Source organism: Proteus sp. FZP2095 (assembly GCF_023701425.1).
GTDB lineage: Bacteria > Pseudomonadota > Gammaproteobacteria > Enterobacterales > Enterobacteriaceae > Proteus > Proteus cibarius.
The window spans coordinates 115,343-173,013 of record NZ_JAMQBJ010000005.1; the positions used below are offsets into that span (position 1 = coordinate 115,343).

Genomic DNA, 57,671 nt, shown 5'->3' on the forward strand with positions numbered 1-57,671 from the left:
CGCCAAGCTGCCTTTACTCTCATTGTTTGTCCTTATTTATCCCAACGCCATAATGCACTCATACCGGGGCGAAGCCCTTCAATTGGCGTCACAGGATACAGTCGGATCTCAAACGTTTTTAAATCGAAATCACCCGTTGCTCTTGTCGCTCTTTTTGTTGCGTAGTCACCCATTGGAGCGATATAGCGAATTTCAGCTTCTACCTCTTTATTTCCTAATGCAGGAACCGTAATAGTAATACGATCACCTTTACGAATATCCGCTAAGATGTCTTCACGAAGGTTATAAACAAAATAAGCATCAGGAATACGAATAAGGGTAGCGAGTGGACTATTGGCATTAAAGAGTTCACCTATCTCCGCAGGAATAGGTCCCACTTCTCCATCTACAGGAGCTTTAACTTGTAGATCGTTTTGTTGGATCTTCAACTCAATAAGTTGTTGTTCTGCCTGTTGCACTGCTGCGGTATATTTATGACGTAATTCAATGCGATCGCCATTTTTGGCTTCATCCAATTCGGCTTGAGCACCTCTGACACGTTGTGATGCAACATCACGGCTACGGCGCGCATTATCCAACTCTGTTGCTGATACATAACCTTGATTAGCTACCGCACTGATACGCTGATAATCTCTTGCCGCATTTGCAGCTTCTACTTTAGCTTGAGATAAAACCGCTTCTAGATTCCGAATGCTCTCTTCTCTTGTGCCATGTAATGACAAATCTAATTGAGCTTGAGCTTGTGCTTTGGCGGCTTCAAGTGCGGCAACTTGCGCATTGAGTTCAGGGCTTTCTAATGTGATCATTAATTGCCCTTTTTTGACATCATCACCTCGCTCTATATGGCGTTCAATAACTCGGCCTTTGGCTTTAGAGGCAACAATCACTTCTGGAGCATCAACTTCTCCTTGCAATAATAAATATTGATTATGCGCGCGGAAAAGTACGGCTAATGCAATTAGTATTAGCATTAATAAAATAAGATAAATGGCTCTTTTTTTCATATAACGATTAGACCTTAATAGTGAAGTAGAACACTCACTGACAGAGTTATATTACACAATAACTCAGAATTTCTTTAAGAATTTTGTGCGCCAGATCACTGACGCAAAGGAATATTTTCTTTGATAGTGCGATTAAGTTATTCTTATATCAAACTTTATCGCCTAATTAATATCCCCGTTTTATCTGAACTTTTTATATTGTTCAGATAGAAAAGAGAACGGTACTCAATACTTATGTATGAATTTGATCTTATTTTGCTGTTATTACAGCAAATGTGCGTTTATTTAATTATTGCTTGGTTTTTAAGCAAAACACCGCTATTTACGCCACTTTTACAGGTCACAATAAAACTTCCCCATAAGTTGATGTGCTATGTCATATTCTCCATTTTCTGCATTATGGGTACCTATTTTGGGCTACATATTAATGATTCTATTGCTAATACGCGAGCTATTGGATCCGTATTAGGCGGATTATTAGGTGGCCCTTATGTCGGTTTTCTTGTTGGCTTTACGGGAGGCTTACACCGTTATTCTCTTGGTGGGATGACCGCATTCAGCTGTATGGTTTCAACTATTGCAGAAGGATTAATTGGCGGATTAGTTCACCGTTATTATGTCAAACGCGGACAAATGCACCGCATATTTAATCCTTGGACTGCTGCATCTGTGACTTTCTTTGCCGAAATCATACAAATGAGCATCATCTTATTATTAGCACGACCATTTAATGAAGCACTTGCCTTAGTTAAAGATATTGCAGCACCAATGATTGTCGCAAACACCATTGGTGCTGCGATGTTTATTCGAATATTACAAGATAGACGCGCTATATTTGAAAAATATACCAGTGCATTCTCAGCACAAGCATTAAAAATCGCTGTCTGTACAGAAGGTATTTTACGTAAAGGGTTTAATCAAGATAATAGTACCCGTGTAGCAAAAGTGATTTATCAGGAATTAAGAGTCAGTGCGGTTGCCATTACAGATAGAGAAAAGCTACTCGCCTTTATTGGCATCGGCGCTGATCACCATTTACCGGGTACACCTATTTCATCGGATCAATCTAAACAAGCCATTAATAATAATGAAGTTGTTTATGCTGATGGTAATGAAACGCCCTATCGTTGCACTCTTTCCCCTCATTGCAAACTAGGTTCAACTTTAGTTATTCCGTTAAGAGGTGAAAATAATCAAGTTATTGGCACAATAAAACTTTATGAGGCTAAAAATCGCCTATTTAGTTCTATTAATCGTACCTTAGGTGAAGGCATAGCAAGTCTATTATCTGCACAAATTCTAGCTGGGCAATATGAGCGAAATAAGCAATCGCTTTTAGAATCAGAAATTAAACTCTTACATGCTCAGGTTAATCCTCACTTTCTTTTTAATGCGCTAAATACATTACAAGCAGTTATTCGCCGTGATAGCGAGCAAGCAAAGCAACTCGTGCAATTTCTCTCTGCTTTCTTTCGTAAAAATTTAAAAAGACCAGAAGCAGTTGTGACATTAAGTGATGAAATCGAACATGTAAACGCCTATCTACAAATCGAGAAAGCGCGTTTTCAGGAACGTTTGCAAATTGATATTCAAATCCCTGAAAACTTAGCAAATGCACGTTTACCCGCTTTCTCGCTTCAGCCAATGGTAGAAAATGCAATTAAACATGGAACATCACAGTTATTAGACACAGGAAAGATTACAATTAGGGCGCATCAAGAGCATCATTTGATCATTGTTGAAATTTGCGATAATGCTGGGCTCTATCGACCTCAATGTCCATCACATGAATTAGGACTGGGAATGAGGCTGGTGGATAAACGATTAAAATTACGCTATGGCGAGCTTTATGGTGTTTTAGTTGAATGCCAACCTGATGAATACACAAAAGTGAAAATTTGCTTACCTCTAGAAAAAAGTACGGATAACGCTACCTAACAATGAATATATTAATTGTTGATGATGAGCCATTAGCTCGTGAAAACTTACGTTGTTTACTTGAAGTAGAAAAAGATATTCATATTGTTGGTGAATGCAGTAATGCGATTGAAGCTATAGGCGAGATACATCGTAAAAAACCTGATGTTGTTTTTCTTGATATCCAAATGCCTCGGATTACAGGGCTTGAAATGGTCACTATGCTTGATCCTGAACATCGCCCTTATATTGTTTTTTTAACCGCGTTTGAAGAGTATGCGATTCAAGCTTTTGAAGAACACGCTTTTGATTATTTACTTAAGCCATTAGAGCAAGAGCGTTTAACAAAAACATTAAACCGCTTACGCCAAGGTAATAAGCAAAATATCGATCTCTTAACACCACCTGAAGAGCGTTTAAAGTGCATTCCATGTACAGGGCATAGCCGTATTTGGTTAATGCCAATTGATGAGGCTGTATTCGCAACATCAAGGCTCAGTGGTGTCTATGTAACAAATAATCAAGGCCAAGAAGGCTTTACAGAATTGACATTACGAACTTTAGAAACACGAACACAATTAGTACGTTGCCATCGTCAATATTTAGTGAACATGGATTATGTTAATGAGATTATTTTTGGTGATAATGGACAAGCTGAACTGATATTACATAATAACAGCCAAATTCCTGTTAGCCGCCGATATCTTAAACCGTTAAAAGAGGCGATTGGTTTAAGTTAATAATAAAATAAATAAGTATTTAGATATTTATAAATATTGGCTTGCATAAGCTTTCCTATTATTAATGGCAATAAGCCGTGATAAATTTTATATCATTAAAATAAGCATAAAAAAACCAGCCAACTTTCGTTGACTGGTTTCAATTCTTTATCATCAACTCAATTTAACATTGAGTAAATGCAAGCTCTTATTGGTTATGAGAACTGCTACGACGACGAGGCGTACCTTCGTTACTACGACTACGGAAGTTACCGCGTTCGCCACCACGATCGTTATTACCACGACGTTGTGGTTGATCACCATTGTTAAAACGACGACCACCTTGTGGCTGACCATCACGACGACTGTTATTACGACGCTCACGGAAAGGCTGAGATTGAGCATCACCCACTAATTGCATATTCAGTGGTTTGTTCATAATACGTGTACGTGTGAAATGGCTTAATAAGTCTGTTGGCATCCCTTTTGGTAATTCGATGGTTGAGTGAGAACCATACAGTTTGATATTACCAATGTAACGGCTGCTGATATCGCCTTCGTTAGCAATCGCACCAACGATATGACGAACTTCAACACCATCATCACGACCCACTTCGATACGGTATAAATCCATTTCGCCAGCATCACGACGTTCACGACGAGGAGAACGCTCACGATCGTTATCACGACGACGATCATCACGATCGTTAAATTCACGACGAGGACGACGAACTGGATCTGGTGGCAGGATAAGCGCACGCTCACCTTGAGCCATTTTCAGTAATACCGCAGCCAGTGTTTCCATATCCAGCGCTTCTTCACCTTGTGGAGCTAATTTAGGTAACAGAGCACGGTACTGATCAAGGTTGCTAGTTTCTAATTGTTGCGCGATTTGCTGTGCAAATTTTTCCTGACGACGTTGGCTGATAAGTTCTGCATTTGGCAGTTCTACTTCAGGAATAGTCATCTTCATTGTACGTTCGATATTGCGCAGTAAACGACGCTCACGGTTATCAACGAATAAAATTGCACGGCCGGCACGACCCGCACGACCTGTACGGCCAATACGGTGAACATAAGATTCTGAATCCATTGGGATATCATAGTTCACAACAAGGCTGATACGGTCAACGTCAAGACCACGAGCAGCAACGTCAGTCGCGATTAAAATGTCTAAACGACCATTTTTCAGACGCTCTAATGTTTGCTCACGCAGTGATTGGTTCATATCACCATTTAACGCTGCGCTGTTATAACCATTACGCTCTAAAGCTTCAGCAACTTCTAATGTTGCGTTTTTAGTACGAACGAAAATAATCGCCGCATCAAAATCTTCAGCTTCTAAGAAACGAATTAACGCTTCATTTTTACGTGCGCCGAATGTCATCCAATAGCTTTGGCTAATGTCTGGACGTGTTGTTACGCTACTTTGAATGCGTACTTCTTTCGGATCATTCATGAAACGACGAGTAATACGACGAATAGCTTCTGGCATTGTTGCAGAGAACAGTGCTGTTTGGTGTTCTGCTGGGATCTTACTTAAAATGTTTTCAACATCTTCAATAAAGCCCATACGTAACATTTCATCAGCTTCATCTAATACTAAGCCTTTCAGTTTAGATAAATCTAATGTGCCACGGTTTAAATGGTCTAATAAACGACCCGGTGTACCCACAACAACTTGTGGTCCTTGACGTAACGCACGTAATTGAACGTCGTAACGCTGACCACCATACAGTGCAACAACATTTACTTTTGGTAAATGCTTAGAGAAATCTTCAATTGCTTCAGCAACCTGAACCGCAAGTTCACGAGTCGGTGCTAAAACTAAAATTTGTGGTGCTTTTAATGATTCATCAAGATTATGCAATAGTGGCAGGCTAAATGCGGCAGTTTTACCACTACCTGTCTGTGCCATACCTAAAACATCATTGCCGTTTAAAAGGAAAGGAATACATTGTTGCTGAATTGGAGAAGGCTTCTCGTAGCCTAAATCATTCAGTGCAGTCAAAATAGGTGCTGATAAACCTAGATCAGCAAAAGTCATATCGGTTTCAGTAGTCATGTCACTGTGCCTCATTCATTATGGCAGCCAGTTGACATAACATACCGCATGGTTTGTCGGTCTTTATCATCTAAAATGTGAACTGGCTCAAATTATATTATTAAACGAACAAACAAGCCCTCATCCTATGTAGATGATGGCTTTCAAACTGATCAGAGAAATGTTCGTCAGCTATTGCTGGTCCGATTCCGCTAGGTCTTCTTGTTGGCCTAACAGTGCTAATTCCAACAATGCGTAGCGGTGCTCAACAAAGTTATGTGCGTTGTTGGCAACCGTCAGCTTGAATAACGCTTCTGCGCTATCCATGTCCCCCAGACTTAGGTAATACTTACCTAAATAGAAGTTAGTTTCACTAAGATGCTCAGCGAGCGAAGTGTTATCGGTTGAAGCCTCATTTAATTTCAACATTAATGTTTTCTCATTAATGTCACCTAAATAAAACTCAACTATATTCCATCCCCATTGCCCCCTTTTATCCGCCTGCTGGTATCGCTGTTTTAGCTGCTGTTTAGCTAAATCAGTATTCATCTCTTTTTCTACAAGATATAACCAAAGCGAACGAATGGGATCATTTGGAGCGACCTGATAAAACGCCTGCAGATCATCCTGCGCCAATTTCAATCGGCCACCGTAGTACGAAGCGATACCACGATTAAAACGCGCATTATTGTAAGTTGGATCAAGCTCTAAAACAGAATCAAACGCTTCATAAGCAGCATCGTAATTCGCTGCTTGCGTAAAATAGATACCTAGAAAATTAAAAATTTCTAGCATATCTGGTCGTATTGATAGCGCCATTGAAAAATCATTACGCGCTAAAGCTCGTAAACCGAGGCTATCATACAGCACACCACGCTCATATAAAAGCTGTGCGTATTCATCTTCGGTTAATGAGCGGCTCGCTAGGATTTGTTCTATACGAGCCAATATTACTTCTTGTTGTAAAGAAGGCTGCAATGGTGTGGCAAAAATCGCATTCTGACGCCATTCTGGACTAGTGCTGCATCCGGAAATAAAGATGAAAACAGCAATAGAACAACTGCGCAGAAATGTTTTCATTTCTCACTCCCAAAGTCAGACCTTTCAACAAAAAGCGTTCTAGACGTCCTACTTGTCAATCATAATAAGTCTCTACCGATACCTATGTCTAGATATCGGTAGTAGAATATCATTAATTTGCAGAATCTTCAGAAGAAGTTTCTGTTGCTTCCTGCTGATTAGCTTGAGCTTCTTTCATGCTTAAGCGAATACGACCTTGACGGTCAATTTCCAGTACTTTAACTGGAACTTCTTGACCCATTTCCAAGTAGTCACTCACTTTCTCAACGCGTTTGTCTGCGATTTGAGAAATATGAACCAGACCTTCTTTGCCACCACCGATAGCAACGAATGCACCGAAATCTACGATACGAGTTACTTTACCGTTGTAGATACGACCCACTTCAACTTCAGCAGTAATTTCTTCGATACGAGCGATAGCTTGTTTTGCTTGGTCGCCACTTGTTGCAGCAATCTTCACTGTACCATCATCTTCGATTTCGATAGTTGTGCCTGTTTCTTCCGTTAATGCACGGATAACTGAGCCACCTTTACCGATAACGTCCTTGATCTTGTCTGGATTAATTTTGATAGTATGAATGCGTGGTGCAAACTCAGAAATATCAGCACGAGGTTGGCTAATTGCATCTTCCATTACACCTAAAATGTGTAAACGTGCGCTTTTCGCTTGGTTTAATGCAACTTGCATAATTTCGCGAGTGATACCTTCGATCTTGATATCCATTTGTAATGCGCTGACACCGTTACGGCTACCCGCAACTTTAAAGTCCATATCGCCTAAATGGTCTTCATCACCCAGAATGTCGGAAAGAACAACAAAGTTGTCGCCTTCTTTCACTAGACCCATTGCAATACCTGCAACAGATTCTTTAATTGGTACACCTGCATCCATCAGTGCTAAAGAAGCACCACAAACAGACGCCATTGAAGATGAACCATTTGATTCAGTGATTTCAGAAACCACGCGAACAGTATATGGGAATTCTTCAATTGTTGGCATTACAGCTAACACACCACGTTTTGCTAAACGGCCATGACCGATTTCGCGACGTTTTGGTGAACCCATCATGCCTGTTTCACCAACAGAGTATGGAGGGAAGTTATAGTGCAGTAAGAAAGTATCTGTGTGCTCACCCATGATGTCATCAATAGTTTGAGCATCACGTGCAGTACCTAATGTTGCAGTAACCAGTGCCTGAGTTTCACCACGAGTAAACAGTGCTGAACCGTGAGTACGTGGTAATAAACCAGTGTGAATGTCTAATGCACGTACCATGTCTTTTTCACGACCATCGATACGTGGTTCACCCGCTAATACGCGAGCACGAACGATGTTTTTCTCAAGACCTGAGAAGATTTCACTGATTTCAGCTTCATCTAAAGTTTCATCTTCAGCAACTAATGTCGCAATAACGTCATCACGAATAGCTTCGATTTGTTCATAACGCTCTTGTTTTTCAGTGATACGGTAAGCATCACCAATGCGAGCTTGTGCTAATTGTGCAATACGGTCGTGTAAAGTTTGGTTGATAGCTTCTGGCGCCCAATCCCATTTCTCTTTACCCACTTCTGCCACTAATGCATTGATGTTTTCGATCACAACTTGTTGTTGATCATGACCAAATACGACTGCACCTAGCATTTCTTCTTCTGATAATAAATCAGCTTCTGATTCTACCATTAGTACCGCACCTGCAGTACCTGCAACCACTAAATCTAATTTACTAACTTTCAGCTCATCAACTGTTGGGTTTAGAACATATTGTCCATCGATAAAACCAACACGAGCACCACCGATAGGGCCATTGAATGGAACACCTGACAGCGCTAATGCTGCAGAAGCACCAATCATTGCAACGATATCTGGGTTAACTTGTGGGTTAACAGAAACAACGGTAGCAACGATTTGAATTTCGTTTAAGAAACCTTCAGGGAATAATGGGCGTAAAGGGCGGTCAATTAAACGTGCAATTAACGTTTCGCCTTCACCAGGACGACCTTCACGACGGAAGAAGCTACCTGGGATACGACCAGCAGCGTATGAACGCTCTTGGTAGTTAACAGTTAATGGGAAGAAATCTTGTCCAGCTTTAACTTTTTTCTTTGCAACAACAGTGACAAAAACAGCGGTGCCGTCCATGTCAACCATAACAGCTGCTGTTGCTTGACGAGCCATCATACCTGTTTCTAATGAAACGGTATGTTGACCGTATTGAAATTTACGAACTGTAGGATTCAGCAAAATAATATCCTTTATCTTATTGTCGCCAGATGTTTAGCGACGATGAATGATCTTTTCTCCGCTACGTCCCCTCGCGACTAATGAAAATATTAACCACTTAGTGATAAGTACTTTCATTAGCCGCGCGAATTGTCGTAACTAGAGAGACTAAATAACAATCACCACATTAAAACATAACGACTAATATTAAAAATAGCACTTTCTAGTAGAAAAGGGGCCAACAGGCCCCTTTTCTCTGAAACTCACTTGATTAGCGACGCAGACCTAAACGTTCAATCAGTGCAGAGTAACGAGCAACATCTTTACGTTTCAGGTAGTCCAGCAGATTACGACGGCTGGAAACTTTACGCAGCAGACCACGACGGCTGTGGTGATCTTTTTTGTGCTCTGAAAAGTGACCTTGCAGGTGGTTGATTTCTGCAGTCAGCAGTGCAATCTGAACTTCGCTTGAGCCAGTATCGTTAGCATCACGACCAAATTCAGCAACGATTTTTGCTTTCGCTTCAGTACTTAGAGACATAATAAACTCCAATTAAATTAAAATTTTTAGGATAGCCAATCTCTAATTCAGCTATCCAACTCAGCCACCTAAACAGATAGCCGCATTATTCTACGCTTCAAACACTTTTAGCGCAAGATTGCTATTAAGTGTTATCTTGTGCGCTATAGTCTACAACGACTCTTTTCGGAGCAACTAGGCCATCTTTAATGATAGCAAGACCGATGAATTTTTTTTCATCGCCTTCAGTTACTCTCACCCATTCGCCTTCATTGATGTCATGATTAACCCGAACAGGCTGCCCCAGCTTGAGATAACCTGCAATAATCGTGGTTAAATTCACAACCGGAAAATGTGCAACAGCGGTATCCATAGGCAATAACAGTGCATCAAGTGCCAAGAAAGGATCTTCTTGCGCAGTTTGTGCATCCTCTATCATTGCTCTTAGTTGCTCTAACGTTACCATTCGCTCTTTAGGATAATCTGCGACTTCCAATCGACGTAAGAAAATAACGTGAGCACCACATTGTAATTTCTCACCAAGATCATCAATAATTGTTCGAATGTAAGTGCCTTTAGAACAATGAATTTCCAGCTCTAACTCGTCACCTTCCCAGCGAATAAACTGGAGTTCATAAACAGTGATAGGTCTTGCTTCACGCTCTACTTCAATACCTTGTCGGGCATATTCGTAAAGCGGTTTACCTTGATGTTTTAAAGCGGAGTACATTGAAGGGACTTGCAATGTTTCACCGCGAAAGCTATCTAAGGCATCATCTAAAGCTTGCTGTGTAAATTGTACTGGGCGCTCTTGAATAACCTCGCCATGTGCATCAGAGGTATCTGTTCGTTGCCCTAAACGTGCAATAACACGATAACGCTTATCTGAATCCAATAGAAACTGTGAAAATTTTGTTGCTTCACCTAAACAAATAGGGAGCATACCTGTTGCTAAAGGATCCAATGCCCCTGTATGCCCTGCCTTGCTGGCATTAAACATACGGCGGACTTTTTGGAGTGCATCGTTAGAGGAAATATCTTGGGGTTTATCGAGTAGCAATACGCCGTTAATCTCACGCCCCTTACGACGACGCCCCATTATTTGTCCTCTTTATGACGACGCTCTTCATCGCTTTTAACAACGTTAGAAACTAGGTTAGACATACGCATACCTTCAACTAATGAGTTGTCATAAGCAAATGTCAGTTCAGGCACAATACGTAAACGCATCGCTTTGCCTAACAAAGAACGAATAAAACCAGCGGCTTCATTAAGTGCAGTTAAACCCTCTGCAACCATCTCTTCTTCGCTTTTTTCACCACCTGATAAGTTTAAAAAGGTGACAAATACTTTGGCATAAGCCAAATCACGAGAAATCTCAACGCCAGATACTGTTGCCATTCCAATGCGTGGATCTTTGACTTCGCGTTGTAAAATGATGGCGATTTCTTTTTGCATTTCCTGAGAAACACGCTGACTACGGCTAAAATCTCTTGCCATTTTATCTCTCCCTGACAATAGGGTATCGCCCTGATTGTCATTGTTAATTCAAATCTAAAATCAATGATATCTAAAGAGTATACATGAAGTGGTATTTAACAACCGCTTTCTCTGATTTCTTTCTTTAGAAATAAAATGTTTCTTTGATGCTATTTTACCCTGTTATTTCACTTTCATAAATTACTGAAAGGCAATCTATTTCGGTTATGTTGAAAAATGGAGGGGAAATAAAAGGGGAATACAGCAAAGAAAGGAATAAGAAGGGAGCCCTAGAGCTCCCTTTTAAAACAAGACGGACTAAATTAATCAATAGAACGTTTGATTTCGATAACTTGGAAGACTTCAATCATGTCGCCAACGCGGACATCGTTGTAGTTTTTCACACCGATACCACATTCCATGCCGTTACGCACTTCGTTGACGTCATCTTTAAAGCGACGCAGTGACTCAAGTTCGCCTTCATAGATAACCACGTTATCACGCAGAACACGAATTGGGTTATTACGTTTGATGTTACCTTCAACCACCATACAGCCCGCAATTGCGCCGAATTTAGGTGATTTAAACACATCACGGACTTCTGCAAGACCCATGATTTCTTGTTTATATTCAGGTGCCAACATACCGCTCATTGCCAGTTTGATTTCATCAATCAGGCTATAGATAACAGAGTAGTAACGTAAATCAACGCTTTCTTGTTCAATGATACGACGAGCAGATGCATCAGCACGAACGTTGAAACCAAGAATAATTGCGTTAGAAGCCGCGGCTAATGTTGCGTCAGTTTCGGTGATACCACCTACACCTGAGCCGATGATTTTCAGTTTAACTTCATTATTAGACAGTTTAACTAATGCATCAGTAATCGCTTCACAAGTACCTTGAACGTCTGTTTTCAGAACGATGTTCAGTTCAGAAGTTTTACCTTCTTCCATGTTAGCAAACATGTTTTCCAGTTTAGACTTCTGCTGACGAGCCAGTTTAACATCGCGGAATTTACCTTGACGGTATAATGCAACTTCACGCGCTTTCTTCTCATCACGAACAACGGTTGCTTCATCACCTGCAGAAGGAACGTTAGATAGACCTAAAATCTCAACAGGCATTGATGGGCCTGCAGATTGAACGTCTTGGCCTAATTCGTTACGCATTGCACGAATACGACCGTATTCGAAACCACACAGAACGATGTCACCTTTATTCAGTGTACCTTCACGGACAAGAATAGTTGCAACTGGACCACGACCTTTATCAAGGTAAGATTCGATAACAACACCGCTTGCCATACCTTCTTTAACTGCTTTCAGTTCAAGAACTTCAGCTTGTAAAAGAATAGCATCCAGCAGTTCATCAATACCTAAACCTTGTTTTGCAGATACATGCATAAACTGAGTTTCACCGCCCCACTCTTCTGGCAGGATGCCATATTGAGACAGTTCAGTTTTAACGCGATCTGGATCAGCTTCGTGTTTATCAATTTTATTCACAGCAACAACAACAGGTACGTTTGCTGCTTTTGCGTGTTGGATTGCTTCGATAGTTTGTGGCATTACACCATCATCTGCCGCAACAACCAGAACAACGATATCCGTTACCTGAGCACCACGAGCACGCATTGAAGTAAACGCGGCGTGACCTGGAGTATCCAGGAAAGTGATTTCACCTTTGTCAGTTTTAACGTGGTAAGCACCGATATGCTGGGTGATACCACCCGCTTCGCCTGATGCTACTTTCGTTGAACGAATGTAGTCCAGCAATGATGTTTTACCGTGGTCAACGTGACCCATGATAGTTACAACTGGTGCACGAGATACTGCGCTTTCTTCGCCAGTATCACGATCGCTCATGACTTGTTCTTCTAACTCGTTTTCACGACGTAAGATAACTTTGTGACCCATTTCTTCAGCAACAAGCTGTGCAGTTTCTTGGTCTAAAACCTGATTAATGGTCGCCATAGCACCCATTTTCATCATAGTTTTGATAACTTCAGACCCTTTTACTGCCATTTTGTTAGCAAGTTCAGCAACGGAAATAGTCTCACCAATAATAACATCACGGTTTACAACAGCTGCTGGCTTATTGAAGCCTTGCTGTAATGAGCTACCTTTACGTTTGCCTTTCTTGTTAGTACGACCAGCAGCACGTGCTTCTTCACGATCTGCTTTTTCAGAATGGCGGTTATTTTTCTTAGGACGAGGAGCCTTAGCGTTACGACCACGGCCGCGGCCACCTTCAACTTCAGCATCACTTTCATCTTCAGCATCACGAGCATAACGTGATGTGGTTACATGATAGTCTGAGCCTTCAGTTTCTGGCGCTTTAGGTTCAGCAGTCCATTTTTCAGCATTTTCTTCAGCCAAACGACGTGCTTTTTCTGCTGCAATTTTTGCTTCATCTTCCGCTTTACGGCGCTGTGCTTCTTCCGTTTTACGCTTCAGTTCAGCCTGTTCAGCAATGCGACGTGCTTTTTCCTGATCTGCTGCTTTATCAGCTTTTGGTTTATCGTTTTGTTTCACTTTATCTTTTTCCGCTGCTTCGCGCTTAGCTAATTCCGCTGCTTCACGTTTTGCTTCTTCAGCTTCACGTTTCGCTTTTTCTTCGGCGTCTTTCTTTGCCTTTTCAGCTTCACGTTTTGCTTTTTCTTCAGCTTCGCGCTGTGCTTTCTCTTGTGCTTCGCGCTGGGCTTTTTCTTCGGCTTCGCGATGCGCCTTTTCTTCCGCTTCACGCTGAGCTTGCTCATCCGCTTGCGCTTTTTCAACGGCGTCACGGTTCACATAAGTGCGTTTTTTGCGGACTTCGATGGCTACTGATTTACTTTTGCCACCTGTACCAGGAACACTTAACGTACTACGCACTTTGCGTTGTAACGTTAATTTTTCTGGTTGGTTGGTTGATACGTCTTTATCACGATTCAACCAAGCCAGTAAGGTTTCTTTCTCTTTTTGGGAGACAGAATCAGAGACGGTCTTCTTAATACCGGCATCAGCAAACTGCTGTACCAAACGTTCAACCGGTGTCTGAATCTCTTCTGCCAGTGATTTTACTGTTTCATCTGTCATTCTGTTCCTTCCTGCTCAGTTGTTACGCATCATTCCCAAACCAGCAGATATTACGTGCGGCCATAATGAGTTCGCCTGCGCGCTCACTATTTAAGCCTTCAATATCAGTTAGGTCGTCGATACCCTGTTCGGCAAGATCTTCCAGTGTGCAGATACCACGGGCAGCTAGATCAAATGCTAAAGAGCGCTCCAATCCTTCGAGAGCTAATAAGTCCTCGGCTGGTTGGTTATCGCCTAGGCTTTCTTTTTGAGCTAATTCAATCGTTGTTAACGCGGCTTTTGCTCTTTCACGTAGAGCTTCAACGGTATCTTCATCTAGTCCGTCAATAGCCAGCAGTTCACTGATTGGCACATAAACTAACTCTTCAAGGGTAGAGAAACCTTCTTCAACTAAAACAGTTGCGAAGTCTTCATCAATGTCGAGATGCTTAGTAAATATTTCAATGGCTGCGTTTGCTTCTGCCTGATGTTTTGCATTCAGTTCATCAGCAGTCATGACGTTTAATTCCCACTTGTCATCACCACGATGTTTTTTCAGTAACTGAGCTGCCAGACGAACGTTTTGACCATTACGGCCAATTGCCTGCGCAAGGTTACTGCTTTCAACTGCAACATCCATTGTACATTTGTCTTCATCGACAACAATAGAAGCAACATCTGCCGGAGCCATTGCATTAATGACGAATTGTGCAGGATTATCATCCCACAGAACAATATCAATTCGCTCGCCGCCCAATTCGCTGGAAACGGCTTGTACACGTGCACCACGCATACCAACACAAGCACCCACTGGGTCAATACGCTTGTCGTTAGTTTTTACTGCGATTTTGGCACGAGAACCTGGATCACGCGCTGCAGCTTTAATTTCAATGATTTCTTCGCCAATTTCTGGTACTTCAATACGGAAAAGTTCAACCAGCATTTCAGGGCGAGAGCGTGTCACGAAAAGTTGTGCACCACGAGTTTCTGTACGTACGTCGTATAAAACACCACGTAAACGGTCACCTGGGCGGAAGTTCTCACGCGGTAACATATCTTCGCGTAAAATAACCGCTTCAGCGTTATTGCCTAAATCTAAAGTGATATTTTCACGGTTCACTTTCTTCACAACACCCGTGATAATTTCGCCTAATTGTTCGCGGAATTGATCAACAACCATTGCTCTTTCAGCTTCACGTACTTTTTGTACGATAACTTGTTTAGCGGTTTGTGTTGTAATACGGTCGAAAGTAACAGATTCGATTTGATCTTCAATATAACCACCTAGTTCGATACTAGGATCTTCATATTGAGCTGCTTCAAGTGTGATTTCACGAGTTGGTTGAGTCACTTCATCAACAGCAACCCAACGACGGAATGTATCAAAATCACCGGTTTTACGGTCGATACATACGCGAACGTCAATTTCTTGCTCGTATTTTTTCTTAGTTGCTGTCGCTAGTGCGGTTTCCAGTGCTTCAAAAATCTTTTCACGAGGAAGAGATTTTTCGTTAGAGACCGCTTCCACAACAGCCAGAATCTCTTTGTTCATCCTAGTTGCCTCTTCAAAACTTAAAAGTGGGGTACCAGGTTAGCTTTCTGGATGTTGCTCAGTGCGAACACTTCGTCTTTACCATCCACAGTAACCGTGATCATTTCGCCAGCGACAGACTTAATAATGCCCTGCCATTTACGGCGGTTTTGCATTGCAATTCGTAATACGATAGCGGCTTCTTCGCCGATAAATTGCTCATAATGCGTTGCAGTGAATAAAGGTCGTTCTAAACCAGGAGAAGAAATCTCAAGGTTATAAACTGTTTGAATTGGATCTTCAACATCCAGCACAGCACTGACCTGGTGGCTAACATCAGCACAATCATCAACAGTGATACCGTCTTCACTATCAATATAGATGCGCAATGTTGATTCTCGGCCACGAATAAACTCAAGACCGACAAATTCAAAGCCTAATGCTTCTACTGGTGCTGAAACCATCGCTGTTAATTTTTGCTCTAATGTGGACAAACCCACCCCCAAGGCATAAAAAAAGGGCCTATAGCCCAGTATTCTATTCTCTGATAACAAAAAACCCCGAAATTCGGGGCTTTATGCAACTGGACCCTGTAACTTGCCATTCGAGAATAACCTCTTCTTACGGCACATTCCACTCAGGATCATAATCGGTTTAACAAGATGATTAATGAGAAAAGTGCTGTATTGTTAGAAGTGGTTGCGGGGGCCGGATTTGAACCGACGACCTTCGGGTTATGAGCCCGACGAGCTACCAAGCTGCTCCACCCCGCGTTCGAAAAACGTGGCAAATTTTACGCTGATAACAAGCAAAACGCAAGCTATCTGGAATAATGGTGCCGAGAACGGGACTTGAACCCGTACGCCCGTTTTATAGGCACTACCACCTCAAGGTAGCGTGTATACCAATTTCACCACCTCGGCACTTAATGAGACTGTTACTGCGTAAAAATTAACAATCTCATTTAAATCTTTACTTAGTTTACTGCGGAATATCTGTATTTGCTGGCGCTACAGGCGCTGCTAATTGCTCAGCTTTTTTAGCTTCTTCTGTAGTCTGCTCGATAGACATCCATTTGCTGTCTTCACGCACAGTTTTATTGGCACTTAGATTACCTAAAATAAGGGCAAGTACAATAAAAGCTGTCGCTAAAACAGCGGTCATACGGGTCATAAAGTTAGCTGAACCGCTTGAACCAAATACTGTACCGGAAGCACCTGCACCAAAAGAAGCGCCCATATCAGCACCTTTACCCTGCTGTAACAGGATCAGACCAACTAGCCCTGTTGCTACAATGATAAGAATAACAATGAGTGCCGTATACATTTGCGTTACCTTTTCTATGGAACTTATCGTCTTAACGATAACCTTCGATTGCTTCACCCGCTTTAGTTCAAGACCTTACTAAGCGGGTGTGAATACTAACCAAAGCTGAACTGACAAGCAAGGTTATTTTTCTACAAAGTGATTGATTGAAGAAAAAATCATCAATTAACCAACGTGCTTCACAGCGTCAGCAATACGATTTGCCATCGCAGTGACTTGCTCTTCATTTTCTCCTTCAACCATGACACGAATTAAAGGTTCTGTTCCTGATTTACGCAGTAATACACGTCCTTTACCTGCCAGTTCGTCTTCAACCGCTTTCGCGACTTTCTGAACTTCAGGTGTTTGTAGTGGATCGTGGCTCCCCGTAAAACGAACATTCACTAAAATTTGTGGTAATAGTTTCATACCACTGCATAAATCATGCAGACTCATGTGGTTACGTACCATCGCACTTAAAACTTGTAAGCCTGCAACAATACCATCACCTGTAGTCGTTTTATCTAATAAAATAATATGACCTGAGTTTTCAGCACCTAAACGCCAGCCTTTCTCTTGTAATTTTTCAAGCACATAGCGGTCCCCCACTTTTGCTCTTACAAAAGGAATACCCAGTTGTTTAAGTGCTATCTCTAATCCCATATTGCTCATTAGCGTACCTACTGCACCACCGCGTAATTGACCTTGGCGTAACGCTTCTCTTGCAATAATGTAGAGAATTTGGTCACCATCAACTTTTAGGCCTTGATGGTCAACCATGATGATACGGTCGCCGTCACCATCAAAAGCTAAACCAACATCAGCGCCTTCTTCTAATACGCGTTTCTGCAACATGCGAACATCTGTTGCACCACACTCTTCGTTGATATTGATACCAGTTGGCTCACAACCAATAGTGATCACTTCAGCACCTAATTCACGAAATACGTTTGGTGCAATATGATATGTTGCGCCATGAGCACAATCGACAACGACTTTTAGCCCGTTAAGATTGTTTTCATTTGGGAAAGTCCCTTTACAGAATTCAATGTAACGACCCGCAGCATCTACAATACGATTTGCACGACCAAGCTCTGCTGATTCAACACAAGTAATTGGCTTTTCCATTTCAGCTTCAATAGCTTCTTCTACTTCGTCTGGTAATTTTGTGCCATCAATAGAGAAGAATTTAATCCCGTTATCGTAATAAGGGTTATGAGAAGCTGAAATCACGATCCCGGCTTCAGCACGGAATGTACGCGTTAAATAAGCAACAGCTGGTGTTGGCATTGGTCCTGTAAATGAGGCAGATAAACCTGCAGCAGCTAAACCCGCCTCTAATGCAGATTCAAGCATATAGCCTGAAATACGTGTATCTTTACCAATAATGATTTTACGAGAGCCATGACGTGCTAATACTTTGCCCGCAGCCCAACCTAGTTTTAATACAAAATCAGGTGTAATTGGACTATCACCTACTTTTCCACGGATACCATCTGTTCCAAAGTATTTACGTTCGCTCATTCATTATTTTCCTTTGCAGAAAGAGTCGCTTGTACGACTTTCATCGCATCAATAGTCTCTTTAACATCGTGTACACGAATAATTTGTGCGCCTTGTATCGCTGCAATGACAGCGCACGCCACGCTACCAGCAACACGCTCTTGTGGTGGTACATTCAATAGTTGTCCAACCATTGATTTGCGTGACATTCCAGCAAGTATGGGTAGACCAAAGTGATGAAGTTCACTTAAGTGTGCTAATAATTGGTAATTATGCTCTAAATTTTTACCAAAGCCGAATCCTGGATCAAGAATAATTTGATTTTTTTCGATCCCGGCATCAACACAACGTTGAATATTTTCTTGTAAAAAACGATCAACATCCATCACCACATTCTCATAATGTGGTGATTGTTGCATGGTTTTAGGGTCACCCTGCATATGCATAATACACACTGGCAAACCTGTTTTAACCGCCGCTTCAAGTGCTCCTGGCTCTTGTAAAGAGCGAATGTCATTGATAATTGAAGCACCTGCATTTGCTGATTCAGTAATGACTTGAGCTTTGGATGTATCAACAGAGATCCAAACATCAAAACGTTGACGAATAGCCTCAACAACAGGAACAACACGCTGTAACTCTTCATCAATAGAGACATCGCTTGCGCCGGGTCTAGTAGATTCACCACCAATATCGATGATAGAAGCCCCTTCAGCGATCAATTTTGCTGCGTGGTTAACTGCATCATTAAGTGAATTATGAGTGCCACCATCTGAGAAAGAGTCTGGAGTGACATTCAAAATCCCCATAACTTGAGGTGTTGATAAATTAAGTTCTGTTCCTCTAGCCATTAATTTCATTTCATTGATACCTTCATAAAAAAACCCCAGAAGCCTGGGGTTTATATTTATAGCTTACTCAATATGCATAACCCGATAAGGATTAGTGAGTATTTTTATCAGAAGGTGTATCACTTTCTGACTCAGGCTTATCTTTTGGCTCACTCGCTACATGCGTTTGTGCTGGCTGGGCAGTAGTCGTTGTACCACTATTGCCATTATTGCCTTCCCAGCCCGCAGGTGGACGAACATCACGACGATTCATTAAATCATCAATTTGAGGCGCATCGATAGTTTCATAAGTCATCAGTGCATCTTTCATTGAGTGCAGAATATCAAGGTTGTCCATTAAAATCTGACGAGCACGAACATAGTTACGATCAACGATAGCTTTAATTTCTTCGTCAATTGTACGCGCTGTTTCATCAGACATATGCTGCGCTTTAGCAACAGAACGGCCTAAGAACACTTCACCTTCTTCTTCTGCGTACAGTAATGGCCCTAACTTTTCAGAGAAGCCCCACTGTGTCACCATGTTGCGTGCAATATTGGTTGCAACTTTGATGTCATTAGAAGCACCTGTAGAAACATGCTCTACACCATAGATAATTTCTTCAGCTAAACGACCACCATAAAGTGTTGAAATCTGGCTCTCTAATTTCTGACGGCTCGCACTAATTTGGTCGCCTTCAGGTAAGAAGAAAGTCACACCTAATGCACGTCCACGAGGAATAATCGTCACTTTATGCACAGGATCATGTTCAGGTACTAAACGACCAATAATTGCGTGACCAGCTTCATGATAAGCGGTTGATGCTTTTTGTTCTTCAGTCATCACCATTGAACGGCGCTCTGCGCCCATCATTATCTTATCTTTCGCTTTCTCAAATTCGACCATTGAGACAACACGTTTATTACCACGTGCAGCGAATAAAGCTGCTTCGTTAACTAAGTTAGCTAAGTCAGCACCAGAGAAACCTGGCGTACCACGCGCTAAAATTGCTGGATCAACGTCTGGTGATAAAGGCACACGACGCATATGGACTTTAAGGATTTGCTCACGTCCACGTACATCAGGTAAACCAACAACCACTTGACGGTCAAAACGGCCTGGGCGAAGTAATGCTGGGTCTAATACGTCTGGGCGGTTAGTTGCCGCGATAACGATAATACCTTCATTACCTTCGAAACCATCCATCTCAACTAGCATTTGGTTCAGTGTTTGTTCACGTTCATCATGACCACCACCTAGACCTGCACCACGTTGACGACCGACCGCATCGATTTCATCGATAAAGATGATACAAGGTGCCGCTTTTTTAGCTTGTTCAAACATATCACGAACACGAGAAGCACCGACACCCACGAACATTTCAACGAAATCAGAACCTGAAATGGTAAAGAATGGGACTTTAGCTTCACCCGCGATAGCTTTTGCTAATAATGTTTTACCTGTACCTGGAGGCCCTACCATCAGAATACCTTTAGGAATTTTACCCCCTAATTTCTGGAAACGGCCCGGATCACGCAAATACTCAACTAATTCGCTTACTTCTTCTTTCGCTTCATCACAACCCGCAACATCAGCAAAGGTTGTTTTGATTTGGTCTTCTGTCAACATGCGTGCCTTGCTTTTACCGAAAGACATCGCACCTTTACCGCCACCACCTTGCATTTGGCGCATAAAGAAAATCCAAAGACCAATCAGTAATAGCATTGGGAACCAAGACACAAAAATTTGAGTCAGAAGACTTTGGCCTTCAAGTGGCTCGCCCGTTACTTTTACATTACGGTTCATTAAAGTGGTCAGCAGGTTGTCATCACGCATAGGCATATACGTGCTGTACTTTGAGTTATCTGTTTTAGTTACATTAATATCATAACCACTTATGCTGACCTCGCGTAATTGGTTATTAGTTAACTCATTGATAAAGGTAGAGTAATCCACCTTACGACTATTCGAATCGCTGGGTCCGAAGCTCTGGAATAATGACATCAAAACGACTGCAATAACTAGCCAGAGGATCAGGTTTTTCGCCATGTCACTCAAGGGATTAACCTCATATTACAACTGTGTTAACAAATAGCTTTAGGGTACTAAAGTTTACGCCCTGTGGCTACAATATATACCTCACGAGAACGAGACCGCGAAGCGTCTGGTTTACGAACTTTCACTTTCGTAAACAGGGAGCGTATTTGCCCCAGGTATTCATCAAAGCCTTCTCCCTGAAACACTTTGACAATAAAACTTCCCCCGGGAGCCAGTACATCACGACACATATCAAGCGCTAACTCTACTAAATACATGGATCGAGGGATATCGACCGCGGGTGTACCGCTCATGTTTGGAGCCATGTCAGACATGACAACCTGGACTTTGTTTTCACCTACTCTATCAAGCAATGCCTTCAACACAAGTTCATCACGAAAATCGCCTTGAAGGAAATCGACTCCAACGATAGGATCCATAGGTAAAAGGTCACATGCGATAATTCGACCTTTTTTTCCTAACTGCTGTACAACGTATTGAGACCACCCTCCAGGGGCTGCTCCTAAATCGACAACGGTCATACCTGGTTTAAAGATATTGTCACTTTGCTGAATCTCTTCCAGTTTAAACCAAGCACGAGAGCGAAACCCTTTTTTCTGTGCTTGTTGAACATATTTATCACTAAAATGTTCTTGTAACCAGCGGCTAGAGCTTGCCGAACGTTTCTTATTGGCCATTGCGTTTTCCAACTATCATACACTTAGCTATCAATATTTTTACTCTTTCACTCATTTAACCCCGTATTAACGACATTTTATGGTGATAAGTGAGAGATGGCGTTAGAATAGATCGTTTTCAATCCCAACAAAGCAAAAATTAATGATGACTCTTAACAAAAAACAAATTCAACACCTGAAAGGGCTCGCTCATCACCTGAATCCAGTCGTTATGATTGGTAACAACGGGTTGACTGAAGGCGTTCTTGCAGAAATTGAACTCGCTCTGGCGCACCATGAGCTTATCAAAGTCAAAATCGCAGGCGAAGATCGAGATGTTAAAAACTTGATCGTGGCAGCGATTGTACGCGAAAGCGGTGCACAGAATGTACAAGTTATCGGAAAAATTCTTGTTCTTTATCGTCCTTCAGAAGCACGTAAGATTATTTTACCGAAATAAAACTTGTATCTTTATATAAAAATGCCATAACTAACTCTATGGCAAAAAAGGCCTTTTAAGGCCTTTTTTATATTACCACAGGATAGCAGTCTAGTTTTCTATAGAAACGTAAAATTATAAATTAAATGTATTCTACGTTTAAAACTTCGTATTCGACTTGTCCACCCGGTGTAGTGATAACAACGACATCATCTAACTCTTTACCAATCAACCCACGCGCAATCGGTGAATTAACAGAAATTAAGTTTTCTTTAATGTTCGCTTCATCATCACCAACAATGCGGTAAGTTTGCTCTTCTTCAGTTTCAACATTTAACAGCGTCACTGTTGAACCAAAAATAATTCGACCATTGTTATTCATCTTTTTAATATCAATGACTTGAGCATTTGATAATTTTGCTTCAATTTCTTGTATACGACCTTCACAGAAACCTTGTTGCTCTCTTGCAGCATGATATTCCGCGTTTTCTTTTAAGTCTCCGTGTTCACGAGCTTCAGCGATAGCGGCAATAATTTCGGGACGACGAACACCTTTTAAATATTCCAGCTCTTCGCGTAATTTTTCTGCACCTAGAACTGTCATAGGGATCTGATTCATGTGTTAATACCTCAATACTATTCCTAATAAAAAATAGGTATCATCCTGATTTTTTATACTAACAACACAGAGAAAAGGATCTATTTACTCTTCTCAAGACAAAAAAAGACACAGGCAACCTTAAATTGGGCCTGTCTCTACATATATTCGGTGAATGAGGGGACGTTATTATATTCCCAACTCATGCTGTTGGGATGTTAACTAAACCTCTCAGACTTAAAACTAAATCTAACACAACAGACGCATTGCTTCACGCCTTATCTCTCTTTATAAAGAGATAAACAGACTTTTTCCGATAATGAGCTAATCCTGCTTGTTACCGTTTACTTTTGCCCTCATTGCCCTTTAGTATTAGCCTCTGGCAATCAATACTGTAGCGTTACACGCTATAGTCACGGATAGAGAAATTATGCGCTTACTATCAACATTTCGACGGATACTCTACACATTAAGTATCATCAGTTTTTCAACCCAAGCGATACCTGTTGAAAACTATACATCTCTTCTTCCCGAAGGAACTCAAGTAGGTTTAATTACTCAACCCGTTGGCGCTGCTTCTCCTAATCTTAATTATCATGCCGATCAATTAGCACTTCCAGCAAGTACTCAAAAAGTGGTGACTGCACTTGCGGCATTACTTCAATTAGGTGGAAACTATCAATTCACAACAACAATGGAAACAGAAGGTAAGATAAAAGATAATCAGCTTATTGGTGATTTGATCTTTCGTTTTACAGGCGATCCTACATTAACCCGCCAACAATTAAGAGCAATGGTAGCCGTATTAAAACAATCAGGTATTACAAAAGTGCATGGCGATTTGCTTATTGATACTTCTGCTTTTTCAAGCCATGACAAAGCACCCGGTTGGGTTTGGAATGATCTAACCCAATGCTTTAGTGCCCCTCCTAGTACTGCTATTGTTGATAAAAACTGCTTTTCTGTCTTGCTGCAAAGTGGCAACAAAGAAGGTGATATTGCCACAATACGTAAAGCCTCTTTCTATCCTGTAACCGTTTTAAGTGAAGTTGAAACTTATGAGAAAGGATCAACTCGTACCCGTTTTTGTGAATTAGATGTCACTGTTCGTGACTTAAATACCTATGTAATCACAGGTTGTATTCCTAAACGTGACGATGCAGTCCCTTTAATGTTCTCTATTCAAGATGGAGCTCATTGGGCCGGTACAATTTTAAAAGAAGAGTTACAGCGCGCCAATATTGAACTTGATGGATATGTCAAACGTCGATCTCAACTAAAAGCGCCTGTTACTGTACTAGCACAAACACAATCAAAACCGTTACATAACTTACTGACTACCATGCTAAAAGAGTCTGATAATATGATTGCAGACACCGTATTTAGAACTATTGGTCGTGAGTATTATGGCGTTCCCGGCACTTGGCGCTCTGGCGCAGAAGCAACCCGTGCTATTTTAAAACAAAAAGCCGGCATTGATTTAGGAAATACCGTTATGGTTGATGGCTCAGGCCTTTCTCGTCATAACCTCATTTCACCTGCAACCATGATGCAAATCCTTCAATACATTGGACAACATGAAAGTGAATTAAATTTTATTACCATGCTTCCCCTTGCAGGACATGACGGTACATTACAGTATCGAGGCGGTTTTCATGAAGCGGGTGTTGATGGCAAAGTTTCTGCCAAAACGGGTTCATTAAAAGGGGTTTACAATCTTGCGGGCTTTATGACCACGGCAAACGGACAAAAAGTGGCGTTTGTACAATACGTTTCGGCGTATTCACCTCCTACACAGAATCGTAATGCTGGACGCGCTTATTTAGTGCGTTTTGAAACAAATCTGTATAAAGATATGTATAACAATCACTAGATTTATACCTAATAATATAAGTAATAGATAAAAAACGCCTGACTAATCAGGCGTTTTTTTATTTTAATCATCATTCTAATTGTGATTAACGTTGGTAGATAAACTCAATACCTTCGTCGTCTTCTTCATCCCAATCATCGTCGTCATCTTCTTCGAAATCAGGGTTTTCAAGCTGTTCTTTGTGGTAATCATCCCACATAAAGTCAACTTTTCCTGGCTCTGCTTTTGTTGCAACAATATCTTGCTCACGCGGAGTAACATTCAGGAATTCCATGATATTCCAGCAAAGTTTTTTCACTCCTTCTTGGTTGATGGCCGCTATCATGTAATAGTTTTCATCCCAACCCAGCGCTTCAACAATTGCTTTTGCCTTCTCTTTTGCTTCTTCAGCATCGAGAAGATCAACTTTATTGAACACCAACCAACGTGGTTTTTGTGCTAGTTTTTCGCTGTACTTCTCTAATTCAGAGATAATAATTTTTGCATTTTCCACAGGATCCGATCCATCAATAGGATCAATATCGATCAAGTGTAATAACACACGACAGCGCTCTAAGTGTTTTAAGAATTGGATCCCAAGACCTGCACCATCAGCAGCGCCTTCGATTAATCCGGGAATATCTGCAACCACAAAGCTTTGGTGATTATCCATGCGCACCACGCCTAAGCTTGGTACTAACGTTGTAAATGGATAATCAGCAACTTTAGGTTTTGCTGCTGATACTGCACGAATAAATGTGGATTTACCCGCATTCGGCATACCAAGCATACCCACATCAGCTAATAACATTAGCTCTAATAGGACTTCGCGAGATTCACCCGGCGTTCCCATTGTACGTTGACGTGGAGCACGGTTAACCGATGATTTAAAGCGAGTATTGCCTAAACCGTGGAAGCCACCTTTAGCAACCATTTGCTTTTGGCCGTGAGCTGTTAAGTCAGCAATGACTTCATTTGTTGCTAAATCACGGACACGCGTTCCTACAGGAACACTGATAGTAATATCTTGACCACGCTTACCTGTACAGTCACGACTGTGACCATTTTCACCACGTTCTGCGCGATAAGACTTTGTAAAACGGTAATCAATTAAGGTGTTAAGGTTTTCGTCTGCAATCATGTAGACATCACCACCATCACCACCATCACCACCGTCTGGTCCCCCGTTAGGGATATATTTTTCGCGACGAAAGCTTACACAGCCGTTACCACCATCGCCCGCGACGATTAGGATCTTGGCCTCATCAACAAATTTCATGATTTTACTCCGTATAGTAGCCATTAACGTGCTGGATGGCCGAAATTACCCAGAGATGGCCTTTTTTAAATATAAAAAGCCCCGCAACATATTTGCAGGGCTTTTGACTCGGTGCTTAAAGGACCAGTAATTATTCAGCTTCGATACTGATAAATTTACGGTTGTTTGGACCTTTAACTTCGAACTTAATTTTTCCGTCAGCTAATGCAAACAGGGTGTGGTCACGACCACAACCAACGTTAGTACCTGCATGGAACTTAGTACCACGTTGACGAACGATGATGCTACCTGCTAATACAGCTTCACCACCGAAACGTTTAACACCCAGACGTTTTGCTTCGGAATCACGACCGTTACGAGTCGAGCCGCCAGCCTTTTTATGTGCCATTGAACTACTCTCCTAAACCTTAAGCGATACCAGTGATTTTAACATCAGTAAACCACTGACGGTGGCCCTGTTGTTTACGGCTGTGTTTACGACGACGGAACTTAACAATCTTAACTTTATCGCCGCGACCGTGAGCAACCACTTCCGCTTTAACTTTAACGCCCGCAAGGATTGGAGCGCCAATTTGAATGTCATCGCCATTAGCGACCATCATTACAGTATCAAACTCGATTGTTTCGCCAGTAGCTACTTCCAGCTTCTCTAAACGAATAGTTTGACCTTCGCTGACTCGGTGTTGTTTACCACCACTTTGGAAAACCGCGTACATATAAACTCCGCTTTCCGCACACTCCCAATATGTATAATTTGAGTGCACAATTAAAATATTCACATAGGGCGCGAATTCTACGCAAATTTAGTGCCGATGACAAGTACAGATCGCAAACTAGCGTTAAAAAAAAGAGTTTTTTACACGATATTTATTTCAGCCATTTTTAAAGTACAATCTAAATTATAAGAGAGTAAAATCTATGGCATGATCATTTTTTATTAATAATAACGCGCTCATTGGCGAGCCAAAGTCGAAAAAACATGAATTTAGAATCTATTATAAAACTAACATCCGCTGATATGGCTGCGGTAAATGAGGCAATCCTTTACCAGCTTAATTCAGATGTTTCTTTGATAAACCAACTTGGTTACTACATCATTAGTGGTGGTGGTAAAAGGATCCGACCAATGATCGCAGTGCTCACTGGACGAGCATTGGACTATCAAGGTGACAAACATATCTCGGTCGCAGCGCTTATCGAGTTTATTCATACTGCAACGTTGTTACATGATGATGTTGTTGATGAATCTGATATGCGCAGAGGAAAACAAACAGCAAATGCTGTCTTTGGAAATGCAGCCAGTGTACTTGTTGGCGACTTTATTTATACACGATCCTTTCAGATGATGACGGATCTTGATTCGATGCGTGTATTAAAATTAATGTCTAGCGCCACCAATGTGATCGCTGAAGGTGAAGTTTTACAATTAATGAATTGTAACGATCCTGACATTTCTGAAGATGACTATATGCAAGTTATTTACAGCAAAACAGCTCGTCTGTTTGAAGCGGCTTCTCATGCATCAGCCATTCTTTCTGGTGCGACACCTGAGCAAGAAAAAGCATTCCAAGATTATGGTCGTTATCTTGGGACTGCTTTCCAGCTCATTGACGATTTGCTTGATTATGATGCAGATAACAACCAGCTGGGTAAAAACACTGGTGATGACCTTGATGAAGGTAAACCAACGTTGCCATTACTTCATGCTATGCATAATGGCAATGAAGAAGAATCCCAATTAATTCGCCAAGCCATTGAACAAGGTAATGGCCGCCATTTATTGGATACTGTTTTAAATACTATGAAACAGTGTGGCTCTTTGGAATATACCCGTCAAAAAGCAGAAGAAGAAGCAGACAAAGCGATTGAAGCTTTATCAATTATACCTGACTCACCATATAAAGATGCGCTTATTGGGCTTGCTCACGTCGCTGTACAACGTCAATCATAACTTTGATATATAAACCCTCGTAGTTATGTAAAGAAGCCCGCTAGAGCGATTACGTCGATTCTGGTGGGCTTTTTAATTTATTGAGCACTTCTTCGTTTTCTCGTTCGATAGCATCCTGATTATCCGCATCAATATAGCTAATGAGCTTTGCCAGCCCTTCACGTAATACGAATTTCACAATCTTTTCTCGTTCCGATTTTGTCAGTTGATAATAAGCTTCAACCCAAATCAAAAAGGCATCCTGACGTTTTGATAAATACTCAGCCGGAGGTTCATGTGCAGCAAGCACACTAATCACCTCATCAGGTAGACTTTTTACGGAATACTCGACAGCTTTTCCCTGCACGCCACGTTTACGACGGTTTTCCCATCCTTCACGACGCGCCATCAAGTTAACTCCCTGCGGTGAGTTAGGTAACCCCGCAAGCCCCACTAATTCTTTCGCTGTATACCATTCTTTTTTCATGATCTCATCTCACATTCAACTAAGAGGTTAGTCAGATAGATATCTGTTGCGGATAACGCAATAATAGATTCTTTAAAATCGCTTAATCATTGACGACTTTTTCTAAAAAACTTCTAATACCATCCCGCAATATCAGCTCTGTTAATGTTTTTTGTTCACCATCATTTAGTTGTTGGAATGCTTTCACCCAGATAACGAGTGGCTCCTCTTTTTTATTTAGTTTGTAATGTGCTAATGGCTCATAAAGTTCTAGAGCAATTAAAGTTTTTTCTGGTAAACAAGAATAATGATATTCAACACCACTACCTTGCTTATTTTTTACATTTTGTTTTTGCCAAGACTCTCGTCTCGCTTTCGAATTTACACCTTGTGGTGATTTAGGTAATCCACCTATACCCGTCAATTCCTTTGCCGTATACCACTCTTTTTTCATTATGTTTCTCTAAAATTGTTATCAACTTCAAAAAAGAAATTATTAAGAAAAAAATCAGAAATCTTTTTAGAAAAATAATGTTATTTTATTTTCTAAATAATCAGTTTAAATGCTTTAGGACATTTCTAATAAACTGTTATTTATACCACTAACACAGCAATCAATTTTATAGAAAAAGGATTAAAAATGATTTCAAGGAAATCTGATTGGCATCTTGCCGATATTATTGCCGCACTTAGAAAACGAGGAACAACACTTGCTGCCATCTCTCGCCAAGCAGGGTTAAGCTCTTCAACACTGGCTAATGCGCTGTCACGCCCTTGGCCTAAAGGAGAGAAAATCATTGCTGATTATCTTGGTGTAGCTCCTAGTGAAATTTGGCCTAGCCGTTATTTTCATCCTGAAACAGGAGAATTACTTGAACGAAAGATTCGTACCAAAACTAATAATTAACTAATAATTACAGATATTATAATTAATAAAAAAAACCGCTGATATAGTATCAGCGGTTTTTATTTAAATTTGCATTATTTTTATAGCAAAAAAAGTATTTCTTTATTTATTAATAAATTCTTCACCAAGAATTATATCTTTTTTCAATACATCTAACATGCCATTAAGAGATTGTTTTTCAAAATCACTTAATTTACCAATAGATAAATATTCCTCTACACCGTTTTTACCTAAAAGAATAGGTTGTGCAAAGAAACGGGCATATTCTCCGTCGCCTTCTGTATAGGTGCATTCAATAACATTTTTCTCGCCATTTAGAGCGCGAATTAATGAAAGACCAAAACGAGCGGCTGCTTGACCCATAGATAATGTCGCTGATCCACCACCTGCTTTTGCTTCAACAACCTCAGTACCTGCATTTTGAATGCGTTTAGTCAGTGCAGCAACTTCGTCATTAGTAAATGAAACGCCGTCAACTTGAGATAATAGAGGGAGAATAGTCACACCAGAGTGTCCACCAATCACTGGAACGTTGGTTTTTTGTGGATCTTTACCTTTTAGCTCTGCAACAAAGGTATTGGCGCGAATAATGTCGAGTGTGGTAATACCGAAAAGACGTTTTTTATCGTAAACGCCTGCTTTCTTAAGCACTTCTGCTGCGATAGCAACGGTTGTATTCACTGGGTTAGTAATGATACCGATAAGTGCTTTCGGGCAATTTTGTGCAACCTTTTCAATTAAATTACGCACGATACCTGCGTTAACATTGAAAAGATCTGAACGATCCATGCCTGGTTTACGAGCAACGCCCGCAGAAATTAGAACAACATCAGCGCCTTTTAGCGCAGGAGAAGGATCTTCACCCGCAAAACCTTTTACAATAACTTGAGTCGGGATATGGCTTAAGTCAGCTGCGACACCCGGTGTGACGGGAGCGATATCATATAAAGAGAGTTCACTACCAGCTGGAAGCTGATTTTTAAGAAGAAGTGCCAGTGCCTGACCAATACCACCTGCTGCACCGAGAACTGCTACTTTCATTCTGATACTCCTTAGTTTACGAGATAGTGGAACGCCTTCGAGATACTCACTATTACGCAATTCACCTTTAAAAAAACAATTATTTAACAGCAATATTGCATAATAAGGCATTTTCAGTGAAAAATAATACTTTGGTTATTCTAAACAAATTGCTTATCTGTTAATGAGATAGTGGACACCCTTTTGATAAATAATTTCAATAAATATGGCAAAGTGTTAAGTACACCATCATCCTTGTGATAATCATTTAAGCTTATCATTTATTTAACAAATATTTTACTTTCTTTAAATTATCACATTCACGCGCTGTAAATAAATTTTTTTTGCAGTACATTCTACTTTACAATTTTGAGGTGGCTATCACTCGCCTTTCTTCGTCTTATGTTGCATAAAAATTCACTTCTCTGCATAATACACAGGTTATTGATAACTCACTAAAGGTGAACTATGCGCGTTCCTTCTAAGCAAGAAGACTTGGTTAAAGCGTTTAAAGCCCTGCTGAAAGAAGAAAAATTCAGTTCACAAGGCGAGATTGTGACTGCATTACAAGAGGCTGGATTTGATAATATTAATCAGTCCAAAATCTCTCGTATGCTAACAAAATTTGGTGCAGTAAGAACCCGTAACGCCAAAATGGAAATGGTCTATTGCCTTCCTACTGAGCTTGGCGTACCAACAGCAAGCAGCCCATTAAAAAATCTGGTACTCGATATCGATCATAACCATTCTGTTGTGGTGATAAGAACGAGTCCAGGTGCGGCACAACTTATTGCACGTTTATTAGACTCATTAGGCAAAGCAGAAGGTATCCTTGGCAGTATTGCGGGTGATGACACTATTTTTTCAACACCAGCACCAGGATTTTCTACAGAAGAATTACGAGACGCTATTCTGAATCTTTTTGATCAAGAATTATAATTAGCCTTTCTGCAACTTCAAAAAATAAGCCACTGAATTTCAGTGGCTTATTTATTTTTAATACTGACTATCAGAATCTTTAGGCTGTGCTAATTTTGCGAGCAGTTTCTCATGAATACCCCCAAAACCACCATTGCTCATAATCAAAATATGATCGCCCGCTTGAGCTTCTTTCGCAATCATATCGACTAATGTATCCAGATCTGTACTCCAGCGTGCCGGTTGCACACAATGCTCTGCAATATCACTTACTAGCCATTGAATATTAGGTGGCTGGAATAAAAAAACTTCATCAGCGCGACCTAATGCAGGTGCGATATCATCCTTGCTAATCCCCATTTTCATGGTATTTGAACGAGGCTCTAGGACTGCAATAATACGAGCCGTTCCACCGACTTTACTGCGTAACGCTTCAAGCGTTGCCAAAATCGCTGTGGGATGATGAGCAAAGTCATCATAAACACGGACTTGATTAACTTCACCACGTAACTCTAAGCGACGACGCGCATTAATAAACTTATCTAATGCTTCACAAGCATCCGCAGGTAAAACACCAACGTGGTGCGCTGCAACAATCGCCATTAAGCCATTTTGCATGTTGTGTTCACCAGAAAGTCCCCAACACACCTCTCCGACTCGCTCACCTTTGTGGAACACCTCAAAATGGCTACTGTCATTACTGAGTTTTTTAGCTTGCCAATCTCCAGTTTCACCAGTGAATTCTTGTTCACTCCAACATCCCATTCCAATGGTCTGTTTTAAATTCATATCGTTATCAGGCATGATGATTTTTCCGGTACCTGGGACGATACGAACTAAATGATGGAATTGTTTTTGAATTGCCGCTAAATCATCAAAAATATCAGCGTGATCAAATTCAAGATTATTTAAAATCAATGTGCGTGGAGAATAATGAACAAATTTAGAGCGCTTATCAAAGAAAGCACTGTCATATTCATCTGCTTCAATCACAAAGAAGGGGCTTTCGCCTAACTGTGCAGATACTTGGAAATTACCCGGTACACCGCCGATTAAAAATCCCGGTTTATAACCACAGTCTTCTAAAACCCAAGCCAGCATACCCGCTGTTGTTGTCTTACCATGAGTTCCTGCAACAGCTAACACCCAACGTTCAGGTAAAATATAATCATGTAGCCACTGAGGGCCTGAGGTATAAGGCAAACCTTTTTCAAGTACAGCTTCAACACAAGGATTTCCTCGTGTCATCGCATTACCAATAATCACCATGTCAGGGGCAGGTTCTAATTGTTTTGGGTCATATCCCTCAATCAGTTCAATTCCCTGATTTTCTAATAAAGTACTCATGGGTGGATAGACATTAGCGTCTGAGCCTGTGACTTTATGTCCCTTTGCTCTAGCGAGAATGGCAAGACTTCCCATAAAGGTGCCACAAATACCAAGAATATGAATGTGCATGAATTTCTGTCCAATAGCATGAAGTTGGTCACTATTCTAACGATCAAAAAGCAGATAAGAAACGGATTAACCTTTGAATCATCCGATTCTTTGGCTAAACTTGCCACCACCAAGGAGATTTTTCCTCCTTTTTTACTTTACCCACTCACATTCAGGACCTGCGTCATGAAAACATTAGGCGAATTTATCGTCGAGAAACAACAAGATTTTCCCCATGCAACTGGTGAACTTACTGCATTACTTTCAGCAATTAAGCTTGGGGCTAAAATTATCCACCGTGATATTAACAAAGCAGGGTTAGTCGATATTCTTGGTACTAACGGTGTTTCTAATGTTCAAGGTGAAGCCCAGATGAAACTGGATCTTTACGCGAATGAGAAACTAAAAGCTGCATTAAAAGCGCGTGGTGAAGTTGCGGGTATCGGATCAGAAGAAGAAGATGATATTGTTATCTTTGAAGGTGATCGCGCTGAAAATGCTAAGTATGTTGTACTAATGGATCCTTTAGACGGTTCGTCGAATATTGATGTAAACGTTTCCGTCGGAACAATTTTCTCTATTTACCACCGTATTACGCCAATTGGTCAATCTGTCACTTTAGATGACTTCTTACAACCAGGTCATCGTCAAGTAGCTGCAGGCTATGTCGTTTATGGCTCATCAACCATGTTGGTTTATACAACAGGTTGTGGTGTTCATGCCTTTACTTACGATCCATCTTTAGGTGTATTCTGTTTATCTCATGAAAGCGTACATTTCCCGCCAACAGGAAATATGTACTCAATCAATGAAGGTAACTACATCAAATTCCCATTAGGCGTAAAAAAATACATTAAGTATTGCCAAGAACAAGACGCAGCAACAAATCGCCCTTATACCACACGTTATATTGGTTCTTTAGTTGCTGATTTTCACCGCAACTTACTGAAGGGGGGGATTTATATTTATCCAAGTACTGCAAGCCACCCTACTGGTAAATTACGTTTACTCTATGAATGCAATCCAATGGCGTTCTTAGCCGAACAAGCTGGCGGAAAAGCAAGTAATGGTAAAGAGCGTATTCTAGATATCGAACCAAAAGAACTTCACCAACGTATGCCTTTCTTCGTAGGTACTAAATCGATGGTTGAACAAGCTGAAAGCTTTATGGCGCAATATCCAGACGAAGAATAATCCATTCGTTTGGCACTAACATAGATAAACCGGACTTCTTATTCGTCCGGTTTTTTCATCTTTGAAAATAGTACTTTCTTTTATTTGCTGCTTATTTTTACGTCAGAACGCAACATGTTCGGCAAAAAACGGGTATTGTTAAAAACTTTTCGCTATACTACAGGCCACGTAAAATTAATTTTTTTATAGGAAATTTTTTATGAGCCTGAATCATGTTCCTGCTGGTAAAGAACTACCAGAAGATATCTATGTTGTTATTGAAATCCCAGCAAATGCTGATCCTATCAAATACGAAGTTGATAAAGAAAGTGGCGCACTGTTTGTTGACCGTTTTATGTCAACTGCAATGTTCTACCCATGCAACTACGGTTACATCAACAACACGTTATCTTTAGATGGTGACCCAGTAGACGTTCTGGTTCCAACTCCATATCCATTACAACCAGGTTCAGTTATCCGTTGCCGTCCTGTTGGCGTACTGAAAATGACTGACGAATCAGGTGAAGATGCGAAACTGGTTGCAGTGCCACACACTAAACTGAGCAAAGAATACGATCACATTAAAGATGTGAACGATCTGCCAGAACTGTTAAAAGCACAGATCAAACATTTCTTTGAACACTACAAAGATTTAGAAGCTGGCAAATGGGTTAAAGTTGACGGTTGGGAAGGCGTAGAAGCCGCTAAAGCTGAAATTCTGTCTTCTTTCGAACGCGCTAAAAAATAATCCTTGAGTAAATCAAGATATTACAAGGCAAATAACACCCTAGTATTAGGTTTATTTGCCTTTTATTTCTTCATCTTTTAACCCCCTATTTTCAGTTAAAAAGTGTGCCTTTAAATTTAATAAATTAAAATCCACTTTCTTCCCTACTTGTTCTCACTTCTTATGTTCTCTTTTGTTCATCATAGATAAATTATCCTCTTTAAATCACAAATATTAACTTTCGCATACCTTCGAGCGTACCTTCGATTGATTTCGTGTGATCAATTCAAAAGAAATTGAAGATTTTTTAATCTATGTTACTGCCATATCTAATGAATGAGAGAGGTTAAAATGTCTATAACACGTCGAGATTTGTTAAAGGGTGCAGCCGTGGGTGCGACAGGATTATCACTGGTTTCACCACTATCTGCATTATCCTCATCAACAAAAGAGTATATAACCCCATTAAATACACCTAAAAACCCTAAGAATATTTTAATTATTACCGCAGACCAATTAGCAAAGCGAGGTATCTCTGCTTATGGCAACAAAGAGGTAAAAACTCCCGTTATCGACTCGATTTTAAATACAGGAACAAGTTTCCATAATGCGTATTGTGCTTACCCCTTATGTGCACCTTCAAGGGCTTGTTTTTGGACTGGAAAATTACCACACCAGACAGGCATTATTTCCAATGACAGCCCAAACATACCAGAAACAATGTCCACATTAGGAACGTTGTTTTCACAAGTGGGATATGAGTGTAAACATTTTGGAAAACGGCATGATTATGGCTCATTAGAAGGATTTGATTGTGCGCCTCAAATAGAAAAAGAATTTAATGCTCACCCTGCCTTTCCTGTTGATTATGATACGAAAGAAGATGTGTATTGTTTAGAAGAAAGCCTGAAATATATCAATTCACTCCCCAAAAGAGAGGAAAAAAAGCCATTTTTATTAGCCGTTGAATTTAATAATCCACACAATATAAATGGATGGACAGGAAATTTTGCGGGTGAGCATGGTGACATCGAAAATATCGGACAATTGCCACCTTTACTTAATAACTTTGACACTGCTGATGATCTTAAAAATAGACCTAAAGCTATTCAATACGCTTGCTGTACACATAACAGAGTTATGCAATCAGGGAAATGGAGTGAAAAAAATTTCCAGCAATATCTCAAAGCCTATTACTATTTTACTGAATTGGTAGATAGCTATATAGGACAAGTTATCAATGCATTAAAAAAGAGTGGGTATTGGGAAGATACACTTGTTGTCTTCTTCTCTGACCATGGTGATGCAATGGGAGCACACCGATTAGTTGCTAAAATGAATTGGTTTTATGAAGAATCGACAAATGTGCCTTTTGCATTTTCAGGGCCGGGTATTCAATCTGGCGCTTTAAAACATGAATTAACATCCCTTTGTGATTTATTACCTACTCTCTGTGAGTATATCGGAATTGATTACCCTAAAAATATTTATGGTCGCTCTCTGTACCCGTTATTAACCGGAAAGACAGTGAAAGAATGGAGAAATAGTGTCATTTGCCACTGGAATACTGACCGAAATGTCGATGTTCAACCAGCTAGAATGTTAAGAACAGAAAACTTTAAATATATTATTTATAAAGAAGATGAAGAAGAAGAACTCTACGATATGGTTAATGATCGAGGTGAAACCCAAAACCTCAGTCACCATCCTGATTATCAACAAATAAAAAAAGAATTACGGCTCAAATTAGACAATGAAATCCGAAACAATTCAGATCCTTTTTATATTCAAGAAGTAATTATTAATAAAAAATGGCGTAGCCATGAAGTAGGATATCAACACCATACAGGTGAAACGAGTATTCAAGTTTATCAGAAAAAAATTAGGCCATTATTGGCTGAAAATGAAATAGATAAAGCGAGACGAATGCGACTTAATTTATATAAAGAAGCGCGCCTCTCTTATATTTGTGAAAAATAAGCATTTAGTTATTTCTCATATAAAAACGGCTCAATATTTCTATCGAGCCGTTTTTATATAACATGGAGCAAAAAGTAGGATGCTACTGATTACTCTTCTTCATGACGTTTTAGCCAGTCACCGCATTTTATTTCACGTAAACCATCAACAGGCTTTTGATAAAGATAGATCCAAGCGCTGCCATAAGGCGTTGAAATCAGTTGGCGCTTGTAATCCTGATCGTTCTTTTTCAATTCATCAAGCTCTGTCAAAATAGAAGGCGTTATTCGATAGACTTCGCATTCTATTTCACCTTCACCTTCGATAACTGCAGGATAAAACCCTAAATCATAGAGTTTATATCCCACTAACCTATGCTCACCTAGAAGCTGAGCATAGGTCATCCAGTGATGGTTACCCTGGTTTCGCCGTAAACTACCATAAACAATAATTCGCATATAATTTAAAACTCAAATTGATAAAGCAGATCTATTGCCTGATTCATACCAGACACTGCTTGTAAATACAACCTGGGCATCAAGCGATAACGTAAGGTTAACGTCGCTAGCGAATCAAATATACCCACACCATACTTCACTTGTAGATCGTTTGTGATCTTACCGCTGACCACAACTTGTGAGTTATCCCCCACCCCTTGTGTATCAAGCGCTAAATCCGAAACCCCAAAGGTTTCACCAATACGCCCCACAAGCTGACCACTTTGACCAACGCCTAGTCCTATCAGCATTGCTGTCATTTGTGATGAATCCGCATCACCACTGGCTAAACCTTCGCCTCTTAACAAATAAGACAATGCTTCTTGTTGTGTTTTAGCCGGCTCAGAGAAAATTTCTACTTTAGGCTGATCAGCAAGTCCTGTTACCTTAACACCAGCAATAACATTGTCTGCAGTATTATCAGGATTACGAATAGCCTCGATATTTAAATAAGGTTGATCAACGGGCCCTGAGAACAAGATTTGTCCTTTACGAACTTGTAAATCTTGCCCATAGGCTTTGAATTCCCCCCGTGGAATATCAACTTGTCCATTTAAACCTAGTCCTTGTTTATTCTGATTGACTTTAAGTGCTCCCGTCAATCTCGCTTTAAGCCCAAATGCGTCCAGTGTCACATCATCGCCAATATTAATCGCTAAATTACTTTGAATTGGAATCGATGTCTCTTTTTGTGCAATCGGCTGCAAGTTTTTATCCAGCATCACTTCATCAGAAGAAGCAGATACTGCTGACTCTGGTAAGTCTTGAACAACGATGCGTGCCCAAGGAATATCAATGCGTCCATCTAGTTTTAGTAAATCAGGGCGAGCCTCAAACACTAAATCAGGATTAACATCAATACGTACCATCGGAGGCAATGCAATACGTAGCTTATTGCCATTTGCTGCTACGACTGCGTGCCATGCATCTAATTTACGCCAATCGGCATTACCAGTAAGATTTAAGTAACCTTCAGGAGTTTCAATTCGACCGCTTAAATCAGACGTCGCACCATTAAATTGAACATCAACATTCCCTTTCGTAATATCAAACGGGATCCAGTGCCCAACCACTTTTAATTGATTGATACCAAATTGACCAAATAGCAGTGGTGATTGAGCATTTCCGCCTAAACGTAATTGCGCACCAACACGACCTTCAGCTATTTCACCTTTACCTAAGAACGGTTTGATTAAATCTAATGTCAGATTATCAATATCCACCGTACCTGATAGCTGGCGCTTTTTCTCGAGATCTGCAACATGCACATTCCCTTTAATATCACCATTACCTGCAATACTAATCAGCCATTGTAATGTTGCTTTGCCGTTGTTAACGCCTGCATTTAAGGAGATAGCATCAAAATCAATCGGTAAAACAGTGCCTTCAATATTTTGTTTTACTGCAACACCTTGCCCTTTTAGATTTACCGATGCTTTCGGTAATCCGCCTTTTGAGTTCCATGTTGCGGTGGCATCACCAGTAAATACACCTCGGACAGAAGTCTCTGGTGGTAAGAAAGGTTTGATCATAGCAAGATCAAAACGCGTCAATGTAATTGCAGCAGATCCGCTTTCACCTACAGTTATCGCTTTAGGAACACAAACTTGTGCATTTGGGTTTACCCAACAGTGAGAACCAATGGTGACTTCTTGCTTCTCAGCAAGTAAATTCAATGCCATTGCTTTATTTAAACGCCATTCACCCACAGGGGTATCAAATGCCGTATTATTTAGCGTTCCTTTCCATTGCTGTTTCTCTTTATCGAATGAACCCGCTAATGTCAGCCCACCAGAAACTGGCTCACCATCCATTTTTAGTGTCAGTTTATGCTGTTTTTCTGTACCAGCAGCATCCAACGTTAAATTGCGAATAACTAAATCGGCTTGTTTTAACTGACGAGCAGTAATAGCGAGTTTGCCACCAATTTCTTTATCCGCTTGAACATCACCTTTGATAGTGATGGATTCGACACCGACTTGATCTTGCCATTTAATGCCGTGAGCGTTGATATCAGCAATAATCTTAGGTGTATTAATATCACCCCGAACATTAACTTTGCCTTTAATAACACCCGCTAATCCAGGTACTAAACCATTTAATCCTGGAGCGTTGATATTGGCATCTAATGCCCATTTATCACCTAAATGCCCTTCAATATCGAGGTTATTTTTACCCAAGATCAGTTTTAACTGGGGAATATTCCATTGGCCAGAATCATTACCATAAGCATTACCTCTCGCTTTGATAAGATTGTTTTTGATATTGCCATCTAAGGTAATTTCAGGCACACGTAATTGCCAACTACCACCATACAGACTCCCTGTTGTGGCAATGCGTCCATCTAATTTCGCTGGCATATCAGGGTACTGTTTTGCCGTATTAATTCCTGAAATAGAGAGCAATGCATTCCAGCTAATTGCCTTACTCCAATCAGCAACACCCGTAATATCAGCATGACCTTGCAAGGCAGCTAAACGTAAACGTGTCAGCTCTATTTTCTCTTCATTTCCTTTTGCATCCAGCATTAATTTGGCTGGCGGGATCTCCTGACCTTCAATATCAGAACGTAATGAGAGATCATAGTTATCTGTCTGACCATTTAAGCGTAATCGAGTATCGTTAAGTTGATACTGTATATCGCCTGTTAATGGCCAACGAACTTTTTGGCTTTCAAGAGTTAGTTTTAAAGGAAGGTGTGGTTTTGCCAGTTCAGCTTGAGCATTCAAAGTTGCTGTAACTGTTCCTGTTAAAGAAAGTGCTAATTTAAGCTCTTCCAGTAATGCTCCTTGTAAAGAAAGCGTCGCTTTTTGATCTTTAAAATCTTCAAGCCCTGCGACATCACGGACAGTCGCATTCACATCTAAATTAACAGGCCACTGTTTATCTAGGGTAATTCCCCCATTTAAACTCACTTCACCTTCTAGTGCATCAATATTTAATTTAGTGAGATTAACCTGCTTACCTTGAGTCTTTGCTTCAAACAATAATTGGTTAATCGTAACAGGTGTATCACCACTAACCTGTAATTGCTTACCTTCAATTCCTTCAATATTAATATCAACGGGAATAATAATTTCAGGTAATTCGGCTAATAATGGTTTAGCAAAAATCGCTTTAATTGTCTCGGCTAACGCCTGTTCTTTTTCTTCTTGTGTTGTGGACTCAGTTTGAGGTTTTGCAGTTGCGATTTCTTTTACATCTTGAGCCGTTGCTTCAACACTCCCTTCTTCTGGTGTCTTTGGTAATGCCACCAGCAAATCATTAATAAGTGTTGGATTTAATGTAACTTGGCGACCTTCCCACTGCGCACCAGTTTTAAATTCGCCTAACGAGATTGCCATATCGTCAATCTTCACATGCGTATTTTCTAATGAGAGTGAATTTAAATAGATAGGTAATGGCGCATTAAGCTCTGTTAGAGGCTCTGATGGAGGTGTTTCTTCAGAAGGAGGGAAAGCGCGAGTATCAACATTAACAACAACATCTCGTGTGCCTAATGTATCGACACAAACTTGTTTATCCGTCAGGCACGCTAAACGTAATCCTAATGATAATTCACCCACGTTCACGTCAACTCCAGGCATTTGATATTCAACACCCGTTAAACGTAGATCTTGCCAACCACCACTAACATCTTTGATAACTAAGCCAGGAACCCAACGAGCTGCGCTATTAATAGCGAAATGCAAACCCGATTGTGTTCCCAAAACCCAAGCGACAGCACCGAATGTAAGCAAAATAATGATAAGGAGTGTTAGCGCAATCCATTTCAACCACTTTTTTATCATAACTCTGCTCCTAACCCGATATAAAACTGGAGTCTACGTTTATCAACGTCACTCACAGGTAAAGCTAAATCAAATTTAATTGGACCAACTGGTGATGCCCAACGAACACCTGCACCCGCACCTGTTTTAAAATCACTGCGCGTAAAATCATTAACTGCTTCACCACTATCAATAAAGACAGCACTCCACCAGTTACCCGTGATGTTATATTGATATTCTAACGATCCAACAAGCATTCTTGATGCCCCCGTTAAATTACCTTTACTATCTTCTGGTGAAATACTTTGGTATTTAAAGCCTCGAACACTTCTATCACCACCAGCAAAGAAACGTAATTCAGGCGGTACTTGCTCAAACGCGTTAGTTTCAATCCAACCAAAGTTACCTCTTACCACAAAGCGGTGCCCATCCCATGGTGTACGTATCCAAACGTGTTGTGCTTGAAATGCAGCAAATTCGACATCAGAACCCCATATTTTATTAGAGTAATCTAATGTATAACGTTGGCTATCCCCCCAAGAAGGCATCATACCGCCTCGTTGACGAACTCGACTTGCTGTAACACCAGGATAAAGCAACATAGTGGTATTCGTAACTTCACCTTGGGTAAAGTGGCTGAGGCTCCAACGTGTATTCACGCTATATTGCCAGCCTGTTGACATATCCCAGTTACGAGACACATTTAGCGTTGTGGTATCAGAGCGGGTGTCATTTAGATCGGTACGTTTAAACCCTCCCTGAATACCGTAGTACTGCTCTAATGGATTGACCTTCAGAGGAATTTTATAATTGGCACCAATAGATTGCTCAGGCTGAGAAACGCTGATATTAGAGGTTAAGCTGTGTCCTCGTGAGTTCATCCAAGGCTTATCCCACTGCATATTAAGACGAGGGCCCACATCAGTAGCATAGCCCCCACCAAGTTCAACATAGTTGCGAGAGCGAGGTGTTACAACTGCACTCATCGGTAACAGGTGAGTGCCATCAGCGCGCGCTTTAGCAATATCGGGTGTCACAACCGCAGAATTAAACCACCCTGTTGCCGCTAAACGGCGATTAAATTCAGCCAGATCTTCTGAGGCGTAATATTGCCCCTCTTTAAAAGGAACAATATTTTGTAAATAGTCTTCACGGATTTGGGAGCCCGTATAATTCACTTTTCCAAAACGATAACGTTCTCCACTATCGAAAACAAAATCCCAATATGAAGCATGATTATCTAAAGAGACACCCAACTGGCTTTTTTGCATTTCTGCATCAAAATAACCACGGCGAATAGCAAGCCCTGTTAATGAACCTTTGAGTTTCTCGTAATCTGCATGGTTTAAAACACTATCAAGAGGAGGCGTATTTTCTTTAATGACTTTTGCATATTGACTATCTGTTTTAGCACCACCATCAAGAACCACATCAACGCCTTTCAGTAAAATCGGAATACCCGGTTCAACTTTAGCCGTTAATACAGATCGTGCAGGCGGTGTATTTTCTTGATAAGTAAATGTCACTTTGGGCTGATAATAACCTAAAGGGCGAAGTCCTTCTTGAATTGCTTTTTCAACACGCGCACGAAAACGCCCGTCAGGTGCAACTTCTTCTGTTGTAATGTTTGATAGCTGGACTCGCGCATTTTTTTCGAGCTGCCCTTCTAAACCTTCTACTTTTAAACGCAAATTTGCCCCATAGGCAACAGGCGCGATAAAAGACAGACAGAGAACGTAGATAACGGAGTATCTCGGCACGTTTTCTCCTCAATATTATTTAATCCATGTGATGAATTGACGACAAACTGTTTTAAGCTTTATTGTAGATTTAGTTTATAACAATATTAAACCTTTACCATAGTAAAGCGTTTACAAATATAAAAATTGGAGTCTACCTTGCAACATAAAGCTTACCAACCAGAGAATGCCTTAAGGGGTACTTCGATACCATTAGAAATATCTGCTAATCATGCTATAAATGGGCATTCTATTAATGATATTCCAACCAATATGGATATTGCTTATTTTGCGATGGGCTGTTTTTGGGGTGTTGAACGTCTGTTTTGGCAACAACCTGGGGTTTACTCAACAAGTGCGGGTTATAGTGGTGGTGTAACTGAAAATCCAACTTACCAACAAGTTTGCCAAGGTTTAACAGGCCATAGTGAAGTGGTGAGAGTTGTTTTTGATCCCTCAGTGATTAGCTATTCACAACTGTTGGCCCTTTTTTGGGAAAATCACAATCCATCACAAGGAATGCGCCAAGGTAATGATATTGGTAGCCAATACCGTTCTGCCATTTACACTGTTAATGAAGAGCAATATGCTCAAGCTATTGAGTCAAAAAAACGTTATCAACAAGCGATGAATACTCAAGGTGCTACTGAAGCAATCACGACTGAAATTCAGCCGGCGGGTCCTTTCTATTTTGCTGAAGATTACCACCAACAATACCTACATAAAAACCCACAAGGTTATTGTGGATTAGGTGGAATAGGTATCTGCTATCCCCCTGAAAAGTAAAACTAGCAGAAAATAGCAGGGCGATGATATAATTACGCCCTCTTATCTATCTTTGTGAATAATTCCATCACAATATATTGATTTATCTTCTATTTTTAACACTCCAGTATTCCCCCTTTGGATGAAATACTTGGGGTGGTGTGAGCCTTATATGCTTAATAGTTTACTCATTGTGCTTTTGCTTTGTGCTATCAGCGCCTTTTTTTCGCTGTCTGAAATCTCTCTTGCTGCTTCTCGTCGAATTAAACTCAAACAACTTGTTGATGAGGGCAATATTAACGCCGCACGTGTATTAAAAATGCAAGAAATGCCAGGCATGTTTTTTACCGTTGTGCAAATTGGATTAAATGCCGTCGCTATCCTAGCGGGTATTGTTGGTGAATCTGCATTCTCTCCTTCGTTAAAAAGCTTTTACCTCCAATTTTTTGAAGAGCCATTAGCGCAACAACTTGGATCTATTTGTTCTTTTATTATTGTCACATCCATGTTTATTTTATTGGCTGATTTAACGCCAAAACGCATTGGTATGATAAAACCTGAAGCTATCGCATTAAGAATTGTGAACCCAATGCGTTTCTGCCTTGCCTTTTTCCGCCCTCTGGTTTGGTTATTTAATGGTATGGCAGATCTCATCTTCAAATTATTTAAAATCCCAATGGTAAGAAATGAAGATATTACTTCTGATGATATTTTTGCCATCGTAGAAGCTGGTGCTGTTGCTGGGGTTTTACGTAAACAAGAACATGAGCTGATAGAGAATGTTTTTGAATTAGAGTCACGTACCGTACCGTCAGCAATGACTCCTCGAGAAGATGTGGTCTATTTTGATCGTGAAGAAACTGAAAGCGATATCAAAGAAAAAATTGCCACTCAACCTCACTCTAAGTTTCTCGTTTGTGAAGGTGATATCGACCATATTATTGGTTATGTTGATTCTAAAGAGCTACTTAATCGTGTTATTAACGGGCAAAGCTTAAATCTCAATGAAGGTGTTCATATCCGTAAGGCTCTGATTATTCCTGATACATTAACGCTTTCAGATATGTTGGAAAGCTTTAAAACATCCGGTGAAGACTTTGCCATCATCCTTAATGAATACGCTATGGTGATGGGTGTTATTACACTAAATGATGTGATGACAACTTTAATGGGCGATTTAATTGGACCAGGGCAAGAAGAGCAAATTGTGAGTCGTGATGAGCACTCATGGTTAGTTGAAGGTGGTACGCCAATTGATGATGTAATGCGTGTACTTGATATCGACGATTTCCCAGATTCAAGTAACTATGAAACTATCGCAGGTTTTATGATGTATCGCTTACGTAAAATTCCAAAACGTACTGATTATGTGAAGTTCTCAGGATACAAATTTGAAGTTGTCGATATTGATAATTACAAAATAGATCAATTACTCGTGACAAAAGTTGATGATATTCCACCTGTTAAGCCAATTTTACAAGAACATGTTCCTGTTATACAGACAACAACAGAAGTCGATATCAAGACAGATGAGAATAAAACGGTAAGCTAACAAGTAACAAGCCGAAATTAATAACTGAGTCTTATCGAAGATATTCACGAGAAAGACTCAGTTATCTATCAGATAAAAGTTAGCCCATTTCTGCTTTTAGTAAAACGACCTGCTGGTTCACTTCACTCATGACATTAAAATGTAGCTTATCTCTTATTTTAGGTAATAAAATTTTACCGTAATCGAATTCAAATGCACCCATTCCTTTGATGTAAAACCGTCCACGAAATAATGTCTTAACGTAGAGAGCAATTTTTTCAGGGTTATAGCGATTGAAGATTTTCATCTTTCAGTTAGTCTCCCATGCTCGTTGTTGAGTTTAATAAGTCATAAAGACTTATCTTTATATATCAAATTTAAAGACCTAATTATAAGTACTAGGTTCAACTTATTTGATTTTCTTATCTGTTTTTACATTTATTGACAGTAAAGAATATAAATAAAGATAGCCTGTGCGTTATTTTACCCACTCAATGTTAAATAAATGTATCAATGATGAGGTATTATTCTTCATTAGCTTCTATGCTTAAATAGAATCTAACGTCGATTTCAATAATAGGATCATGGCTATGCACAAAATAACCTTAGCTGCTCTTTTACTCAGCACATCCACATGGGCATTTGCACATAACATCACTGAAAATACAGTACTTCCCGCTGTCACAATCAATGACAAAGGTGAGTTACTTTATGACACAACCAAAGATAAGTTTAGCTACCAAAATTGGAATAGTGGTCTGCTCAGTGGAAAAGTACGTACTGTTCAGCATATAGCAGGACGTAGCAAAGCTAAGGAGATGAATGCGCCGTTTATTGAAGCCGTAAAACTGGCTAAATTCCCACATAGCAGCTATCAAACTACAACAATTATTAATACTGATGATGCAGTGTTTGGTACAGGCCCATTTGTTCGTGGCAGTGTTGAAGATAGTAAAAAAGAATTTCCTTGGTCACAATTTATTGTTGATGCTGATGGTGTAGCATTAAAAGGCTGGGGATTAGAAAAAGAGAGTTCAGCTATTGTTGTTTTAGATAAACAAGGCAAAGTTCGTTTCGTCAAAGAAGGTGTATTAAGTGGTGCAGAAATCACGACTGCAATCAATCTTATCAACGACTTAATTAAAGAATAATTCCTGTGTCAGAGCCCTTATAAAGCAAAGGGCTCCAATTTTGTAAAGCGGCACTAAAAGATAGAAACTCTAAATCCTGGATTTATCAGCGACTCTTTTGGGGAATAATCTAGCGTGACTCCTTTCCAATCCGTGACATGTGCACCCGCCGCAATCGCAATAGCATGACCTGCCGCGGTATCCCATGTATGTGTAGGCCCAAAGCGAGGATAAAGCTGTGCTTTACCTTCAGCGACTAAACAAAACTTCAAAGATGAACCAACAGCAACGGTTTGATGTGCGCCAAGTTGTGAGAGGTATTCTTTTAATTCATCATCTTGATGAGAACGACTAATCACAATCACGGGCGGCTCTGCACGACTTGCATGAATAGGCAATCGTTGCCCACAAGCTTCTTTCCACGCCTGTTTATTTGCCGCTGCATATAACACATTTTGAACAGGAGCATAGACAACTCCTAAAACAGGAATACCCTTTTCAATTAAAGCGATATTTACCGTAAACTCACCATTCTTACTGATAAATTCTTTAGTTCCATCTAGAGGGTCAATCAGCCAATAACGATCCCAATGGCGACGAACTTCCCATTCAGGGGGATCTTCTTCAGATAATTGAGGTATATCTGGAGCAATAGAAGCAAGTCCTTGTTTGATAACTTGATGAGCAGCTAAATCAGCTTCGGTGACAGGTGAATTATCACTTTTTTCCTGTACTTGGATAGGCTCTGATTGCTGATAGATTTGCATTATCGCCGTACCTGCTTGGCGAGCTAATTTGCTGACTTGTTCTAACATAATGCACCTCTCTTATTTCTATAAGCAGATAACTTTTCTTATAAAAATTAATTACCCTACTGTCTCTTTATTTTAGTCCAGAGACGAAAATAGCCGGCAAAAACCGGCTATTTTTTACTCTGATTTACCGCAGAATAAGAAATTATAAAATTTCTAATAATTCTACTTCAAATACTAATGTTGCGAATGGAGGAATAGCCGCACCAGCTCCACGTTCGCCATAAGCTAATTGGTAAGGAATATATAATTCCCATTTTGAACCTACTGGCATTAATGTTAATGCTTCAATCCAGCCTGCGATAACGCCATTTACTGGGAATTCAGCAGGTTGGCCACGTTGAACTGAGCTATCAAACACAGTGCCATCAATTAAACGACCAGTGTAGTGAACACGAACATGATCAGTACGCGCTGGAATTGCACCTTCACCCGCAGTCAGAACTTTGTACTGTAAGCCTGATTCTGTAACTTTAACGCCTTCATTTTTCACATTTTCTTCTAAGAAAACTTTACCTGCATCAGCCAGCTCTGCTTGGCGTTCTTGACGAACAGCTTCAGCGCGCTCGTGCATAGTACGTAAGGCATTGTGTAATGTTTCAACAGGTACAGAAGGCGCATTACCTTCTAATGCATCGGTCAAGCCAGCTAACAGTGCTGCGGGCTCTAATCCTTGAAGACCTGATTCAGTCAGTTGTTGACCGACTTGCAGACCAATACCGTAACTTGCCTGTGATTCGATAGAATCAAATGATGGTTTTGACATGAAAAATACCTGTTTTTTATGAAAGTTAGATCCAAGAATAACAGTGGTAAGATACAGCGTAAACCTTCAGTCTTGAGTAATGGGAATTATTCATTAAAAACATAAGCAATTGACCTTATTGATCGTCTTTTTGACGCTTTTTTATTGGCATTTGTCATACTTATTTTCACAACATCGCAACACAGGCATATAATTATAAACAGGCACAAAACTGCCTAGCCTTATAAATATCAATATATATGTGTTCAGAGAGGTATTAAGTGAAGATAACGACGAATCCCTATTTCCACGAACAAGGCTATATTGATGGTCTTTGGTGTAATGCTAAAAATAACGAAACTGTTGATGTTGTCGATCCTGCCACGGGTATTTTACTTGGTACTGTACCCAATATGGCAACACAAGAAGCAATAATGGCTGTTGATGCTGCACAAAAAGCCTTACCAAAATGGCGAGCACTCACAGCACATCAGCGCGGAGCATTATTGCAAAATTGGTTTAGATTAATCACTGAAAATAAAAGAAAACTTGCTGAATTAATGACATTTGAGCAAGGAAAACCGGTTGCTGAAGCTGAAGGTGAAATTGCTTATGCAGCCTCTTTTATTGAGTGGTTTGCAGAACAAGGTAAGAGAACCAACGGTGAAATTATTCCCTCACCTTCTGCTGATAAACGCTTGATGGTGATCAAACAAGGTATCGGTGTTTGCGCTGCGATTACACCTTGGAACTTCCCGGCTGCTATGATCACCCGTAAAGCCGCTCCTGCATTAGCGGCAGGTTGTACTATGGTGATTAAACCTGCCAATGAAACACCTTATACCGCATTGGCTTTAGCAGAATTAGCGGATCAAGCCGGTATTCCCGCTGGTGTTATTAATATTGTAACCGGAGATGCCATTAAAATTGGCGAAGTCTTTACCTCTGACAACCGTGTTCGCAAATTAAGTTTCACAGGCTCTACGGGTGTTGGACGTTTATTAATGCGCCAGTGTTCAGATAGCGTAAAAAAAGTCTCTTTAGAATTAGGTGGCAATGCACCATTTATCGTGTTTAACGATGCCGATATTGATAAAGCGGTTGAAGGTGCAATGGGAGCTAAATTCCGTAATGCAGGACAAACCTGTGTTTGCGCTAACCGTTTTTATATTCATAAAGATATTTATCAACAATTTAGCGAACGCTTTGTTGCTGCCGTTAAAAAGCTCAAAGTGGGAAATGGTTTTGAAGAAGGTGTCACTATTGGGCCTCTTATTAACCGTAAAGCGGTTGAGAAATCACAATCATTGCTTGATGACACACTAAAACGCGGTGCAACACTGCTTTGTGGTGGAGAAAGTGATCAAGCAGGTGAAAATTTTTTCCAGCCTACTGTTGTTGGCAATGTTCCCGCTGATAGCCATATCCTTGAAGAAGAAATATTTGGCCCTGTTGCACCTTTAGTTATTTTTGAAAATGAAGATGAAGTGGTGCATTTAGCAAATAACACCATTTATGGTTTAGCCGCTTATTTTTATAGTGAGAACTCACAACGTATTTGGCGTGTTGCTGAAAATTTAGAATACGGCATGGTGGGTATTAACACCGGTTTAATTTCCAATGAAGTTGCACCATTTGGTGGTATTAAACAATCAGGTTTAGGTCGTGAGGGCTCTGAACACGGCATTGAAGACTATATGGAGATGAAATATCTCTGCCAAGGGTTATAAATAACCTTTAACCCAACTTATAAAAGTAAGTCAGCATGGATGCTACTGCTTTTTTGTGGCTTTTTTATTAAAAGGGAAAGGAAATATTTAATATGTTATCTCAAAGGAGATATATAACTAATATTCCTTTATTCTTTAAGCTAACTTTTTATGAAAAATCCTTAGCATTCCTTTGCTAAAGATTTTTATTATTTTATTTTCTCTTTATGTTACTTAAATCAGTGATAAAGCATTTCGTGAACAATATCATCTGCTTTCATTGAATAAGGATAATATGTTGGCCAATTACTTAATTCTTTAAGTAACTCATCTTGCGATGTATTGCCCATATATAAATGGAAGTGCCCTGCTTTCTCTGGTGCAATAATGTGGTCGCTAAATTGAATAAACTTAGGTGCTTGGCTTTTGGCATCATCGCAGCGGAAAAGATAGCGTACCCCTTTTTTACCAGACTCATAATGTAGAATACGATAACCATCATAATGATATTCACAGCTATCGACTTTCTCTCCACGATGGAACTCGATGATATTATTTTCAATACCAATCATATCCACATCAGTTTTATAGCCTTGTGTATAGTAAGTTCGGTACTCTTCGACTGTTTTATCTTTTTTTGCTTCTGCTTTCTTTTGTAAAACCTCATCTAACTCGCCACTAAGAAGATAAGGCTCTACAGATTGCCATACACCATCCCAATCACTGAGTTGGCGATCAAGAACATCCTTGTCCTCAAAAATCCCATTAGCGGCATCTCGTTGAGCTTGTGTTTGTACTTTTTCATGATGGTGGCCATGTGCTAAAACAGACATTGCACTACCCAATAGTCCCATAATAAAAATACAAGAAAGAACTGGCTTTTGCATAATCTTACCCCTGAACAGCTTTAAAACGTGGGTTTGACTTACAAATCACGTAAAGGCGACCACGGCGGCGCACTACTTTACAATCTGGATGGCGTTGTTTTGCACTTTTCAATGAACTTAATACCTGCATTGTCTCTTCCTTACTTAATAAATTGACCAAAACGTTTATTAAAGCGTGCCACATTACCTTCTTGAGAATGTGTCTTTTGCTTACCGGTATAAAATGGGTGTGATTGAGAGGAGACATCTAATGTCACATAAGGGTATGTTTGCCCTTCATACTCTATCTTTTTTTCCGTTTGGATGGTTGAACCCACTTTAAAATAAGCATCTACACTTGTGTCATGGAAAATCACTGTTCGATATTGAGGATGAATACCTAGTTTCATAACAAACCTCGTTTTATTTGTAATGTTATAATGTAACAATTTAGAATTTCATTAATGTAACGCTTTTTAATTTTATTGACCAGTTTTTTTTGATTTGTTTTTCTATCTCAAGAGAGGAATTGTGTTTGGGATAAGTCTCTTTTAAGTGATATAAGTGGATTTTCTGGCTTTTTTTGTCCAGCTTTCCTATTTTCCGCTAAAGTTATACTAAGACGGCAAAACAAATAGGATTTATTATGACTAATTGGCGCGATAAGCTTTTCAGTAAGTCACCTCTGTCTATCGACCTCACAATAGACTTTCCTAACGTTTGTCCTTCTTCTGTTCCTTCAATTCTTTCGCTGTTAGCACCTTATGAAATAGGTGATACACCTTTACCTGATGAATTAAATCTATTATCAGACGTTCACTTAAAAACAAAACCTGATGATGATTCAATACCTTTTAGTTGGTCGGCAGGAGCTCGTGAAGGTATTATTTTGCACCAACGAATAGGTCGAGCAATTGAACAACAGCCTTCTCAAAAAACATGTGAAGAATTTGCGCTATCCCTCTACCATGCAATAAAGCATGTCGTTCTTTTACCTGATAAAGAACATGCCACTTCTTTTTATTCACTTGCCTGCCAAGATAAACTCGCTCCTATTACCTATCTTTCGCATTTGATAGATAAAATAGAACAAGATGAAGCACTGATTAATCATGAGACCTATTTTCAATTGATCTTGTGGATCTTAAAGTTAAGTCCTGATAAGAATCCTATCAAAATAGCTTTAGGGCTATTAGGATCGTTTAATGATAGTACTTCTCAGCGTTTACTCTTATTGTTTGCCCTGCATCCTGAATTTACCCTTTATGCTATTCGTTCGCTAAAACAGCGCCTTTCTTGTGAAGAGTTTGAGCCTTTTTTACACTCCCTAGGTCAACGAACCAAAGGCTGGGGACGCATCCAGTTTATCGAGCATTTGCCTTCAACACTGTCTGTTAATAATCGCTATTGGCTACTGACTGAAGGGTATAGAAATAATGTAATGACAGAGTATGTCGCCTATGACTGTGTCACAAAAGGGACACTATTAGAGATGCTGAATACGCATCCTTTAGATAATGAGCTATTGCTTGGTTGTAGCGATCTTTTACGTGCACTGCTTAATGGCGGTCCCGCAAAAGATATTTATGATTATGTAGAGGGCACCCAAGCATGCAACGCTTTTATTTCACAAGTTGATACTTTACCTCCAAAAGAATTAAAGCTCCTTTATTGTGTCTGTGAAATTGCTGACTTTGTGCAAAACAGTGGTGAAGATTGGTTATTGCTTGAGTCTCTCGGCTGGAACGATCATTGCCAACAACAAATTATTTCTGCTTCACAAAATATTATTCAAAAACCAGAATGGTCGACACTTATTATTGAAGCATTACAAAGCCCTTTTCGCTCAAAAAATTACCAAGCAAGTCTTGTTGCTAAATCTCTTCGCCTTGATATTTGGGAGTTACTCTTCTCACTACAAAAAGATAATCCCAATGCAGATTGGTGGCACCAATTAATGCAAACGGATGCCTCTCACAAAATAGAAAGAGTAGTTAAACTTGCAGAACAACAAATTGAATTAACAGCATTAGATAGCACAGATGATCCATTAATAACTACCCACTCTGAATATCAGCCCCATCATGCCGTTGAATATATTATGCAAGATCTTGGTGGTTTTCCCGGTATCGGCTGGTCACTTATAAAAAGGCAATTACGTAGTCCGACATTGCGTGATAGAAATATGGCGCTGAATGTTCTTTCAACATGGCCTGACACATTATTGCCTCATGATCTTTATGGTGAATTAGCGCAGGCTTTAACCATAGAAACTGATAAAAATGTGTATCAACGCATGAAACTATTTTTAGTTAACCATCAAGGAAATAAAGAACATTAACGGTTAGAGCGAATAGATAATTCTGAAAAGAATTCAGGGAGCAGGTTAGGATCATGGTTCGTGCTAGTATGGCTACAAGGAATAAAAAAGATGTTACAGCAATTCATAATACTGATTCACAGATCAATAATGAGGTGAATATGGGCAAATTCCCTGGCTTACATCGTCGGGCAATACTGGTTATTGCTATTGTTTTATTGGTCATATTTTTTTGGCCAACCAGTGAAAATAATGGTGAACCACCTCAACCGTCATCATCGACACATGACCTTCCTGTGCCTATTTCACCATCAGTATCAACAAATGATCCGACTTATCAAACCTCGACCTCTCAAGCGCAAGATAGCTTAAATGCCGATCCCGCTGTTTCTCCATCAATAGAGGCTCCAACGGCAAATGATCCAGAGGAAAATGTTGCTCAAACAACACCACAACAAGACACTCAATCAACACCAGCGCAAACATGGCAAACTTATACCATTAAAGAGGGGCAAACCTTAGCGCAACTGTTTAGAGACAATCAACTTCCTGTCAATGATGCATTCTCTATGGCGAAATCAGAAGACCAACAGAAATCATTAAGCCAATTACGCACAGGACAAGCTATTCGTTTACAGCGTAATCCACAAGGTGATGTCAGTATGCTAGAAGTGACAAATAGCGCCGGTACTGTTATCACTTACACTCGTTTGAGTGATGGGAGTTATTACCGTACACCATAGTAAGAAGAGATTTAATTTATCCAAAAAAAACGCCAGCTAAGCTGGCGTTTTTCTTTATCAACATTAACTGTTTAATCAGAGATTATTCAGCAACGATGATAACATTCAGTTCAGCGAATACGTCACTGTGAACTTGGAAGTGAACTTCGTGGTCACCAGTAGTACGCAGAACGCCATTTGGCAGGCGAACTTCGCTCTTACACATTTCAACGCCAGCAGCAGTTACTGCATCAGCGATGTCACGAGTACCGATTGAACCAAACAGTTTACCTTCGTCACCCGCTTTAGAGCTGATAGTGACAGAACCCAGTGCATTGATCTTCGCTGCACGAGCTTCAGCTGCTGCTAAAGTTTCAGCTAATTTAGCTTCTAACTCAGCACGACGCGCTTCGAAAAACTCGATGTTTTTCTTAGTCGCAGAAACAGCTTTACCCTGTGGGATTAAATAGTTACGAGCATAGCCCGATTTTACGTTAACCTGATCACCCAGGCTACCCAGATTCGCTACTTTATCAAGCAGAATAATTTGCATTACCTTATCCTCTACAAGTCATTAATGGACTATATACCTATTACTGATGACGATCAGTATAAGGTAATAAAGACAGGTAGCGTGCGCGCTTGATAGCACGAGCCAGCTGACGCTGGTATTTTGCACGAGTACCGGTGATACGACTTGGTACAATTTTACCACTTTCAGTGATATAGTTTTTCAGCGTAGCGATATCTTTATAATCGATCTCTTGTACGCCTTCTGCTGTGAAACGGCAGAACTTACGACGACGGAAATAACGTGCCATATGGCTAGTCTCCAGAATCTATCAATTCAATCTGCTCGGCATGAAGCACCAATTTAAACAATCCATTTCGCGCCTGATGGCTACTAATGAATCCAGAAACGGTGATTTGGCTGCCGACCGTTATACTGTGAGTAACTGCTTGTAACGCTTTCCCGCTAGCAATAATGGGCATTCGGCACCATGATTGTCTTTTTAATCCCGCCTCTTCTTGTATTGAACGATGTTCAATAACAAATTGACAGTGCGGGATCCCAGCGGGGCTAACTTTTCGAATTAATGCTTTGCACACTGTGCCAGTTAGCACCAAATGATTATTAGCCGTCACAGCACTAATTACTCTTCAGAATCCTCTGCTACATCATCAACTTCATCTTCATCACCTAGGTCATCAGCGATATCACGACGGCGTTCGTCTTTTGCTTTAACCATTGGAGAAGCTTCAGTTACTGCGTGTTTAGTACGCATAATCATGTTGCGGAGAACGGCATCGTTGAAACGGAAAGTAGTTTCCAGTTCATCAATCACTTCCTGCGGAGCTTCAACGTTCATCAGAACGTAGTGTGCTTTGTGCAGTTTGTTGATTGGATAAGCTAATTGACGACGACCCCAGTCTTCTAGACGGTGGATCTGACCATTTGCATTAGTGATAGCGGTTTTATAACGCTCGATCATGCCCGGAACTTGTTCGCTCTGGTCAGGATGAACCATAAAAACGATTTCGTAATGACGCATTTGATATTGCTCCTTACGGATTTATCAGCCTCCTGTCAGGGTCAGTCACCACCCATGGAGGCAAGGAACTTGTTTAAGTTGTGACTGAAAAAATTGACGCGTAACTATACCCCCGCGACCAATAAAACTCAAGGGAGTATAGATAATAAAATAAACTAAGCGATTATTTCACCATAATACGCTGGCGCATCGCTTCAAATAAGCAAACGCCGGTTGCCACAGAAACGTTAAGTGATGATACCGTACCCGCCATTGGGATACTAATCAGCTCATCACAATGCTCTCGCGTTAAGCGACGCATACCTTCACCTTCAGCGCCCATTACTAATGCCATTGGGCCTGTAAGTTTGCTTTGATATAAAGTGTGGTCTGCTTCGCCTGCTGTGCCAACAATCCAAATGTTCTCTTCTTGCAATAAGCGCAAAGTGCGTGCCAGATTTGTTACTCGGATCAACGGCACACTTTCCGCCGCACCACAAGCCACTTTTTTGGCTGTTGCATTTAATTGTGCAGAGCGATCTTTAGGAACGATAACAGCATGCACACCCGCCGCGTCAGCGCTACGTAAACATGCCCCTAAATTATGAGGATCTGTGACACCATCTAACACTAATAAGAAAGGCGTCCCAACTTTAGCTAATAAGTCAGGTAAATCTTGTTCTTGATACTGACGACCTGGTTTTACTTTAGCAATAATACCTTGGTGAACAGCACCTTCTGTTTGGCTATCTAACCATTGACGATTAGCGACTTGAACCAGAATGCCTTGTGCTTCTAATTCATGAATAACCGGTGTTAAACGGCGATCTTCACGCCCTTTTAATACATAAACTTCTTTAAAACGTGCAGGATCACGCTCAAGTAATGCGGTTACTGCGTGAATACCATAAATAATTTCTTCGCTCATAGCGGTGCTTACTCATTAAAAAATAAAAGGCACAAAACAGATAAAAGGCGGAGTCTCCGCCTTTTAAAAAGGATCAGAAGAATAAAACGTTATGCGTTATCGCGTTTGGCTGCGCGTTTAGCTTTAAGTTTTGCCTCTATCTTTTTGGTTTGTGATGATGCTTTCTTACGTTTGCTACTTGCTTTATCTTTCGCAACTTGGTCTTTTACGGCTTTGTCTTTGCTCGCATTACCTCGACCTGATGATGATTTACCTTTTTTGAAGGCACTATCTGGCTCAAAGTTTTTATCTTTGCTTGCATCACGACGGCGAGACTTACTAGAACTTGCGTTTTTCTTGTCTTTTTCACCTTTTAAACCACGAACACGGGCTGTTTTACCCGGATTACGCGCGGTGCGTGTTGTTGAAATTAAAGAGAAGTCGATAGTGCGTTCATCCATACTCACTGCTTCAACTTTCACTTCAACTTCATCACCAAGGCGATAGACTTGTCCTGAAGACTCACCAATTAAGCGTTGCCCTACATTATCATACTGATAATAATCATTATTTAATGTAGAAACATGCACCAGACCATCAATAAACAGATCATTTAAACGAACAAAGAAACCAAAGCCCGTTACGCTGGTGATAATACCGGTAAATTGTTGACCAATTTGATCCAGCATAAAGTCACATTTTAGCCAATCAGCAACATCTCGTGTTGCTTCATCAGCACGGCGCTCAGTTAAAGAACAGTGCTCGCCTAATTGCAACATGGTGTCCATATCACTATGGTAGCCACCCGTTGGGGTCCAACGTTGTGAGCCATAACCCTCTTGTTTGGCAATTTGATATTTAATTGCTCGGTGCAAGGCTAAATCAGGGTAACGACGAATTGGCGAGGTAAAATGCGCATAAGATTTTAATGCTAAACCAAAGTGCCCACGATTTTCAGGATCATAAATTGCCTGTTTCATTGAGCGCAAAATCATGGTTTGTAGCATTTCACGATCAGGTCTGTCTTCAACCTCTTTCATGACACGTGCATAATCTGCTGGCTCTGGTGTTAATCCGCCAGGCAGCGTTAAACCTAATTCATTAAAGACAGAGCGTAGATTCAAGACGCTATCTTCTTTGGGTTTATCATGAATACGGTAAAGTGCAGGTTCTTCGTTTTTCTCAACAAAACGAGCGGCTGCGATATTAGCAAGGATCATGCACTCTTCAATCAATTTGTGTGCATCATTACGAACAACGGGCTCAATACGCTCAATGCGACGCTCGGCATTAAAGATAAACTTCGCTTCTTCTGATTCAAAACCAATTGCACCGCGCTGTTCGCGCGCTTTATCTAATACTTGGTATAGCTCATACAGATGCTCAATATCTTTAACGATGGGCTTATAGTGCTCACGCAGTTCTTCATCACCTTGAATGATTTTCCACACTTTGGTGTAGGTCATTCGAGCATGAGAACTCATCACCGCTTCATAGAATTTGTAAGAGGAAAGACGCCCTTGCTCAGAAACGGTCATCTCACAGACCATACATAAACGGTCAACTTGTGGGTTTAATGAGCACAAGCCATTAGACAGAACTTCTGGTAACATTGGCACTACTTGAGAAGGGAAATAAACAGAATTTCCTCGGCTACGTGCTTCTGTATCTAACGCGGTTTGTGGACGCACATAATAACTAACATCTGCAATCGCAACCCATAAACGCCAACCACCACCTTTTTTACGTTGACAATAAACGGCGTCATCAAAGTCTCGCGCATCTTCACCGTCAATAGTAATTAAAGGTAAGCCACGTAAATCAACTCGCCCTTCTTTAGCTGATTCAGGCACTTCCTCTTTTAAATCAGCAACTTCTTTTGTCACTTTTGCAGGCCAGGTATACGGGATCTCATGAGTACGTAATGCGATTTCTACCGCAATACCTGTTCCCATGGTTTCACCTAAGATCTCAACAATACGACCTACTGCTTG

Annotated in this window: 55 protein-coding genes and 2 tRNA genes (2 of these 57 running past the window's edge); 16 read left to right on the top strand and 41 right to left on the bottom strand. The window is 40.4% G+C overall.

Features of this window, described 5'->3' with window-relative positions:
• Together NBG71_RS16460 and NBG71_RS16465 are read right to left on the bottom strand one after the other, a co-directional pair.
• On the bottom strand, positions 1-23 hold the 5' portion of the coding sequence (locus NBG71_RS16460; protein ID WP_075673614.1) for an ABC transporter permease. 1,123 nt of this gene lie to the left of the window's left edge; 23 of the gene's 1,146 nt are visible here — the first part of the coding sequence; it begins with the start codon at positions 21-23; its stop codon lies beyond the left edge, outside the window.
• 9 nt (positions 24-32) lie between these two features.
• Positions 33-1,004 (bottom strand): HlyD family secretion protein, encoded by a 972-nt coding sequence (locus tag NBG71_RS16465; protein ID WP_075673615.1) that lies wholly within the window; start codon positions 1,002-1,004, stop codon positions 33-35.
• Positions 1,005-1,238: 234 nt separating this feature from the next.
• Between NBG71_RS16465 and NBG71_RS16470 the strand changes: the two genes are divergently transcribed.
• Together NBG71_RS16470 and btsR are read left to right on the top strand one after the other, a co-directional pair.
• On the top strand, positions 1,239-2,942 hold the full coding sequence (locus tag NBG71_RS16470; RefSeq protein WP_075673616.1) for a sensor histidine kinase: 1,704 nt from the start codon (positions 1,239-1,241) through the stop codon (positions 2,940-2,942).
• 2 nt (positions 2,943-2,944) lie between these two features.
• Entirely contained in the window at positions 2,945-3,661 is a 717-nt protein-coding gene (btsR, locus tag NBG71_RS16475) for a two-component system response regulator BtsR (RefSeq protein WP_023583566.1), read from the top strand.
• A 187-nt stretch (positions 3,662-3,848) separates the two neighbouring features.
• Here the strand turns inward: btsR and NBG71_RS16480 are convergent, their stop codons facing one another.
• The 16 genes from NBG71_RS16480 to rlmE form a co-directional block, all read right to left on the bottom strand.
• Positions 3,849-5,705 (bottom strand): DEAD/DEAH family ATP-dependent RNA helicase, encoded by a 1,857-nt coding sequence (locus NBG71_RS16480; RefSeq protein WP_075673617.1) that lies wholly within the window; start codon positions 5,703-5,705, stop codon positions 3,849-3,851.
• Between the two features lie 171 nt (positions 5,706-5,876).
• Complete coding sequence (gene nlpI / locus NBG71_RS16485; protein WP_099660268.1) at positions 5,877-6,764, bottom strand: lipoprotein NlpI; 888 nt, start codon at positions 6,762-6,764, stop codon at positions 5,877-5,879.
• 112 nt (positions 6,765-6,876) lie between these two features.
• A complete protein-coding gene (gene pnp / locus NBG71_RS16490; RefSeq protein ID WP_075673619.1) occupies positions 6,877-9,006 on the bottom strand; it encodes a polyribonucleotide nucleotidyltransferase in 2,130 nt (709 codons plus the stop codon).
• 250 nt (positions 9,007-9,256) lie between these two features.
• On the bottom strand, positions 9,257-9,526 hold the full coding sequence (gene rpsO, locus NBG71_RS16495; protein WP_072064551.1) for a 30S ribosomal protein S15: 270 nt from the start codon (positions 9,524-9,526) through the stop codon (positions 9,257-9,259).
• A 124-nt stretch (positions 9,527-9,650) separates the two neighbouring features.
• The gene (truB, locus tag NBG71_RS16500) at positions 9,651-10,604 is read right to left on the bottom strand and encodes a tRNA pseudouridine(55) synthase TruB (RefSeq protein WP_075673620.1); all 954 of its coding nucleotides are present in this window, start codon (positions 10,602-10,604) and stop codon (positions 9,651-9,653) included.
• On the bottom strand, positions 10,604-11,005 hold the full coding sequence (gene rbfA, locus NBG71_RS16505) for a 30S ribosome-binding factor RbfA (protein WP_006535687.1): 402 nt from the start codon (positions 11,003-11,005) through the stop codon (positions 10,604-10,606). The genes truB and rbfA overlap by 1 nt, the downstream gene beginning before the upstream one ends.
• Before the next feature lie 302 nt (positions 11,006-11,307).
• Positions 11,308-14,064: a translation initiation factor IF-2 gene (gene infB / locus NBG71_RS16510; RefSeq protein ID WP_075673621.1), complete on the bottom strand. Its 2,757-nt coding sequence runs from the start codon at positions 14,062-14,064 to the stop codon at positions 11,308-11,310.
• 22 nt (positions 14,065-14,086) lie between these two features.
• Positions 14,087-15,595, bottom strand: coding sequence for a transcription termination factor NusA (nusA, locus tag NBG71_RS16515; RefSeq protein ID WP_006535691.1), 1,509 nt, complete (start codon positions 15,593-15,595; stop codon positions 14,087-14,089).
• 20 nt (positions 15,596-15,615) lie between these two features.
• Positions 15,616-16,068 carry a ribosome maturation factor RimP gene (gene rimP, locus NBG71_RS16520; protein WP_036914691.1) on the bottom strand — a complete coding sequence of 151 codons (453 nt, stop codon included), beginning with the start codon at positions 16,066-16,068 and terminating at the stop codon, positions 15,616-15,618.
• Between the two features lie 202 nt (positions 16,069-16,270).
• Positions 16,271-16,347, bottom strand: a tRNA-Met gene (locus tag NBG71_RS16525).
• A gap of 60 nt (positions 16,348-16,407) precedes the next feature.
• Positions 16,408-16,497: transfer RNA gene (locus NBG71_RS16530), tRNA-Leu, on the bottom strand.
• A gap of 58 nt (positions 16,498-16,555) precedes the next feature.
• Positions 16,556-16,900: a preprotein translocase subunit SecG gene (secG, locus tag NBG71_RS16535; RefSeq protein WP_036914692.1), complete on the bottom strand. Its 345-nt coding sequence runs from the start codon at positions 16,898-16,900 to the stop codon at positions 16,556-16,558.
• A 165-nt stretch (positions 16,901-17,065) separates the two neighbouring features.
• Positions 17,066-18,403, bottom strand: coding sequence for a phosphoglucosamine mutase (gene glmM / locus NBG71_RS16540; RefSeq protein WP_075673622.1), 1,338 nt, complete (start codon positions 18,401-18,403; stop codon positions 17,066-17,068).
• Positions 18,400-19,242, bottom strand: a complete 843-nt coding sequence (gene folP, locus NBG71_RS16545; protein WP_250917026.1) for a dihydropteroate synthase — start codon at positions 19,240-19,242, stop codon at positions 18,400-18,402. Before folP ends, glmM begins: the two co-directional genes overlap by 4 nt.
• Positions 19,243-19,324: 82 nt before the next feature.
• Entirely contained in the window at positions 19,325-21,271 is a 1,947-nt protein-coding gene (gene ftsH / locus NBG71_RS16550) for an ATP-dependent zinc metalloprotease FtsH (protein ID WP_075673624.1), read from the bottom strand.
• A 47-nt stretch (positions 21,272-21,318) separates the two neighbouring features.
• Positions 21,319-21,948 (bottom strand): 23S rRNA (uridine(2552)-2'-O)-methyltransferase RlmE, encoded by a 630-nt coding sequence (rlmE, locus tag NBG71_RS16555; RefSeq protein ID WP_099660270.1) that lies wholly within the window; start codon positions 21,946-21,948, stop codon positions 21,319-21,321.
• 145 nt (positions 21,949-22,093) lie between these two features.
• Between rlmE and yhbY the strand changes: the two genes are divergently transcribed.
• Complete coding sequence (yhbY, locus tag NBG71_RS16560; protein WP_036914752.1) at positions 22,094-22,387, top strand: ribosome assembly RNA-binding protein YhbY; 294 nt, start codon at positions 22,094-22,096, stop codon at positions 22,385-22,387.
• 121 nt (positions 22,388-22,508) lie between these two features.
• On the opposite strand, the gene greA is transcribed toward yhbY, so the two are convergent.
• Complete coding sequence (gene greA / locus NBG71_RS16565; protein WP_075672816.1) at positions 22,509-22,985, bottom strand: transcription elongation factor GreA; 477 nt, start codon at positions 22,983-22,985, stop codon at positions 22,509-22,511.
• A gap of 409 nt (positions 22,986-23,394) precedes the next feature.
• Between greA and dacB the strand changes: the two genes are divergently transcribed.
• Positions 23,395-24,837, top strand: coding sequence for a serine-type D-Ala-D-Ala carboxypeptidase (gene dacB, locus NBG71_RS16570; protein WP_250917027.1), 1,443 nt, complete (start codon positions 23,395-23,397; stop codon positions 24,835-24,837).
• Between the two features lie 85 nt (positions 24,838-24,922).
• On the opposite strand, the gene cgtA is transcribed toward dacB, so the two are convergent.
• From cgtA to rplU, 3 genes are all read right to left on the bottom strand, one after another.
• On the bottom strand, positions 24,923-26,095 hold the full coding sequence (gene cgtA, locus NBG71_RS16575; RefSeq protein ID WP_075672814.1) for an Obg family GTPase CgtA: 1,173 nt from the start codon (positions 26,093-26,095) through the stop codon (positions 24,923-24,925).
• Between the two features lie 130 nt (positions 26,096-26,225).
• A complete protein-coding gene (rpmA, locus tag NBG71_RS16580) occupies positions 26,226-26,483 on the bottom strand; it encodes a 50S ribosomal protein L27 (protein ID WP_006535706.1) in 258 nt (85 codons plus the stop codon).
• A gap of 19 nt (positions 26,484-26,502) precedes the next feature.
• Positions 26,503-26,811 carry a 50S ribosomal protein L21 gene (gene rplU / locus NBG71_RS16585; protein WP_006535707.1) on the bottom strand — a complete coding sequence of 103 codons (309 nt, stop codon included), beginning with the start codon at positions 26,809-26,811 and terminating at the stop codon, positions 26,503-26,505.
• A gap of 263 nt (positions 26,812-27,074) precedes the next feature.
• Here rplU and ispB point away from each other — a divergent pair, with 263 nt between their 5' ends.
• A complete protein-coding gene (gene ispB, locus NBG71_RS16590) occupies positions 27,075-28,046 on the top strand; it encodes an octaprenyl diphosphate synthase (RefSeq protein WP_075672813.1) in 972 nt (323 codons plus the stop codon).
• Positions 28,047-28,095: 49 nt separating this feature from the next.
• On the opposite strand, the gene NBG71_RS16595 is transcribed toward ispB, so the two are convergent.
• Both NBG71_RS16595 and NBG71_RS16600 read right to left on the bottom strand, forming a co-directional pair.
• A complete protein-coding gene (locus NBG71_RS16595; RefSeq protein ID WP_023583583.1) occupies positions 28,096-28,512 on the bottom strand; it encodes a DNA-binding protein in 417 nt (138 codons plus the stop codon).
• An 82-nt stretch (positions 28,513-28,594) separates the two neighbouring features.
• A complete protein-coding gene (locus tag NBG71_RS16600) occupies positions 28,595-28,945 on the bottom strand; it encodes a DNA-binding protein (RefSeq protein ID WP_098941361.1) in 351 nt (116 codons plus the stop codon).
• 186 nt (positions 28,946-29,131) lie between these two features.
• Between NBG71_RS16600 and NBG71_RS16605 the strand changes: the two genes are divergently transcribed.
• The gene (locus NBG71_RS16605) at positions 29,132-29,398 is read left to right on the top strand and encodes a helix-turn-helix domain-containing protein (RefSeq protein WP_250917028.1); all 267 of its coding nucleotides are present in this window, start codon (positions 29,132-29,134) and stop codon (positions 29,396-29,398) included.
• A gap of 102 nt (positions 29,399-29,500) precedes the next feature.
• Here the strand turns inward: NBG71_RS16605 and mdh are convergent, their stop codons facing one another.
• Positions 29,501-30,439 carry a malate dehydrogenase gene (gene mdh, locus NBG71_RS16610; RefSeq protein ID WP_159242217.1) on the bottom strand — a complete coding sequence of 313 codons (939 nt, stop codon included), beginning with the start codon at positions 30,437-30,439 and terminating at the stop codon, positions 29,501-29,503.
• A gap of 447 nt (positions 30,440-30,886) precedes the next feature.
• On the opposite strand from mdh, the gene argR reads away from it, so the two are divergent.
• Entirely contained in the window at positions 30,887-31,357 is a 471-nt protein-coding gene (argR, locus tag NBG71_RS16615) for a transcriptional regulator ArgR (protein ID WP_006535714.1), read from the top strand.
• 57 nt (positions 31,358-31,414) lie between these two features.
• On the opposite strand, the gene mpl is transcribed toward argR, so the two are convergent.
• Entirely contained in the window at positions 31,415-32,794 is a 1,380-nt protein-coding gene (gene mpl, locus NBG71_RS16620; RefSeq protein ID WP_075672809.1) for a UDP-N-acetylmuramate:L-alanyl-gamma-D-glutamyl-meso-diaminopimelate ligase, read from the bottom strand.
• 165 nt (positions 32,795-32,959) lie between these two features.
• On the opposite strand from mpl, the gene fbp reads away from it, so the two are divergent.
• From fbp to NBG71_RS16635, 3 genes are all read left to right on the top strand, one after another.
• Positions 32,960-33,967 (top strand): class 1 fructose-bisphosphatase, encoded by a 1,008-nt coding sequence (gene fbp / locus NBG71_RS16625; protein ID WP_023583589.1) that lies wholly within the window; start codon positions 32,960-32,962, stop codon positions 33,965-33,967.
• A 199-nt stretch (positions 33,968-34,166) separates the two neighbouring features.
• Positions 34,167-34,694: an inorganic diphosphatase gene (gene ppa / locus NBG71_RS16630; RefSeq protein WP_098941362.1), complete on the top strand. Its 528-nt coding sequence runs from the start codon at positions 34,167-34,169 to the stop codon at positions 34,692-34,694.
• 330 nt (positions 34,695-35,024) lie between these two features.
• Positions 35,025-36,653: a sulfatase family protein gene (locus NBG71_RS16635; RefSeq protein WP_196576364.1), complete on the top strand. Its 1,629-nt coding sequence runs from the start codon at positions 35,025-35,027 to the stop codon at positions 36,651-36,653.
• An 89-nt stretch (positions 36,654-36,742) separates the two neighbouring features.
• Here NBG71_RS16635 and NBG71_RS16640 read toward each other — a convergent pair whose 3' ends face one another.
• From NBG71_RS16640 to tamA, 3 genes are read right to left on the bottom strand one after another with little or no spacing between them, the layout of a single operon-like run.
• Positions 36,743-37,090 carry a gamma-glutamylcyclotransferase family protein gene (locus NBG71_RS16640; protein WP_075672807.1) on the bottom strand — a complete coding sequence of 116 codons (348 nt, stop codon included), beginning with the start codon at positions 37,088-37,090 and terminating at the stop codon, positions 36,743-36,745.
• A gap of 5 nt (positions 37,091-37,095) precedes the next feature.
• A complete protein-coding gene (gene tamB / locus NBG71_RS16645; RefSeq protein ID WP_284737314.1) occupies positions 37,096-40,920 on the bottom strand; it encodes an autotransporter assembly complex protein TamB in 3,825 nt (1,274 codons plus the stop codon).
• The gene (gene tamA, locus NBG71_RS16650; RefSeq protein WP_159242216.1) at positions 40,917-42,659 is read right to left on the bottom strand and encodes an autotransporter assembly complex protein TamA; all 1,743 of its coding nucleotides are present in this window, start codon (positions 42,657-42,659) and stop codon (positions 40,917-40,919) included. The genes tamB and tamA overlap by 4 nt, the downstream gene beginning before the upstream one ends.
• A gap of 138 nt (positions 42,660-42,797) precedes the next feature.
• Here tamA and msrA point away from each other — a divergent pair, with 138 nt between their 5' ends.
• Entirely contained in the window at positions 42,798-43,424 is a 627-nt protein-coding gene (msrA, locus tag NBG71_RS16655; RefSeq protein ID WP_223672738.1) for a peptide-methionine (S)-S-oxide reductase MsrA, read from the top strand.
• Between the two features lie 151 nt (positions 43,425-43,575).
• The gene (gene paeA, locus NBG71_RS16660) at positions 43,576-44,955 is read left to right on the top strand and encodes a polyamine export protein PaeA (protein WP_075672803.1); all 1,380 of its coding nucleotides are present in this window, start codon (positions 43,576-43,578) and stop codon (positions 44,953-44,955) included.
• A gap of 79 nt (positions 44,956-45,034) precedes the next feature.
• On the opposite strand, the gene NBG71_RS16665 is transcribed toward paeA, so the two are convergent.
• Complete coding sequence (locus NBG71_RS16665) at positions 45,035-45,241, bottom strand: DUF1107 domain-containing protein (protein ID WP_006535730.1); 207 nt, start codon at positions 45,239-45,241, stop codon at positions 45,035-45,037.
• A 283-nt stretch (positions 45,242-45,524) separates the two neighbouring features.
• Here NBG71_RS16665 and NBG71_RS16670 point away from each other — a divergent pair, with 283 nt between their 5' ends.
• Positions 45,525-46,085 (top strand): YtfJ family protein, encoded by a 561-nt coding sequence (locus NBG71_RS16670; protein WP_109394691.1) that lies wholly within the window; start codon positions 45,525-45,527, stop codon positions 46,083-46,085.
• A 53-nt stretch (positions 46,086-46,138) separates the two neighbouring features.
• Here the strand turns inward: NBG71_RS16670 and cysQ are convergent, their stop codons facing one another.
• The gene (cysQ, locus tag NBG71_RS16675) at positions 46,139-46,879 is read right to left on the bottom strand and encodes a 3'(2'),5'-bisphosphate nucleotidase CysQ (RefSeq protein WP_075672801.1); all 741 of its coding nucleotides are present in this window, start codon (positions 46,877-46,879) and stop codon (positions 46,139-46,141) included.
• A 142-nt stretch (positions 46,880-47,021) separates the two neighbouring features.
• Entirely contained in the window at positions 47,022-47,642 is a 621-nt protein-coding gene (bamJ, locus tag NBG71_RS16680) for a BamJ family beta-barrel-assembly machinery protein (RefSeq protein WP_075672800.1), read from the bottom strand.
• Between the two features lie 260 nt (positions 47,643-47,902).
• On the opposite strand from bamJ, the gene NBG71_RS16685 reads away from it, so the two are divergent.
• Positions 47,903-49,351: an NAD-dependent succinate-semialdehyde dehydrogenase gene (locus NBG71_RS16685; RefSeq protein ID WP_250917029.1), complete on the top strand. Its 1,449-nt coding sequence runs from the start codon at positions 47,903-47,905 to the stop codon at positions 49,349-49,351.
• A gap of 218 nt (positions 49,352-49,569) precedes the next feature.
• On the opposite strand, the gene zinT is transcribed toward NBG71_RS16685, so the two are convergent.
• From zinT to NBG71_RS16700, 3 genes are read right to left on the bottom strand one after another with little or no spacing between them, the layout of a single operon-like run.
• Positions 49,570-50,217, bottom strand: coding sequence for a metal-binding protein ZinT (zinT, locus tag NBG71_RS16690; protein WP_075672798.1), 648 nt, complete (start codon positions 50,215-50,217; stop codon positions 49,570-49,572).
• A gap of 4 nt (positions 50,218-50,221) precedes the next feature.
• Positions 50,222-50,347, bottom strand: coding sequence for a type B 50S ribosomal protein L36 (gene ykgO, locus NBG71_RS16695; protein ID WP_006535739.1), 126 nt, complete (start codon positions 50,345-50,347; stop codon positions 50,222-50,224).
• A 10-nt stretch (positions 50,348-50,357) separates the two neighbouring features.
• Positions 50,358-50,606 carry a type B 50S ribosomal protein L31 gene (locus NBG71_RS16700; protein WP_196563762.1) on the bottom strand — a complete coding sequence of 83 codons (249 nt, stop codon included), beginning with the start codon at positions 50,604-50,606 and terminating at the stop codon, positions 50,358-50,360.
• Positions 50,607-50,842: 236 nt separating this feature from the next.
• Here NBG71_RS16700 and NBG71_RS16705 point away from each other — a divergent pair, with 236 nt between their 5' ends.
• Together NBG71_RS16705 and NBG71_RS16710 are read left to right on the top strand one after the other, a co-directional pair.
• Positions 50,843-52,537, top strand: coding sequence for a hypothetical protein (locus tag NBG71_RS16705; protein ID WP_250917030.1), 1,695 nt, complete (start codon positions 50,843-50,845; stop codon positions 52,535-52,537).
• Positions 52,538-52,590: 53 nt separating this feature from the next.
• Positions 52,591-53,259 carry a LysM-like peptidoglycan-binding domain-containing protein gene (locus tag NBG71_RS16710; protein WP_099660280.1) on the top strand — a complete coding sequence of 223 codons (669 nt, stop codon included), beginning with the start codon at positions 52,591-52,593 and terminating at the stop codon, positions 53,257-53,259.
• 82 nt (positions 53,260-53,341) lie between these two features.
• Here NBG71_RS16710 and rplI read toward each other — a convergent pair whose 3' ends face one another.
• From rplI to rnr, 6 genes are all read right to left on the bottom strand, one after another.
• Entirely contained in the window at positions 53,342-53,791 is a 450-nt protein-coding gene (gene rplI / locus NBG71_RS16715) for a 50S ribosomal protein L9 (protein WP_023583606.1), read from the bottom strand.
• 40 nt (positions 53,792-53,831) lie between these two features.
• Complete coding sequence (gene rpsR / locus NBG71_RS16720; RefSeq protein ID WP_000135199.1) at positions 53,832-54,059, bottom strand: 30S ribosomal protein S18; 228 nt, start codon at positions 54,057-54,059, stop codon at positions 53,832-53,834.
• A 4-nt stretch (positions 54,060-54,063) separates the two neighbouring features.
• Positions 54,064-54,384 carry a primosomal replication protein N gene (gene priB / locus NBG71_RS16725; protein WP_006535746.1) on the bottom strand — a complete coding sequence of 107 codons (321 nt, stop codon included), beginning with the start codon at positions 54,382-54,384 and terminating at the stop codon, positions 54,064-54,066.
• Positions 54,385-54,392: 8 nt separating this feature from the next.
• Positions 54,393-54,791: a 30S ribosomal protein S6 gene (rpsF, locus tag NBG71_RS16730; protein ID WP_075672794.1), complete on the bottom strand. Its 399-nt coding sequence runs from the start codon at positions 54,789-54,791 to the stop codon at positions 54,393-54,395.
• 163 nt (positions 54,792-54,954) lie between these two features.
• Positions 54,955-55,686: a 23S rRNA (guanosine(2251)-2'-O)-methyltransferase RlmB gene (rlmB, locus tag NBG71_RS16735; protein WP_164530220.1), complete on the bottom strand. Its 732-nt coding sequence runs from the start codon at positions 55,684-55,686 to the stop codon at positions 54,955-54,957.
• 101 nt (positions 55,687-55,787) lie between these two features.
• Positions 55,788-57,671: the 3' portion of a ribonuclease R gene (rnr, locus tag NBG71_RS16740; protein ID WP_219495390.1), read on the bottom strand. The gene runs 612 nt beyond the window's last position; 1,884 of the gene's 2,496 nt are visible here — the last part of the coding sequence; the start codon falls outside the window, past its right edge — the gene reads right to left on this strand; it ends in the stop codon at positions 55,788-55,790.

Coding starts and splice junctions, on each gene's coding strand:
- NBG71_RS16465 (WP_075673615.1), bottom strand. CDS start 1,004: ATGAAAAAAAGAGCCATTTATCTTATTTTATTAATGCTAATACTAATT.
- NBG71_RS16470 (WP_075673616.1), top strand. CDS start 1,239: ATGTATGAATTTGATCTTATTTTGCTGTTATTACAGCAAATGTGCGTT.
- btsR (WP_023583566.1), top strand. CDS start 2,945: ATGAATATATTAATTGTTGATGATGAGCCATTAGCTCGTGAAAACTTA.
- NBG71_RS16480 (WP_075673617.1), bottom strand. CDS start 5,705: ATGACTACTGAAACCGATATGACTTTTGCTGATCTAGGTTTATCAGCA.
- nlpI (WP_099660268.1), bottom strand. CDS start 6,764: ATGAAAACATTTCTGCGCAGTTGTTCTATTGCTGTTTTCATCTTTATT.
- rpsO (WP_072064551.1), bottom strand. CDS start 9,526: ATGTCTCTAAGTACTGAAGCGAAAGCAAAAATCGTTGCTGAATTTGGT.
- truB (WP_075673620.1), bottom strand. CDS start 10,604: ATGGGGCGTCGTCGTAAGGGGCGTGAGATTAACGGCGTATTGCTACTC.
- rbfA (WP_006535687.1), bottom strand. CDS start 11,005: ATGGCAAGAGATTTTAGCCGTAGTCAGCGTGTTTCTCAGGAAATGCAA.
- infB (WP_075673621.1), bottom strand. CDS start 14,064: ATGACAGATGAAACAGTAAAATCACTGGCAGAAGAGATTCAGACACCG.
- nusA (WP_006535691.1), bottom strand. CDS start 15,595: ATGAACAAAGAGATTCTGGCTGTTGTGGAAGCGGTCTCTAACGAAAAA.
- secG (WP_036914692.1), bottom strand. CDS start 16,900: ATGTATACGGCACTCATTGTTATTCTTATCATTGTAGCAACAGGGCTA.
- glmM (WP_075673622.1), bottom strand. CDS start 18,403: ATGAGCGAACGTAAATACTTTGGAACAGATGGTATCCGTGGAAAAGTA.
- folP (WP_250917026.1), bottom strand. CDS start 19,242: ATGAAATTAATGGCTAGAGGAACAGAACTTAATTTATCAACACCTCAA.
- rlmE (WP_099660270.1), bottom strand. CDS start 21,948: ATGGCCAATAAGAAACGTTCGGCAAGCTCTAGCCGCTGGTTACAAGAA.
- yhbY (WP_036914752.1), top strand. CDS start 22,094: ATGACTCTTAACAAAAAACAAATTCAACACCTGAAAGGGCTCGCTCAT.
- greA (WP_075672816.1), bottom strand. CDS start 22,985: ATGAATCAGATCCCTATGACAGTTCTAGGTGCAGAAAAATTACGCGAA.
- dacB (WP_250917027.1), top strand. CDS start 23,395: ATGCGCTTACTATCAACATTTCGACGGATACTCTACACATTAAGTATC.
- cgtA (WP_075672814.1), bottom strand. CDS start 26,095: ATGAAATTTGTTGATGAGGCCAAGATCCTAATCGTCGCGGGCGATGGT.
- rpmA (WP_006535706.1), bottom strand. CDS start 26,483: ATGGCACATAAAAAGGCTGGCGGCTCGACTCGTAACGGTCGTGATTCC.
- rplU (WP_006535707.1), bottom strand. CDS start 26,811: ATGTACGCGGTTTTCCAAAGTGGTGGTAAACAACACCGAGTCAGCGAA.
- ispB (WP_075672813.1), top strand. CDS start 27,075: ATGAATTTAGAATCTATTATAAAACTAACATCCGCTGATATGGCTGCG.
- NBG71_RS16595 (WP_023583583.1), bottom strand. CDS start 28,512: ATGAAAAAAGAATGGTATACAGCGAAAGAATTAGTGGGGCTTGCGGGG.
- NBG71_RS16600 (WP_098941361.1), bottom strand. CDS start 28,945: ATGAAAAAAGAGTGGTATACGGCAAAGGAATTGACGGGTATAGGTGGA.
- NBG71_RS16605 (WP_250917028.1), top strand. CDS start 29,132: ATGATTTCAAGGAAATCTGATTGGCATCTTGCCGATATTATTGCCGCA.
- mdh (WP_159242217.1), bottom strand. CDS start 30,439: ATGAAAGTAGCAGTTCTCGGTGCAGCAGGTGGTATTGGTCAGGCACTG.
- argR (WP_006535714.1), top strand. CDS start 30,887: ATGCGCGTTCCTTCTAAGCAAGAAGACTTGGTTAAAGCGTTTAAAGCC.
- mpl (WP_075672809.1), bottom strand. CDS start 32,794: ATGCACATTCATATTCTTGGTATTTGTGGCACCTTTATGGGAAGTCTT.
- fbp (WP_023583589.1), top strand. CDS start 32,960: ATGAAAACATTAGGCGAATTTATCGTCGAGAAACAACAAGATTTTCCC.
- ppa (WP_098941362.1), top strand. CDS start 34,167: ATGAGCCTGAATCATGTTCCTGCTGGTAAAGAACTACCAGAAGATATC.
- NBG71_RS16635 (WP_196576364.1), top strand. CDS start 35,025: ATGTCTATAACACGTCGAGATTTGTTAAAGGGTGCAGCCGTGGGTGCG.
- NBG71_RS16640 (WP_075672807.1), bottom strand. CDS start 37,090: ATGCGAATTATTGTTTATGGTAGTTTACGGCGAAACCAGGGTAACCAT.
- tamB (WP_284737314.1), bottom strand. CDS start 40,920: ATGATAAAAAAGTGGTTGAAATGGATTGCGCTAACACTCCTTATCATT.
- paeA (WP_075672803.1), top strand. CDS start 43,576: ATGCTTAATAGTTTACTCATTGTGCTTTTGCTTTGTGCTATCAGCGCC.
- NBG71_RS16665 (WP_006535730.1), bottom strand. CDS start 45,241: ATGAAAATCTTCAATCGCTATAACCCTGAAAAAATTGCTCTCTACGTT.
- NBG71_RS16670 (WP_109394691.1), top strand. CDS start 45,525: ATGCACAAAATAACCTTAGCTGCTCTTTTACTCAGCACATCCACATGG.
- cysQ (WP_075672801.1), bottom strand. CDS start 46,879: ATGTTAGAACAAGTCAGCAAATTAGCTCGCCAAGCAGGTACGGCGATA.
- bamJ (WP_075672800.1), bottom strand. CDS start 47,642: ATGTCAAAACCATCATTTGATTCTATCGAATCACAGGCAAGTTACGGT.
- zinT (WP_075672798.1), bottom strand. CDS start 50,217: ATGCAAAAGCCAGTTCTTTCTTGTATTTTTATTATGGGACTATTGGGT.
- ykgO (WP_006535739.1), bottom strand. CDS start 50,347: ATGCAGGTATTAAGTTCATTGAAAAGTGCAAAACAACGCCATCCAGAT.
- NBG71_RS16700 (WP_196563762.1), bottom strand. CDS start 50,606: ATGAAACTAGGTATTCATCCTCAATATCGAACAGTGATTTTCCATGAC.
- NBG71_RS16705 (WP_250917030.1), top strand. CDS start 50,843: ATGACTAATTGGCGCGATAAGCTTTTCAGTAAGTCACCTCTGTCTATC.
- NBG71_RS16710 (WP_099660280.1), top strand. CDS start 52,591: ATGGTTCGTGCTAGTATGGCTACAAGGAATAAAAAAGATGTTACAGCA.
- rplI (WP_023583606.1), bottom strand. CDS start 53,791: ATGCAAATTATTCTGCTTGATAAAGTAGCGAATCTGGGTAGCCTGGGT.
- rpsR (WP_000135199.1), bottom strand. CDS start 54,059: ATGGCACGTTATTTCCGTCGTCGTAAGTTCTGCCGTTTCACAGCAGAA.
- rpsF (WP_075672794.1), bottom strand. CDS start 54,791: ATGCGTCATTACGAAATCGTTTTTATGGTTCATCCTGACCAGAGCGAA.